The 57,671-nt window shown below is 64.3% G+C and carries 44 protein-coding genes and 4 pseudogenes (2 of these 48 cut by a window edge); 25 read left to right on the plus strand and 23 right to left on the minus strand.

Annotated features, from left to right (window positions below; genetic code table 11):
* Window positions 1–1,782, minus strand: the 5' portion of a protein-coding gene (locus ACQCSX_RS01255) for a glycoside hydrolase family 3 C-terminal domain-containing protein (protein WP_427017312.1). Its footprint begins 690 nt before the window's first position; only the first 1,782 of its 2,472 coding nucleotides appear in the window; it begins with the start codon at window positions 1,780–1,782; the stop codon falls past the left edge of the window.
* 256 nt (window positions 1,783–2,038) lie between these two features.
* On the opposite strand from ACQCSX_RS01255, the gene ACQCSX_RS01260 reads away from it, so the two are divergent.
* The 4 genes from ACQCSX_RS01260 to ACQCSX_RS01275 all read left to right on the plus strand — a co-directional run bounded on the left by ACQCSX_RS01260 (window position 2,039) and on the right by ACQCSX_RS01275 (window position 8,628).
* A complete protein-coding gene (locus tag ACQCSX_RS01260; protein ID WP_427017313.1) occupies window positions 2,039–3,325 on the plus strand; it encodes an MFS transporter in 1,287 nt (428 codons plus the stop codon).
* A gap of 2,295 nt (window positions 3,326–5,620) precedes the next feature.
* Window positions 5,621–5,959, plus strand: a complete 339-nt coding sequence (locus ACQCSX_RS01265; RefSeq protein WP_427018941.1) for a DUF1801 domain-containing protein — start codon at window positions 5,621–5,623, stop codon at window positions 5,957–5,959.
* Between the two features lie 430 nt (window positions 5,960–6,389).
* A complete protein-coding gene (locus tag ACQCSX_RS01270) occupies window positions 6,390–6,995 on the plus strand; it encodes a dihydrofolate reductase family protein (protein WP_427017314.1) in 606 nt (201 codons plus the stop codon).
* 385 nt (window positions 6,996–7,380) lie between these two features.
* On the plus strand, window positions 7,381–8,628 hold the full coding sequence (locus tag ACQCSX_RS01275) for an FAD-dependent oxidoreductase (protein ID WP_427017315.1): 1,248 nt from the start codon (window positions 7,381–7,383) through the stop codon (window positions 8,626–8,628).
* Window positions 8,629–8,735: 107 nt separating this feature from the next.
* On the opposite strand, the gene ACQCSX_RS01280 is transcribed toward ACQCSX_RS01275, so the two are convergent.
* Window positions 8,736–9,128: a transposase family protein gene (locus ACQCSX_RS01280; protein WP_427017316.1), complete on the minus strand. Its 393-nt coding sequence runs from the start codon at window positions 9,126–9,128 to the stop codon at window positions 8,736–8,738.
* 369 nt (window positions 9,129–9,497) lie between these two features.
* Between ACQCSX_RS01280 and ACQCSX_RS01285 the strand changes: the two genes are divergently transcribed.
* The 4 genes and pseudogenes from ACQCSX_RS01285 to ACQCSX_RS01300 all read left to right on the plus strand — a co-directional run.
* Window positions 9,498–10,742 carry a hypothetical protein gene (locus tag ACQCSX_RS01285; protein ID WP_427017317.1) on the plus strand — a complete coding sequence of 415 codons (1,245 nt, stop codon included), beginning with the start codon at window positions 9,498–9,500 and terminating at the stop codon, window positions 10,740–10,742.
* A 107-nt stretch (window positions 10,743–10,849) separates the two neighbouring features.
* The gene (locus ACQCSX_RS01290) at window positions 10,850–11,524 is read left to right on the plus strand and encodes a response regulator transcription factor (RefSeq protein WP_427017318.1); all 675 of its coding nucleotides are present in this window, start codon (window positions 10,850–10,852) and stop codon (window positions 11,522–11,524) included.
* Between the two features lie 83 nt (window positions 11,525–11,607).
* Window positions 11,608–12,882 carry a sensor histidine kinase gene (locus ACQCSX_RS01295; protein WP_427017319.1) on the plus strand — a complete coding sequence of 425 codons (1,275 nt, stop codon included), beginning with the start codon at window positions 11,608–11,610 and terminating at the stop codon, window positions 12,880–12,882.
* Window positions 12,883–13,053: 171 nt separating this feature from the next.
* Window positions 13,054–13,549, plus strand: a pseudogene (locus ACQCSX_RS01300) (helix-turn-helix domain-containing protein); the annotation flags it as partial.
* Between the two features lie 20 nt (window positions 13,550–13,569).
* On the opposite strand, the pseudogene ACQCSX_RS01305 reads toward ACQCSX_RS01300, so the two are convergent.
* The 4 genes and pseudogenes from ACQCSX_RS01305 to ACQCSX_RS01320 form a co-directional block, all read right to left on the minus strand.
* Window positions 13,570–14,103: pseudogene (locus ACQCSX_RS01305) on the minus strand (IS630 family transposase); the annotation flags it as partial.
* Between the two features lie 42 nt (window positions 14,104–14,145).
* Window positions 14,146–14,442: a hypothetical protein gene (locus tag ACQCSX_RS01310; RefSeq protein ID WP_427017320.1), complete on the minus strand. Its 297-nt coding sequence runs from the start codon at window positions 14,440–14,442 to the stop codon at window positions 14,146–14,148.
* Window positions 14,443–15,153: 711 nt separating this feature from the next.
* Window positions 15,154–15,675: pseudogene (locus ACQCSX_RS01315) on the minus strand (IS630 family transposase); the annotation flags it as partial.
* Between the two features lie 51 nt (window positions 15,676–15,726).
* Window positions 15,727–16,836: pseudogene (locus ACQCSX_RS01320) on the minus strand (IS3 family transposase); the annotation flags it as partial.
* A gap of 922 nt (window positions 16,837–17,758) precedes the next feature.
* Between ACQCSX_RS01320 and ACQCSX_RS01325 the strand changes: the two are divergent.
* The gene (locus ACQCSX_RS01325; protein ID WP_427017321.1) at window positions 17,759–18,400 is read left to right on the plus strand and encodes a hypothetical protein; all 642 of its coding nucleotides are present in this window, start codon (window positions 17,759–17,761) and stop codon (window positions 18,398–18,400) included.
* 533 nt (window positions 18,401–18,933) lie between these two features.
* Here the strand turns inward: ACQCSX_RS01325 and ACQCSX_RS01330 are convergent.
* The gene (locus ACQCSX_RS01330; protein WP_427017322.1) at window positions 18,934–20,043 is read right to left on the minus strand and encodes an AI-2E family transporter; all 1,110 of its coding nucleotides are present in this window, start codon (window positions 20,041–20,043) and stop codon (window positions 18,934–18,936) included.
* Between the two features lie 357 nt (window positions 20,044–20,400).
* On the opposite strand from ACQCSX_RS01330, the gene ACQCSX_RS01335 reads away from it, so the two are divergent.
* On the plus strand, window positions 20,401–21,279 hold the full coding sequence (locus ACQCSX_RS01335; RefSeq protein ID WP_427017323.1) for an undecaprenyl-diphosphate phosphatase: 879 nt from the start codon (window positions 20,401–20,403) through the stop codon (window positions 21,277–21,279).
* Window positions 21,280–21,591: 312 nt separating this feature from the next.
* On the opposite strand, the gene ACQCSX_RS01340 is transcribed toward ACQCSX_RS01335, so the two are convergent.
* Entirely contained in the window at window positions 21,592–22,563 is a 972-nt protein-coding gene (locus tag ACQCSX_RS01340; RefSeq protein WP_427017324.1) for an alkaline phosphatase family protein, read from the minus strand.
* Between the two features lie 796 nt (window positions 22,564–23,359).
* Between ACQCSX_RS01340 and ACQCSX_RS01345 the strand changes: the two genes are divergently transcribed.
* Entirely contained in the window at window positions 23,360–23,965 is a 606-nt protein-coding gene (locus tag ACQCSX_RS01345; RefSeq protein WP_427017325.1) for a cadmium resistance transporter, read from the plus strand.
* 276 nt (window positions 23,966–24,241) lie between these two features.
* Here the strand turns inward: ACQCSX_RS01345 and ACQCSX_RS01350 are convergent, their stop codons facing one another.
* The 5 genes from ACQCSX_RS01350 to ACQCSX_RS01370 all read right to left on the minus strand — a co-directional run bounded on the left by ACQCSX_RS01350 (window position 24,242) and on the right by ACQCSX_RS01370 (window position 30,198).
* Window positions 24,242–24,637, minus strand: coding sequence for a twin-arginine translocase TatA/TatE family subunit (locus ACQCSX_RS01350; RefSeq protein ID WP_427017326.1), 396 nt, complete (start codon window positions 24,635–24,637; stop codon window positions 24,242–24,244).
* A gap of 41 nt (window positions 24,638–24,678) precedes the next feature.
* Window positions 24,679–24,948 (minus strand): hypothetical protein, encoded by a 270-nt coding sequence (locus tag ACQCSX_RS01355; protein ID WP_427017327.1) that lies wholly within the window; start codon window positions 24,946–24,948, stop codon window positions 24,679–24,681.
* 386 nt (window positions 24,949–25,334) lie between these two features.
* Entirely contained in the window at window positions 25,335–26,678 is a 1,344-nt protein-coding gene (locus tag ACQCSX_RS01360; RefSeq protein ID WP_427017328.1) for an LCP family protein, read from the minus strand.
* Window positions 26,679–26,766: 88 nt separating this feature from the next.
* A complete protein-coding gene (locus tag ACQCSX_RS01365) occupies window positions 26,767–29,307 on the minus strand; it encodes a bifunctional lysylphosphatidylglycerol flippase/synthetase MprF (protein WP_427017329.1) in 2,541 nt (846 codons plus the stop codon).
* 168 nt (window positions 29,308–29,475) lie between these two features.
* A complete protein-coding gene (locus ACQCSX_RS01370) occupies window positions 29,476–30,198 on the minus strand; it encodes a phosphatase PAP2 family protein (RefSeq protein ID WP_427017330.1) in 723 nt (240 codons plus the stop codon).
* A gap of 146 nt (window positions 30,199–30,344) precedes the next feature.
* Between ACQCSX_RS01370 and ACQCSX_RS01375 the strand changes: the two genes are divergently transcribed.
* Window positions 30,345–31,025 (plus strand): response regulator transcription factor, encoded by a 681-nt coding sequence (locus tag ACQCSX_RS01375; RefSeq protein WP_427017331.1) that lies wholly within the window; start codon window positions 30,345–30,347, stop codon window positions 31,023–31,025.
* A 54-nt stretch (window positions 31,026–31,079) separates the two neighbouring features.
* On the opposite strand, the gene ACQCSX_RS01380 is transcribed toward ACQCSX_RS01375, so the two are convergent.
* Complete coding sequence (locus ACQCSX_RS01380; RefSeq protein WP_427017332.1) at window positions 31,080–32,519, minus strand: sensor histidine kinase; 1,440 nt, start codon at window positions 32,517–32,519, stop codon at window positions 31,080–31,082.
* 365 nt (window positions 32,520–32,884) lie between these two features.
* Between ACQCSX_RS01380 and ACQCSX_RS01385 the strand changes: the two genes are divergently transcribed.
* The 3 genes from ACQCSX_RS01385 (at window position 32,885) to ACQCSX_RS01395 (ending at window position 37,236) form a co-directional block, all read left to right on the plus strand.
* The gene (locus ACQCSX_RS01385; RefSeq protein WP_427017333.1) at window positions 32,885–34,207 is read left to right on the plus strand and encodes an alpha/beta hydrolase; all 1,323 of its coding nucleotides are present in this window, start codon (window positions 32,885–32,887) and stop codon (window positions 34,205–34,207) included.
* Between the two features lie 791 nt (window positions 34,208–34,998).
* On the plus strand, window positions 34,999–35,577 hold the full coding sequence (locus ACQCSX_RS01390) for a polysaccharide deacetylase family protein (protein WP_427017334.1): 579 nt from the start codon (window positions 34,999–35,001) through the stop codon (window positions 35,575–35,577).
* Between the two features lie 618 nt (window positions 35,578–36,195).
* On the plus strand, window positions 36,196–37,236 hold the full coding sequence (locus tag ACQCSX_RS01395) for an iron ABC transporter substrate-binding protein (RefSeq protein WP_427017335.1): 1,041 nt from the start codon (window positions 36,196–36,198) through the stop codon (window positions 37,234–37,236).
* A 363-nt stretch (window positions 37,237–37,599) separates the two neighbouring features.
* On the opposite strand, the gene ACQCSX_RS01400 is transcribed toward ACQCSX_RS01395, so the two are convergent.
* A complete protein-coding gene (locus ACQCSX_RS01400; RefSeq protein ID WP_427017336.1) occupies window positions 37,600–38,010 on the minus strand; it encodes a VOC family protein in 411 nt (136 codons plus the stop codon).
* Between the two features lie 955 nt (window positions 38,011–38,965).
* Here ACQCSX_RS01400 and ACQCSX_RS01405 point away from each other — a divergent pair.
* Complete coding sequence (locus ACQCSX_RS01405) at window positions 38,966–39,406, plus strand: hypothetical protein (protein ID WP_427017337.1); 441 nt, start codon at window positions 38,966–38,968, stop codon at window positions 39,404–39,406.
* Window positions 39,403–39,846 (plus strand): cytotoxic translational repressor of toxin-antitoxin stability system, encoded by a 444-nt coding sequence (locus ACQCSX_RS01410; RefSeq protein ID WP_427017338.1) that lies wholly within the window; start codon window positions 39,403–39,405, stop codon window positions 39,844–39,846. The genes ACQCSX_RS01405 and ACQCSX_RS01410 overlap by 4 nt, the downstream gene beginning before the upstream one ends.
* 293 nt (window positions 39,847–40,139) lie before the next feature.
* Here ACQCSX_RS01410 and ACQCSX_RS01415 read toward each other — a convergent pair whose 3' ends face one another.
* A complete protein-coding gene (locus tag ACQCSX_RS01415) occupies window positions 40,140–40,898 on the minus strand; it encodes a FadR/GntR family transcriptional regulator (protein ID WP_427017339.1) in 759 nt (252 codons plus the stop codon).
* A 257-nt stretch (window positions 40,899–41,155) separates the two neighbouring features.
* Here ACQCSX_RS01415 and ACQCSX_RS01420 point away from each other — a divergent pair, with 257 nt between their 5' ends.
* From ACQCSX_RS01420 to ACQCSX_RS01455, 8 genes are all read left to right on the plus strand, one after another.
* Window positions 41,156–42,781, plus strand: coding sequence for an ABC transporter substrate-binding protein (locus ACQCSX_RS01420; protein ID WP_427017340.1), 1,626 nt, complete (start codon window positions 41,156–41,158; stop codon window positions 42,779–42,781).
* Window positions 42,782–42,920: 139 nt separating this feature from the next.
* Window positions 42,921–43,877 carry an ABC transporter permease gene (locus ACQCSX_RS01425; RefSeq protein ID WP_427017341.1) on the plus strand — a complete coding sequence of 319 codons (957 nt, stop codon included), beginning with the start codon at window positions 42,921–42,923 and terminating at the stop codon, window positions 43,875–43,877.
* Window positions 43,874–45,844: a dipeptide/oligopeptide/nickel ABC transporter permease/ATP-binding protein gene (locus ACQCSX_RS01430; protein WP_427017342.1), complete on the plus strand. Its 1,971-nt coding sequence runs from the start codon at window positions 43,874–43,876 to the stop codon at window positions 45,842–45,844. The genes ACQCSX_RS01425 and ACQCSX_RS01430 overlap by 4 nt, the downstream gene beginning before the upstream one ends.
* Window positions 45,841–46,893, plus strand: coding sequence for an oligopeptide/dipeptide ABC transporter ATP-binding protein (locus ACQCSX_RS01435; protein ID WP_427017343.1), 1,053 nt, complete (start codon window positions 45,841–45,843; stop codon window positions 46,891–46,893). The genes ACQCSX_RS01430 and ACQCSX_RS01435 overlap by 4 nt, the downstream gene beginning before the upstream one ends.
* A 57-nt stretch (window positions 46,894–46,950) precedes the next feature.
* Window positions 46,951–48,042 (plus strand): Gfo/Idh/MocA family protein, encoded by a 1,092-nt coding sequence (locus tag ACQCSX_RS01440; protein WP_427017344.1) that lies wholly within the window; start codon window positions 46,951–46,953, stop codon window positions 48,040–48,042.
* A gap of 2 nt (window positions 48,043–48,044) precedes the next feature.
* Window positions 48,045–49,064 carry a Gfo/Idh/MocA family protein gene (locus ACQCSX_RS01445; RefSeq protein ID WP_427017345.1) on the plus strand — a complete coding sequence of 340 codons (1,020 nt, stop codon included), beginning with the start codon at window positions 48,045–48,047 and terminating at the stop codon, window positions 49,062–49,064.
* Window positions 49,061–50,146: a Gfo/Idh/MocA family protein gene (locus tag ACQCSX_RS01450; protein WP_427017346.1), complete on the plus strand. Its 1,086-nt coding sequence runs from the start codon at window positions 49,061–49,063 to the stop codon at window positions 50,144–50,146. Before ACQCSX_RS01445 ends, ACQCSX_RS01450 begins: the two co-directional genes overlap by 4 nt.
* A 75-nt stretch (window positions 50,147–50,221) precedes the next feature.
* Complete coding sequence (locus ACQCSX_RS01455; RefSeq protein WP_427017347.1) at window positions 50,222–51,328, plus strand: Gfo/Idh/MocA family protein; 1,107 nt, start codon at window positions 50,222–50,224, stop codon at window positions 51,326–51,328.
* A gap of 748 nt (window positions 51,329–52,076) precedes the next feature.
* Here the strand turns inward: ACQCSX_RS01455 and ACQCSX_RS01460 are convergent.
* The 7 genes from ACQCSX_RS01460 to ACQCSX_RS01490 form a co-directional block, all read right to left on the minus strand.
* Entirely contained in the window at window positions 52,077–52,643 is a 567-nt protein-coding gene (locus tag ACQCSX_RS01460; RefSeq protein WP_427017348.1) for a sulfocyanin-like copper-binding protein, read from the minus strand.
* Complete coding sequence (locus tag ACQCSX_RS01465) at window positions 52,640–52,891, minus strand: SHOCT domain-containing protein (protein WP_427017349.1); 252 nt, start codon at window positions 52,889–52,891, stop codon at window positions 52,640–52,642. Before ACQCSX_RS01465 ends, ACQCSX_RS01460 begins: the two co-directional genes overlap by 4 nt.
* Window positions 52,892–53,054: 163 nt before the next feature.
* Window positions 53,055–53,228 carry a hypothetical protein gene (locus ACQCSX_RS01470; RefSeq protein WP_427017350.1) on the minus strand — a complete coding sequence of 58 codons (174 nt, stop codon included), beginning with the start codon at window positions 53,226–53,228 and terminating at the stop codon, window positions 53,055–53,057.
* 566 nt (window positions 53,229–53,794) lie between these two features.
* Window positions 53,795–54,526, minus strand: coding sequence for an IS21-like element helper ATPase IstB (gene istB / locus ACQCSX_RS01475; protein ID WP_427015968.1), 732 nt, complete (start codon window positions 54,524–54,526; stop codon window positions 53,795–53,797).
* A complete protein-coding gene (istA, locus tag ACQCSX_RS01480) occupies window positions 54,523–55,989 on the minus strand; it encodes an IS21 family transposase (protein ID WP_427016398.1) in 1,467 nt (488 codons plus the stop codon). Before istA ends, istB begins: the two co-directional genes overlap by 4 nt.
* Before the next feature lie 500 nt (window positions 55,990–56,489).
* Window positions 56,490–57,092, minus strand: a complete 603-nt coding sequence (locus ACQCSX_RS01485; RefSeq protein ID WP_427017351.1) for a DUF305 domain-containing protein — start codon at window positions 57,090–57,092, stop codon at window positions 56,490–56,492.
* A 106-nt stretch (window positions 57,093–57,198) separates the two neighbouring features.
* On the minus strand, window positions 57,199–57,671 hold the 3' portion of the coding sequence (locus tag ACQCSX_RS01490; protein ID WP_427017352.1) for a hypothetical protein. It continues 4 nt past the right edge of the window; only the last 473 of its 477 coding nucleotides appear in the window; the start codon falls outside the window, past its right edge; it ends in the stop codon at window positions 57,199–57,201.

Below are 57,671 nucleotides of genomic sequence, written 5' to 3' on the forward strand. Positions count from 1 at the left end.
CAGTGCGTCCTGTTCTCCGGGCAAAGCCAGCGTCTTTTGGTCCTGGCCTTCGGTTTCCTGTTCCTGGGTGTTGCCGACGACGACAATCGCAGTGTCGGCAGATGCTGCCGCTTCCACCGCGTCACGGATTGCCGCTGCCGCAGGACGGGCGGCCGCCGTGACCACGAGCCCGATGATTCTCATCTCGAAGTGCGGTCCCGTCGTGGCGGTGATCCGTGCACCGGATTCCAAGGGAACCACCGAAGCGTGGCTCTTGGGCCTGTGAAGGCCCCCGCCTGGCCCATCGTGGGGGGTGACTGTAAATGACTCGTGGTGGCCAGGTGCTACTACCGTCCACTGGCCGGGCCCGATGACGCCCACGCGCATCCGCGCCGGCGTGGCCAGGGAGACGTCGGCCGACAGTTCGATCCGGGCCGCCTGGGCGAGCCAACCGTCCTCGGCTACCTCAAGCTCCGCCACGTCAAAGTGGCGCGAGTCCAGGACGTTGCCCTGTTCGTCGAGAGCCCGGACCCGCATGCCCGGAGTGCCGGTTTCGGGATCGCGCACCGCTGAAGCTGATGCGGCGACCATTCTCGTCCTGGTTTCAACTCCGTCCACGACCGTGACGCCGCCTGGCCAGAGCGCGGATGCGAGGCCGTCGGCAATGGTCACTACATGCGGGGGGCGCACCCGGGCCGAACCGCCGCCCTGGGCGACGGTGTCAGTGGCATGGCGTCCGATGACGGCAACGTTTCCGGCCCCCTTGGAGAGGGGAAGCACGGTGTTTTTGTTCTTGAGCACGGTCATGCCCTGGGCAGCTATCCTGCGCAGCTGTTCCCGGCGCAGGCTGCTGTCAGGGCGGGGGATGTTAGTCGGCCAGCTGCGCAGTTGCCCAAAAGCCCCAACACGGGCAGCGAGCATCAGTAGACGGCGGACATGGTCATCGACGACTTCTTCGGGGACCTTGCCGGAACGGACGGCCTTCTGAAGGGATGTACTCCAGACCGTTTCGGGTCCGGGCATCACCAGATCCAGGCCGGAGTTTGCACTCTCCGCTGCCCGCTTGGTGGCAAACCAGTCGGACATGACCAGCCCGTCAAAGCCCCACTCCTGCTTCAGGATGCTGTTGATGAGCTCGTCGTGCTCCGTTGCCGTGACACCATTGATGCTGTTGTAGGAGGCCATCACGGTCCACGGATGCGCATCCTGGTCCACTATTTCGAAGGGCAGCAGGTAAAGCTCACGGAGGGTCTGCTCGTCGACTACGCAGTCGACCGTGGTGCGCTGCGTCTCGGATTCGTTGGCGAGGAAATGCTTCGGCGACGCCCCGATTCCCCTGCTTTGCAGTGAGCGGACATATGCCGCTGCGAGGACGCCCGTAAGGTACGGGTCCTCGCTGAAGCACTCGAAAAGCCGTCCCCCCAGGGGGGAGCGGTGGAGGTTGATGGTCGGGCCCAGGACAATGTGGGTCTGCTGGTCCATTGCCTCTTCGGCGAGGATCGCGCCAACCTCATCGAGCACCTCCGAACTCCAGGATTGTGCCAGCAGTGTGGCGTTCGGCAGCAGGCAGCTCTCGCGGCCGCCGACGACTTCTTCCCCACGGACGCCGGTGGGGCCATCGGACATCACAATTTCTGTCAGGCCGATGGATTCCTCCGGCCAGAGGCTGAACATCTTGGCCCCGGACAGCAACCGGATCTTCCCTGCCAGATCAAGTGACCTGACTGCTTCGTCAATGAGGGCAAGGTCAACCCGCCCCGGTGCAGGTGCAGGGTACGGGACATCAGGGGCGTGGACGCTCATCGTGGGACTCCTTTGTCAAAGGTCGCGGCTGGCCAGGCGGCCCAGTCCGGTGGATCTGTGTGGTGAGTCACAAGACTAGCACAACCGACCGAGTACACGGTCGGTACCGTTATCGCCATCAAGGAAAGGTGACTGGAGGACAAAGGTAACGATTAGATAAACAGACCATGCACTCGGTCGGTTTCGTGTACTGTGGTTTCCATCACACCGGACTCCTCTGGTCCGGATACATCTCCCACAGAAAGCAATGAGACCCATGGTTGTGTCTGATTCTGCTGCAGGACCTGAAGCATCCAAGGCTTGGTCCGCCGCCCCCGCTCCCAAAGAAAAAGCCAAAGCAAGCCTCATCGCCACGATGGTGCTGGCCCGGCTCGGACTTCTGACTGCCCTTTCCGTGCCAATCGTGGCCGGGATGACGATCAAGGTGCAGTCCTTGGTTTCCCCGGCTGAAGTAGCCTCTACGCTCGGTTTCGTCATCTCCATGGGCGCCTTCGCCGCCCTCATCTTCGATCCTGTCTTTGGCCGGCTCAGCGACCGAACCATTGGCCGTTACGGCCGCCGCCGCCCGTGGCTCGTCGCTGGAGCACTGGGACTCCTGGTCAGCCTGACCGTAATTGCCCTGGCGCCAAACGTCGTGGTTCTAGGCATCGGCTGGTTCTTCGCACAAGCCCTTGGCAACGCTGCGGTCGCTGCACACACGGCCTCCTTGGCAGATCAAATACCTCAGTGGCAGCGCGGCAAAGTCAGCGGCATGATCGGCATCGCCTCCCAGGCAGCCGGCCTGGGGGCGGCGTACTCGGCGAGTCTTCTCGGGCAGAACATGCTCCTTCTATTCCTGGTTCCCGGAGTCCTCGGGCTGATTCTGGTCCTCGTCTTCGCCTTCGTCCTGCCGGACCAGCCCATGGAACGCCGGCCAGCTTCCGAAGGTGGCTTCCGTACAGTTCTGAAGACCTTCTGGGTCAACCCGGTCAAGCATCCGGACTTCGCCTTCGCCTGGATCTCACGCTTTCTCGTCGTCTTGGCCCTGTTCATGTTCGCCACGTTCCGCCTTCTGTACCTGCAGCAGGACCTTGGCCTTTCCAAACAGGACGCAGCAGGCGCCTTGGCGACCGGTGTGCTCATTTACACCCTGGCTCTCGTTACGGCAGGCCAAATCGCCGGATGGATCTCGGACAGGCTCGGGCGTCGAAAGGTCTTCATCTGGATTTCAGCCATCATCTTCGGCATTGGCACGTGGATGCTTAGCCTGGCAGACTCCACAAACGGGTTCTATTGGGCCGAACTGGTCATCGGCATCGGCTTCGGCATTTACATCGCCGTAGACCTCGCCCTCGTCATCGATGTCCTCCCCAACCCAGATGACACTGCAAAGGACCTCGGCGTCTTCAACATCGCCATGGCCGGCCCCCAGTCACTTGCACCGGCAGTGTCAGCCGCGCTGCTCACATTGGGTGGCGGAAGGTACGACCTCCTGCTCGCCGTGGCGGCAGGCATCGCCCTGCTGGGCGCACTGACGATCCTCCCCGTGAAGAAAGTGCGATGACCCCAGCATTCCTGACATAGCCGCAACCACGCTCTGAGGATCATAAGTTGTCGGACGACAGAGCCCCTCTGACCACGGGCGAACAAGTGCTCGGCTGGGAAATCCAGCCGAGCACTTGCGTTAACGACTGGCAGAGCCCTCACCACACAAGAGGGCGAAATAGTGAGCAGCGGCAAAGCCCACAGATCTGGGAACCGAATGAGGGGGCGCCCTGTTGCCGCACTACTTTCTTGTAAGTGGAACAGCGCTGGCCCCCGCTCAGCGAGGCGGGTAAGCCAGGAGATTCTACTGAGGTCAAGTTGTGAACTGGCCATCTTGATTTTGGCGACCTGCGAGGGATTTGCGTCGTCACTGGTATTTTCGGTCCATGTCGCACGCACAGCCGTTCCCTGCGCCACCCAGTCCTTCTGCCGGATCAGGTTGGTGGAAATGGTTGCTATGGGCAGTGGCAACAATCGTCTTCCAAATTGTCGTGATTGCTGCGGTGAGCACCAGCAACCCTAAGGCTATGCAGCGTCCAGCCACCTCAGGCGCTACTTAGTCTTCAGCGCGCAGCTTTTGTCAGAATTACGCAAGGGATATGCAGTTCAGCAGCGGCTACGAGTTGGTCGGCACTCGGATACGGCAGAGCGGCGGTGACGATTTTCGTATCGATGTGACGTACCGCAAGGATTCAGTTCGCGGCAGCGGTACGTTCACAGGGGTTGTGGAATGCGACGTGCCTTGGAAATCGCAAATTTATGACTGGGATGTGTGTGTCAGGTAGGCAATTCCCGCGGAGTGATTTGAACGGCTGTGGTCTACAACTGTTAAGAATCCGGGACCTGGAGGAGCGTCCTTGAAGCCGTCTCACCTTCTTGGAACTGGGGGAGCAGCTTTGAAAGCTCCCTCCTGCGGAGGTGTACCTCTCACCACCGAGGGCGGGCGACTGGAGAAGCAATAGTGTCCCCCCACCGGGGCAGCGTGTCTTGTTGAGTCGGAACGCAACAACTGGGTTCTCTATGAAGGATGGCTAAGGTGCTGGGGGTTGCTGTCCTGCGAGTCTCTGTGGGATTCTCGGCAATCGCTGGTGGAGGCAAAGGGGAGGGTGTGGACAATGTCCACACCCTTTGCCCTCGGACCCGTCCGTACCGGTACCGGACTGGCCCGGATTCGGCATGTTTCCTGAACTTCCCAGTGTTTGCAAGGGCCGGAATCCGGTTCGAGTCCCACCTCGGGCACAGTGTTTGAGCAGGTCAGGGGCCCTTTGGGCCCCGGCCTGTGGACAAAACCCGCCAAAGTGTGTGCACGAAGCCCGCTTGGCGAGGTCTTTGGCCCGGTTTACGGGCCCATGGCGTGTGGGTTGCGCCGGTTGCTGACCATTGTGGGGTCCTCGATTCCTGGGGTCTGCGGTCCGGGTTTTTACCCTATGCCTTTTCATCGTGGGAATCGCAGTTGACGACATGACGTGGAGGGAACTTTCGCGAGTTTCTTTTCTTCCGACGCCCCAAGTCTGGGGCTGCACGTGGCCGGGCGCCCGTTCCCCGCGGACAGGACTTATGGTGACCGTTCATGCCGTCCATCAGGGGACGTACCCGCTGTGGCATGCTTGTCCGGCTAGATCCGGGTAGGGTCTTACGGCTATTCCGTATCCATGCAATGCGCAGTTGGGGCGTCGCCCAAGGCACGTGGCGCCTCTGACGGCGCGGACCTGTCCCATCCTCTGCCTGGATGCTCCTTGGCAGCTGGCATGCACGGACTACGGGTGGGATCTGGCCGCGATTGACGCTGCGGCGGTGGGCTGATCCAAGCGGGACCGTTTTGCCGACGGGCTGTACGCGAATCAGTGGTCTCGGCATACGTATGTAATTCTTTGCCGCTGGGGTGGCCGGAAGGTGTCGCGGTGGGGGCGGGCTTGCGGGCGGCAGGATTCACGTCGTTGGAGAGGTCGCATTGCCCACGGCGGCCAGGGTTCGCTTTACTGCTTCGTCTACGGCGAGTTTTGCCGTATCGACGACGGGCTCACGGTCCAGGCGTCATGCTCTCGAATCGTGATCTGCTCCCGGGTGGGCTTGGTGAACCCGGGGTCGCAGCATGCCGAGTTGCGCGTCGCCGGTTGTGGGCGCATCCTCGTCGACCACGTAGAGCCGAGCCGGATCGTCGAATGCATCGATGGGGTCGCCTGCCTGGACTGCCCCCGACCCGGCGACGTAGGCTTGGCACCGTCGCCGGTCGCAGATACCCTCGGTGGCCCACGGGTGCACGAGGCTGGCTACAACGACTGCCTGACGAGAACGTGAAGGAGGCTTGAACACGATGTTCACGAAGAAGGGTGACGCGGCCGTTCTGGCCAAACTCAGTGAAGCCCCCGCACAGTACCGGGAGATCGGCGAACGCCTGCACAGCATCATCCGGGAGAGCGCGCCCTCGTTGGAGCCGATCGTTCGCTGGGGACTTCCGTTCTATGTGAAGGACGGCAAAGACATCTGCTACATCAAACCGGATAAGGACTTCATCGCGTTCGGTTTTGGCGAAGTGGTGAACCCCGCACGTGAGGAGGGTGCCCACATGCACCCGGTCGCGTGGACCATCACCTCGCTGGATGCTGCGACGGAGGCCAAGATTCGCGCGCTAGTCGAGAAAGCGGTTGCCTGACACGGACCCGTGCCGCGGTGTGGGGGCCGGCCGTGGCCAAGTGCGGGCGGGTTCGGGCGTTTGGCCGTGGAGGGCTTTGGCTGTTTTCCGCGCAGCTTCCCCCTTGGTTTGGCGATCTTTCAGCATGCGGTGTGTCGCTGTGCCGCGGTGCCTGCCGCAGGGTGATTCCGCTGAGGCAGTTAAGTCCGACGGCGAACCTGGCCAGGGCGTTCGCGGCTAGCCGGAGGTGTCCTTCCAAGCAGACTGGGTCGTCCCGGCCCGGACCGGGCACCATGGGCGGTGGAGACTGCACTTTCCACGGCTGCACCACGACCTCGAAGCACCCAACGATGAGAACCCGAAGCCAAGGGTCGACGGTACGACAACGTCTCGCTACCGGGGCCGAACGCGCGCACAATGAAGGATGCCTATCCATCCGGAAGGAGTGCTGATGAGTGCACGATTCGTGTACTGGATGAATGTCTCCCTCGATCTCATGATCGAGCAGCATTCCGGCGATCACAACAACCTGGCCGGTCCCGACTGGATCCGCCTCGGCGCACCGCTGCATCGGGAGTTCAACGCCCGAGCCCGCACGATGTCGGCAATGGTCGAGGGGCGTGTGATCTACGAGATGATGGACCCCTTCTGGCCGGATGCCCGGGGCGACAGGTCGCTTCCCGACTTTCTGCGCGAGTTCGCCGAGATCTGGACGTCGATGCCTAAGATGCTGGTGTCGAACACACGCACGCTGACACCGGCGCTGGCGTCCCACAACACGCGCATCATCGGTGGGGACGACGTGATCGACCAGCTGGCTGCGCTGCGACAGGATGCGGAAGGCGACATCGCCGTGGGCGGCGCCACGCTCGCTACGCAGTTGCTGCGCGCGGGCCTCCTCGACGAACTGATGGTGTTCACGCATCCGGTCATCTTGGGCTCGGGGCGAGGGCTATTCGATGATCCGCGCCCTCGCGTCAACCTCGACCTGATTGAGCAGCAGTCATTCGATCAGGGCGTCACGCTGCACCGCTACTCTGTGCGCGGCGTGGTCTGATCAGCCCGACCCGTAAAGGATCCTCGACGGGACATCTTGAACGGTTCCAGTGCTGGTTCCCCGCCCGGACATGGATCGGGGCGTTCAGTCGGCTTCAAACATTCCGTGCAGCCGACTTTGACCCTTTTATGGGTCGTGTCGAGGAAAATGACATCATGGTTTCCCGCAGGACGGCATGGCTTTCCGGTCCCTGGCTGCAAGCACCGCGATTCTCGATTCAACCTGCTCTTGAAATCCTTCGTTATCGATATTGGCGGGCTGCGAGAAGTCCCCTGCCGGGGGGGAATTTGGAGGGCGTTCCACGGTGTTCCGAACGGGCTGTATTTTAGGACCCAGCCGACTGAAGTCCGCCTCACCCGCGCCGACGACCCACTTGGGGGCAGAGATGTCCAGCGAAGCCGAAACCACACCCGCTCCCAGTCCACGATCGTGGGACACGCGCTGTTGCGTGGTCGGCGGTGGACCGGCCGGCATGATGCTGGGCTACCTGTTGGCCCGCGCCGGGGTCGAGGTGACCGTGCTGGAAAAGCACGCCGACTTCTTCCGCGACTTCCGGGGCGACACCATCCATCCGGCGACCACCGAGGTGCTGGCCGAACTGGGATTGCTGGACGAGTTTCTTCGCCTGCCGCACACCGAGGTACCTGAACTGCGCCTCGGGATTGACGGACGGACCTTCGGGCTGGTGGACTTCCGGCACCTGCGGACCCGGTGCAAGTTCATGGCGTTCATGCCGCAGTGGGACTTCCTGAACTTCCTGGCCACCCAGGCCAAGCAATACCCCAGCTTCCGACTGGAAATGAGCACCGAGGCCACCGGCCTGCTCCGCCACGGCGGCCAAGTGACCGGCGTACGGGCGCGCACCGCCCAAGGCGATGTGGAGATCCGGGCGGATCTCACGGTGGCCTGTGACGGCCGGTTCTCCCGCATCCGGCAGCTCACGGACCTGCCGGTACGCGAGTTCGCGATGCCGATCGACGTGCTGTGGTTCCGCGTGCCCCGCAGCGAAGATGCCCCGCCGACGCTGGGCTACCTCGGCGGCGGGCAGATCGTGATCGCCATCGACCGCGGTGATTACTGGCAGTGCGGCACGATCATCGAGAAAGGAACACTCACGCAGGTCCAGGCCGCGGGCCTGGCCGTATTCCGCGACCGGGTGGCACATGCCGCACCGTTCCTGGCGGCCGGCCTGGCCGCGCTGACCGGCTGGGACCAGGTCAGGCTGCTGTCGGTGCGCAGCAATCGGCTGCGCCGCTGGTATCAGCCCGGCCTGTTGTGCATCGGCGACGCCGCGCACGCCATGTCACCGGCCGGCGCCGCCGGGGTGAACTACGCCATCGCCGATGCCGTCGCCACGGCCAATCACCTCGCGGCGCGGCTGCGCACGGGCACCGTCGTCGTCGCGGACCTCCAGCGCCTGCAACGACGACGCGAACCCGCGATACGCGGCGCTCAGGCATTGCAGCGACGGCAGACACGCCAGCTCGCTCGTCTGGCCCAATCAAACCCACCCATCCAACTCCTGCGGCTGATCAGCCACACGCCACCGGTCAAACGCCTCCTGGGCCGCATTGTCGGCCTCGGCTTCGGCCGCGAACACATCCACAGCCCCAATCACACCCACCATCGGTGATCATTGCCGGCCAGGCAGCGCGAAGTCGTCCACTCCGAGCACATTGGGCGCGCCGGCCCGAGTGGGGACGGGCAGCAGTATCACTAGGCGGAGCAGGGGTGTTCTGCTCACCGCCGCGCCCAGGCCAGAGCGAGCCGGCCCCCCGGCCCCCGGCCCCCGGCCAGGACCAGGCTGAGCCCGTGGAGCACCTTCACCTGCACCGGGGTGCGCCGCCTGTAACGGGTAGTCATGCCGTTGACCTGCTCGGAGTAGGAACACCTGGGGTGGTCCGCGTCGTCGCAGAACAGGTGCCGCACCGACAACTCGAGGACCACCGACTTCCCGCCCACCGCGGTATCCGCGATATGGCGCCGGTAGCGGCTATGCCCCCGCCGCGACACCACCTCGCAGTCCGGGCACGGGAACGGGCCGCCGTCGCGGGTCCGGGCCGACACCCTCACCGTCCTGTACATCCGGTGCACCTGCTCGACCAGCACCGTGTCCCAGTGCGGGAACACCACTCGCAGCAAATCCTCACACTCTCGGCAACGACCTCACCGCAGCGACAATCTGTCACCATTCGCGAAATTCGCTCCAGAACGACTACCTGTTGAAGATAAGAAGTGTCCGGCCATGAAGTGCGGAAACGCTGGGAACCCGCGTGTCACGTGCAATATCTCCGTCCGTCTGCCCGCCGATAGTCCTGGTCCGGCCTCGCCCCGCCAGGTGGGTGCTCCGCGATGGAACTGGACTCCGGGCGAGCCGTCGCCGTGTCGAACCTCCGAAGGCCGCTGCAGCACATCACGGGGGCCGCTCATCTTCGGCTCATTCGTCGAACCTACAGTGGCTCGCGGGCGGCATCGTCCTCTCGACCATAGAAGGAGAACCTAATGAGCACGTCCCTCCCGCTCAGTCCATCGGCACTGACAGCCTCTGCTGCCGGACCGGGATCGGGGAAATCCCGCTGGATGAAAGTCCCGATCATTACCGCGACGTTCTGGACGATCAAGATCCTCTCAACCACCGTCGGCGAGACGTTTGCCGACTACCTTGCGGTGAACGTCGGCCTCGGGCCGCTCATCACGACAGGCATGATGGTTCTCCTCCTCGCCGTGGCGCTTGTGCTTCAGTTCCGTACCCGGCGGTACACCCCGTGGATCTACTGGCTCACCGTCGTGCTGGTGAGCATCGTGGGCACCCAGATCACGGACTTCTTCACCGATACGCTGGGTGTGAGCCTGTACGTCTCCACCGCGATCTTCTCCATGCTGCTGATCGGCGTTTTCACCGCTTGGTACTTCCAGGAGCGCACCCTCGCGATCACCTCGATCGACACGGTGCGGCGTGAAGCGTTCTACTGGGCTGCGATCCTCACGGCATTCGCCCTCGGGACGGCGGCCGGAGACCTTGCGACCGAGGCGCTCGGGCTCGGATTCCTTTTCGGCTCCATCATCTTCGGAGCGCTCATCCTTGCATGCGGGATCGCTGTTCGCGCCGGGGCACCGGTGGTCGCGGCGTTCTGGGCCGCCTACGTTCTGACCCGCCCGCTGGGCGCATCCATCGGAGACCTGCTGACCCAGGACCGCAGCTACGGCGGCATGGGAGTCGGAGCGGCGATCACCAGTGTCCTGTTCCTGGCCGTCATCGTGATCCTGGTCGCCCGCGAGCAGGTCCATGTCCAGCGCCACGGAGTCCTGGCCAAGGGACAGTCCTTCGCAGGGGGGCGCATGCGGGACATCATTTGGGCGGGAGCCAGCATCATCGCGATCGTCGCGGCGGCCACCACTGTGACGGCCGCCCACACGGCGCAGGCGCCGGCGGGCTCCGCCGCCGTCGGCTCGGCCACCACCGGGCAGGGGCCACTCGGGGACCTCTCGTCATTCTCCGTTATCGTTGACGACGTCACGGCGAAGATCGAGGCTGGCGACCTCCCCGCGGCGCGTACCCGAGTCAAGGATCTCGAGACAGCTTGGGACAGTGCCGAAGCCGGCCTCAAGCCGAAGTCGCCGTCTGCTTGGGGTGCGATGGACAGGGCGATTGACGGCGAACTCACCTCCCTGCGGGCCGCCCACCCGGACCAGGCAGCCTGCCTGACGGCCACGCACAACCTGCAGTCGGTCATCGCCTCCCAGTAATTCCCAGTATCCAGTCAGGCCGCTGCCTCATCATGGTTGGTAGCTGCGCCGTCGTGTGCCTAGCGGGAACGACGGCGCAGCAGCGTCCGGCAACAGAAGGGACCAGGATGAGGATCCTCTTGGCGGAGGACGATCCGATGATCGCCTCGGCTCTCACGCAACAGTTGGTCGACGACGCATATGTCGTCGAGGTGGTGGCCGATGGAAAGACGGCTTTGGACTTCGCACGGCACGGCGCCTTCGACGTTTTCCTCCTTGATCTGGGCTTGCCCGGGCTAGACGGGATCGACGTGTTGCGCAGCCTGCGCGCAGGAGACGACGGCGACCGGGGGCCCGTGGTCATCGTGATGACTGCTCGGGGCGCCGTGGCGCAGAAGGTCGTGGGCCTGGATGCCGGGGCTGATGACTACCTCGTGAAGCCGTTCGCCTATGAGGAGCTGCACGCGAGGCTGCGGGCCGTGGGCAGGCGGGGTTCTCCGCACGCCACAGCCGTCCTGCGTGCGGGAGCCATCGCCCTTGACGAAGCGATGGCGACAGCGACCGGTCACGAGGGCATCTCTGTTCCACTGACCCGGCGCGAACTTGCCCTCCTCCGTGCCCTGATCCGGCGTCCCGGTGTCGTCCTCTCCCGCGACCAGCTTGAGTCCCAGGTGTATGGAAGCGAGGTCGAGATCGAGTCGAACGCGATCGACTTCATCATCAAGCGCCTGCGCGGAAAGCTCGGGGCGGACTGCATCCGCAATGTGCGGGGCCTTGGCTGGATGATCCCGAGGGGTCGATGACCACGCCCCGCCGGACCACGCCCCGCCGGACCCTGTCCCGCCGGACCCTGTCCCTCCGGACGCGGTTGGTCGCAGCGCTCGCCGTGCTCGTACTCCTGGTCACGGCGGCCGCCGCCTCGTGGTCGTATCATCGGGCGTTCGTGGAGGCGAAGGAATCGCAGGACGGACTCCTCTCACGTGTGGCCGAGATGGTGAAGACCCCCGGCGTCGACTTCGTCCAAAGCGACGTCTCGCAGACGGACAACCAGTCAGGTCTCGTGGTCGAAGAGCTTGACAGCAACGGCATGTCCCACAGCCTGCCCTCGATCCCCTCCAACGGTCTGGCCACCGTTTCGACCGAGCAGGGCCCGCAGCGGGTCATGGTGCGTTCCCTCGCTGACGGACGCAGAATCGCTGTCGCCCAGCCGATCGCCGTCCGCGAGGACGCCGTGAACGAGACCTTGATCTCCACCGTTATGCCGATCCTGCTCGGTGCACCACTCGTGATACTGGTGGCCTGGATCGTTGTCGCTTGGGCTCTGAAACCCGTCGACGCGCTTCGCCGCGAGCTCGAGCAACGTGATGACGGGTCCCTCGCGCCATTGCCGCACACGCGCGTTCCCAAGGAGCTGTCGGGGTTCCTCGACGCCCTCGAAGCCCATCACCTGCGTGCATCGGAGGTTCTCGAGAAGCAGCGGCGTTTCGCGGCCGAAGCCGCCCACGAGCTGCGCACGCCCGTCGCCGCTGTCTCCTTCCAGGCGGAGCATCTGCTGGCCGCCACCACGGATGCGGACCGCGTACAGCGGCAGGATGCGCTGCGGGGTGGTCTCTCGCGGCTGCGCGCCCTCTGTGGGCAGCTGCTGGTCCTCGGCGACGAAACACCCCAAGTTGACCGGCGGGTACCGCTGGAGGAGATCGCCAGGGTTGTCGCTGGAAACATCGTAGAGACGGACGACGGAGAGGGATCCGACGTCCTTTGGGATCTCGGGGACGCGGGGGATGCCCTCGTCCCCGAAGCCGGCACCCGCATCGTCCTGCAAAATCTGGTGCACAACGCGATCCGCTATGCAGGATCTGCGGGCCCCATCGAGGTGCGCGCACGGAGGGAGACGACCTGGATCCGGCTCGAAGTGCTCGACAACGGACCGGGAATCCGCGAGCCCGAGAAGGCGCTGGACGCATTCCATCGCGAGGCAGGCCAGGACACTCCCGGCACCGGGCTCGGCCTCGCGATCACGGTGCGAACGCTTGAGCGTCTGGGTGGCGAGCTCCAGCTGTTGAGTCGAGCAGGGGAGGGCAGCGGCACCCTCGCGCGTGCCACGATCCCGCTCGGCGGGCAAGCCACGGGCGACCAAGCGGCGCCACCGCGGGTAACATGAGCGCCTCGGCGCCGCGGCCGCGCGATTGCCGATGGGAGGAGGGCTCCGATAGCCATCGGCGGTCGCATTCCGCTGCAGGCCGTGCCCGCGGTGCACGCATCTACAAGAAAATGGAAAACCTTCCACTAGCGTCCTGGGCTTGAAATTCGGTTCCTCATTGTGGAATGGGGCATGGCGAACGTTGGACGGCCGAAGGCCCTGCTGGAACTCTCGGATGAAGAACGCGAGACGCTGTCCCGGTGGGCGCGCAGGGCGAAATCCTCCCAGGCGCTGGCGACACGCTCGAGGATCGTGCTGGCCAGCGCCGAGGGCCTGACCAACGTGGCCGTTGCGGCCCGGTGCGGGGTCGAGCCCCACACCGTGGCGAAGTGGCAGCGCCGTTTTCTGGAGCGGCGGCTGGACGGGCTGGTCGATGATCCCCGGCCCGGCCGGCCCGCCAGCATCACCACCGACCAACGCCACGCGCTGGTCACGGGCGAAGATGGCCGAACGGTCGGGCCTGTCGAAGTCCGCGATCGGGCGGATCTGGAAGGCGTTCGAACTCAAACCCCACCGCGCCGACGGGTTCAAGCTCTCCAACGATCCTTTGTTTGTGGAGAAGGTCTACGACGTGGTGGGGCTCTACCTGAATCCGCCGGAATCGGCCGTGGTGCTCTCCATGGACGAGTTATGCGAAGCTTCGCATAATTCGTCCATGCACAGCACGATCGCGTTCTCCGGCGGGTTCAGGTACAGCCCGCACACGTCAATGAGCTTCTCGTCGAAGTTCGGATCGTTGGAGGGCTTGAACGTCTTGACCAGGTGGGGCTTGAGCCCCCGGGCGGCCCAGATCCGCTGCACCTGGGCCGGGGAGACACCGACGCGGGCGGCCATGGAACGCACCGACCAGTGTGTTTCCGCCGCCGGCCTGGTGTTCTGCGTCAGCCACACGATCTCGGCGATCTTCGCTTCCGGGATCACCGGCTTCCGGCCGCGCCCGGCACGCACCGCACCGAACTTCACCAGCCCGTCCTGGGCAAAGCGGGCACGCCAGGCACGCACCGTGCCCGGGTTCACGCCCACCACCCGGGCAATCCACTCATTGGCCAGACCCTCGGACGCCATCAGCAGCACCTGCGCCCGCTGCACCTCCCGGTGCGAGGCAACCTGCGACCTGGACAGGGCCGCCAGGACCTCGCGCTGGACGTCACCAAGGGCCAATGCGGGGGCGTGATTCGACATGACCCAAGCTTAACACCCAAGCCATGAACTATTTTGGAGACACTACACTAGGAGCCCGGGCACGGACAGCATGATGGACGCGAACAAAGTCAACGGCATGATCCCGGGAAGGACATCCGCCACCTGCATGCGCATCAGGGCCGTGGACTTGGACCGGCGGTCCCAGGACAATAGGACGATGCCCTGGACCAACGCCCCGATGGCGAAGAACAGGGCAAAGACAACTATTTTGCCGTCCTCCGGTCCTGCCGATAGTATGGCGGCCAGCCACATGCCCAGACAGCCGGCAACCACCAATGCACCACCGACCACCACGGACACCGGTTTGGCATTCCTCACCACCCGCATCGGCAGCCGCCTCCTCCCCAACAGGGCGTGGCCCCGTCCGACCATCGAACGCCAGTGCGTCGCGCGTGTCAACGATTCCGCCTCCGGGCCGGTGGGCGGCTCAGGCGCAAAATACCAATGGATCAGGGTCTTGGCATGTCTCATAGCCGCTCAGGGGAGGCCCGACCCTCAAACCCCTCCGGGTCACCAAACCTTGGGGCTGTCAGGGAGTAAACCAACCCCGGGGGTCCCGGCAAGAGATGGCGCCGCCGTACAAGTCGGTGGTCTTTGAACCCGTCCTTCTCATTCGTAGAGTGGTGTTGCTTGCTGCGAACACAGCCGGTGCACGGGCATCCTTGGACAGGGGTGGGTCACGGCCCCGATCAGGCTTCCAATTGGGACAGCTAAACCTGTAGGGCTGGCCGGGATCAATCCCGCCCAGCCCTAGGATGGAGGCTCCCAGAACTGTACGGTTGCGCCATGAGCCGCTGGATCAAGGCCTTGTTACTTGTCGTGGGTGTCGACGCCGCGGCCTTCCTCGGGTGCTGGCTGTGGTTTGGTCTCTGGCAAGGCGTGATCGCCGTCCTGGACATCCATGTCGTGTCGTTAGCCGATGGCGGGCAACAACCACCCCAGGAAAGTCGAGGACTACCGACAGGAGTGGCTTCAGCGACGTTCACGACCCACCGCCGGCCGCCCGGAGGCCGGCGAGGATCCGCCCGCCTAGTGTCCTGCACCTGAAATTCGGTTCAGAAGCCTGCCGAGTGATTCGAGGATCTGTTCCGCCGACTTGGTCCAGGTAAAGGGTGCCGGATGTTCGTTCCAGACCGCGGCCCAGGCGCGGATGTCCGCCTCAAGGGCATGGACGCTGCGGTGGAGGAGGTACTCGGTGACGAATCCAAAGAACCGCTCGACCTGGTTCAGCCAGGAGGAGCATGTCGGGGTGAAGTGCATGTGGAAGCGTGGATGGGTCGCAAGCCAGTTCCGGACCGTCGAGGTCTTGTGGGTCTGGTAGTTGTCGCAGATCAGGTACACGTCAAGGTGCACGGGGATCTGGGCATCGATCTTGGCGAGGAACTTCCTGAACTCGATGGCACGGTGCTTGCGGTGCAGACTGGAAATCACGGAGCCGTCCGCGGTGTTCAACGCCGCGAACAAGGTCGTGGTCCCGTGCAGGACGTAGTCATGGGTCCGCTTCTCCGGCATCCCGGGCATCATCGGAAACGTCGGTTGGGACCGGGCCCGCGCCTGGACTGGGCTGCTTAGGAGTTTTCGGACAGCGGATTAGTGGTTTTTCTACGCTGCCGCGGCCGGCTGCTGGTAACTGTAGTGGACTTCATTCGGTCGCCGGTAATCGAGTGCCGAATGGCGTCTGCGGCTGTTGTCGAACCCCTCGATGTAGCGGATGATGTCACTACGGGCCCGGTCCTTCGTGGCGTACGTCGTGCGGTACACGCGCTCGTTTTTCAGGGCCGAGAAGAAAGTTTCTGCCTGGCTGTTGTCCCAGCAAATGCCGGTTTTCCCCATGGATGAACGCATCCCCAAGCTGGCGACCAGGGCCCTGAACGAGGCTGAGGTGTAAACGCTCCCGCGGTCTGAATGCCAGATCGCGTTCGGCTCGATTCGTGTCGTGGCTGCGGCGTTGCGCAGGGCCCGTTCCACTAGTTCGGAGCGCATGTGGTCATCGATGGCCCAACCAACGACTTTCTTGGAATAGCAGTCGATGACCGTGGCCAGGTAGATGAAGCCCTGCCACGTATGGATGTACGTGATGTCTCCGACGAATTTGATGCCAGGCCGGTCGGCGGTGAAGTCCCGGCGGACCAGGTCCGGCATTGCGGCTGCCGCTTCTGCATCGGCGACCGTGGCGGGCCTGAAGGGCCGCGGCTGGCACGGAACCAGGCCTTCTTGCCTCATGATTTGGCGCACCAGTTCCGGGGAACACTCGGTCTCCTGGGCCGACAGGTCGGCGTGGATCCGGCGGTACCCGTAGGTCCCCTCGGATTCCTCAAAGAAATGCCGTACACGGGCGGTCAGTGCCGTCCTGCGGGCTGCGGTGGCCGAGACCGGGCGGGAGCGCCAGTGGTAGAACCCCCGAGCGGGAGACCTCCAACCACCGGCACATCTTCAACACCGCCGGCGCCTTCTCGGTGGCCGCGTAGGAATCGATGAATTCATGCTTCGCCACTACCGTGGCTCCCTTGCGAAGTATGCGGCCGCTTTTTTTAGGAACGCGGCCTCCGCCTTCAGTTCCTGGTTCTCACGTTCCAGTTCCTTGAGCCGGGCACGTTCGGAGACGTTCAACTCCGCCTCCGTCTCAATGCCACCGTGGGCTTGCCTGTACTTCTTCAGCCAATTGCGCAACGTCTCGGCGCCCACGCCGTATTCGGTGGCGACGGATTTGATGACATTCTGGTGAATCCCCATTCCGGTAGTCCCCATCATTTCAGGGGTACCACTGTCCGAAATCCCCAGAGCAGCCCAGAGCTTCCCAGTGTTTGCAGGGCTGGAATCCGGTTCGAGTTCCGCTTCGGGCACAGTGTTTCCGCAGGCCAGAGACCCTTTGGGTTTCTGGCCTGCGGACTAAGCCCGCCAAAGTGTTGATACGAAGTCCGCTTGGCGAGGTTCAAGCTCCTGATTTTACGGGCCCACGGCGTGTGGGATTCCCCATTTGTTGATCACTGCGCTTCCTCGATTCTTGACCTCTGCGGTCCGGTTTACTGACGTACACCTACTTCATCGGGGAAATTGCCGCCAGCAACATGATGGGACGGCAGGTTTCCGGGAATTTCTTTTGCCACCCCGATCCCAGGACCAGGTTGTCCCGGACGCTTCCGCACCGATTGGGAGGATGTTGGTTGACCCCGCATCCCGTTTCATCCGGCAAGACCCTGGAGCGGCATAACCGTCCGCTCGTGCCTTCGGCCTAGGTTGAGGTGCTCCGGTTCAGGTGCTCGGCTTCCCCCGGCAGCTCTGCATGGATGGGGGCTCACGGAGGATGACATCAACGATGGGCCCTTCCCATCGTCAGAGGGCGGCGCCTGCCCGACGGCGCGGTCGGGCATCGGGGATACGAGACTGCCCCGAGTGCTTACTGACGTGGGGTCGGTGGGGGAGTTGGAGTGTTGGCCCGTCATGCCGGGCCCGTTGACCGCCTGTGCCTTGGTCACGACTGACCGGCATCTTTACACCTGGTCGGATCACTAAGCGGCAGCGTCAATGCGTCAACCGGGGGGCGTTGGCCATCTCCCAGGGATCAATTCAGGGAGGCTGCTGGTTTCCCCTCCTTTGTTGTTGCCTCCCGGCGCATCGGCGGTGTAATGGACGCATGAGCCATTTGCAACGAAGAATCGTCCTGGTCGTCCTGACCGTCGTACTTTTGGCCATGATCGCAGTTGTGATCGGCGCAATGACCCGCACGCAGCCCGAGACGACTTCTGGAGTCGCCTCGACGGCACCGTCACTGTCAATCCTGAAGGAGGTTCACTCCCCGGGGGCGGTGGCCCTTGATGAACGGCTTGCCCCTGGCGAGTGCAGCGTTGTCAGGGTCAACGCCACTGCAGGGGACGACCTGCCAGATCCGAAGTGCACCCCTGGGGCGATCGACCCTGCCGTCACGCAGAACAACATTGCGGCCACGATATGCACCTCCGGGTACACGGCAACGGTCCGGCCGCCGGCTTCCGAATCGGACAGGTTCAAAGCCACGGCCCTGGCCGCCTATGGCGAGACCGGAAAACCGACGACTGAGCTGGACCATCTGGTCTCCCTGGAACTGGGCGGGGCCAACTCGGCGTCGAACCTGTGGCCCGAACCCAACCGTTCCGGGGCCACAGGCACCGCCAACCCCAAGGACGCGGTCGAGGGCGCCCTGCACAAAGCCGTCTGCGACCGCAGGTTGAAGCTGGCTGCCGCGCAGCAGGCGATTGCCCGCGACTGGGTGACGGCGCTGAAGGATCTGGGTCTCTAAGTTCCGCTCCGTAGCCGACACCTGGCAGCCGCGTGTTCTGGCAGCGGCTCGCATGGCAACTCTGGAATGGGATGGGGTGTCCCTGACCCGTCCTGTACGTCATGGAACGACACAGTGGCAAGTTCCGGAGGCTGTTCTTTTCGGGTCATTTTCTCCCCTGTCGGGAATCGAACCCGGGCCGTGAAGGGTCACAGCCGGTGACCAGACGGACAGCTTCGGACCCGTCGCCCTGCCCGGTTGGCCGGGCGCTTTCCCGTCCTTCCACTACTCCACCATGTGTGTGGCAGGGACTTATGCCCTCCCCGGTGGCATTTGGCATCGTCCAGGACTACGGTCAGGCATCGGCCTTGCCCGTCCGCGACGGCGTTCAGCAGCGGGAGCCGGTCGGCACGGTCCCCGGACATGAGTTCAGACCGGCAGCAGCGGGTGGACCCCGAAGTACACGTCCCTGTTCGTATTGACGCCGGGTGCACAAGAGTTCGATGCTGCACTATTGGACGAAGTCGGACGAATCCCTTAGGCGATGGATATCCCTAGGGAATCTCATCTACGGGTGCGACAGGCTCCGTGGCGGGCTCGGCCTCGGTGGCGCCCGGTTCTCTCAGGGTCTTGATGATCGTCCACCCCACCGCGGTCAGCGGTACTGCCAGCAGGGCGCCAACCACTCCGGCCAGGAATGTTCCGGCGGCGAGGGCCAGCAAGATGGCAAGGCCATGGATGTTCAGGACACGGCCCATCAGGACGGGCTGTAGAAAGTGGTGCTCGAGCTGGTTTGCCGCAATGACCACGGCCAAGACGACCAGTGCCGGCACGGGGCCGTTGGAGATCAGTGCCACTCCGACAGCCAGCGTCCCAGCGGCCGTGGCGCCTATGATCGGTATGAAGCCGCCAATGAAGATGAATACGCCCAGCGGCAGGGCCAGGGGCACGCCCATGATGGCCAGGACGATGCCGACGACGAGGCCGTCGATGGCGGCAACGATGGCTGTTCCGCGTACGTATCCGCCGAGGACGGCAGTGCTGCGTTCAGCAGCCAGGTGCGCCTTGGGGCGGTGGCTATCGGGCAGGAACCCGAACAGGAAAGTGCGGATCTTCTCGCCGTCCTTCAGGAAGAAGAACAGGGTGACGGCCATGAGCACTATGCCGGCGAGGATTTCCCCGACGGTCCTGGCACCGGTAAGGGCCTGGGTTCCAAAGTCGCTGCTGGTGAAGAATTTCTGGAGGGACTCGCGAATGCCGTTGAGCTGTTGGTCGCTGACTGGGAACGGGCCGCTATTGAGAAAATGGTGGAGCTGGTCGACTCCGGCCAGGACCCTTGCCGCCAGTTCATTCCACTGGTGCCGGATCAGGGCGACGATGCCGGTGACGATCCCGCTGAACACGGCCAAGATGCCCACGAAGGAGACTACCGTTGCGACTGCGCGTGGCAAACCGCTCTTGACCAGCCAGGCCACGAGGGGTGAGATGGCGGCCGCGAGGATGAGCGCGATGGTGGTTGGGATGACGACCAACGGGACCCGGGTGATGGACCAGAGGACGACCCAGGACAGGGCGATGACGAGCAGCGTTTGTGCCGATCTGACGCCTGCCCGGCCGAGGCCGTCCGACCAGATGGCCGGTAGGCCGGTACGGGTTTCTGACATGGTGGATCTCACTTTCGAGCTCTAGCTGCCGACGGGGAAGCAGGGGACCATTCTTCCCTGCGTGCGTGTCTCGTGCATGGCACTGTCGGGTAATGTTCAAACATATGCCATTGCTCGCATGTGTGCGGTGGGGTGGGTTTCCCTCACCAGGCCGCCGCAACGGCATCCGAAGTTGCCCGTGGATAAGTGGCCGGGATGCTTTCTGGGCGTACCGGAGTCAGTGGATGGTGCCGCCGGAGCGGTCCGGGATCAACCCGACCAAGTGGCCCGGGGCGGTGTCCACAATGACCTCATGGCTGTCGCCGCCGGTCCGCGTTCGTTCACCTGCTGGTAACCGCACGTTGATACGTTCACGTCATGATAGATACGATCCAGGCCGCGATCCTGGGCCTGATCCAGGGCATCACGGAACTCTTCCCCATCTCCAGCCTTGGCCACAGCGTCATCCTGCCGCGGCTGTTCGGTTGGAATCTCGATCAGAACGCTCCTGCCTTCCTGCCGTTCCTCATCGCGACCCATCTGGCCACGGCCGTCGTCCTGTTTGTCTTTTTCCTCAAGGACTGGATCGAAATCTTCAAAGGCCTGGGCCGTTCCATCCGCGACCGGAAGATCACCCCGTCCGACACCTACGCGAAACTTGGCTGGCTACTGGTAGTTGGCACAGTGCCTGCTGGCATTATGGGCCTGGTGTTGGAAAAGCCGATCCGCACCCTGTTCGCATCCCCGCTGATCGCGGCCGCGTTTCTGGTGGTCAACGGCCTGGTGCTTTTCGCCGCCGAACATTTGCGCACGAGGAAACAGCTGCGGTCCGCTGCGGATCCCTCCGATGGGGCGGCATCGGATGCGCAGATCGCCACGCTGTCCTGGAAACAGGTTCTGGGCATCGGGACGGCCCAGGCCGCGGCACTGGTGCCCGGCATTTCCAGGTCGGGTTCCTCGATGGTGGGCGGTCTGCTGTCAGGATTGAACAATGAAAATGCCGCCCGATTCAGCTTCCTGCTGGCCACCCCGATCATCGGTGCGGCCGCGGTGCTTAAACTGCCGGCGGTCTTCGGCCCCGACATGGCCGATGAACGCGGCGCCTTCCTGGTCGGGGCCTTGTGTTCGGCCGTTGCCGCCTGGTTTTCCACGAAGTTTCTGCTGCGGATTTTCGAAACCAGAACGTTGATGCCGTTCGCCGTCTATTGCCTGGTGGGAGGCGTCGTCTACTTCACGCTGATGCTCATTTTTGGGTAAAGCCTGTGGGGAGTGCTGCCGGAGTCATCCCTTTGCCCGGCCGTCCATGGAACCCCGCCCTTAGATTTCCAGGCGTCGGCTGGGCGGTCCTGGGCCACGCCCGGACCCATCCATCCGAATCCTGTGCCGGGTGTCCGGATGCAGATCAGCTATGGCGACAGCGTCTCAAAACGCGGCGAAATCGCCTTCATATGACGGCTTCCCGTTCCGCGGCATTGATTCGGGCCGCTGCAACCAAAACGGTTGTCCACCAGTCCAGCAACCAGCATCATCCAACCGGCATGCCGGCCCCCTTGGCTGGCGTGCAGACCGCTATTTGAGCAGGTCGCTCATGACGGGCGCGTTCCTGTCGTTCTCGGTTAGGGGTGCCAAACCCCACAGTCTTTCCACCGTGTGCAGCAGGGAATAGTGGCTGTACGCCAGAGGGGATGTGTGGGCTTGCCGGGCTGCCGGTCCAGCGAAGATCGCTAACACTGTGTTGTTCTCGCCCTCGCCCTCGTCCCAGATGATCACCAGGAGGGAGTTCTGCGTCGTGAAGGCCGGTGAGGCCAGGATGTCCGGTACCTGATGCGACAGCCATGCATCGCCGGTCGCCACCGGGCAGTCGTGCATGTCGTTGCAAAGATTGGGACTGATAAACACATAGTTGGGCAGCCTTGAGGCGGCGGTCAGGTCCCCGTCGAGCTGGGTCAGGGGAACGACATGCGCCGCGCATGAGGCGTTGTTGTCGGTGACACTGGGGTAGTACATGAACGGGTTGTGCTTCACTGCGTAGGGGCCGGAGCTGTCCGCCGTGCAGGGAGCGGGCATGCTCTCGGCGTACATCTTCCACGTTCGCCCGGATTGGACGATTTCATCCGTGATGTTTGGTACCCGTGCCGTGCAGCTGCCACCGGGGGTGCAGTCGTCCGTGATTCCGGCGTTGGTGCCGCTGGTCAGGGCCAGGTAATTGGGCAGGCTGGGGTGGGCAACGGCCTGGTAATTGGCCGCCAGCGCATGATCGGTGGCCAATTTATTGATGTAGGGGGCGGCGGCATCGCCCAGAATGCTCGAGGCCGGTTTGTTCTCCTCAACGATGATGACGACATGATCGGGCCCGGCGGTGGTCCCCGCCGGCTGGTTTGGGACCGCTGCGGGGCTGCTGGAGGGCAGGCTCGTGACGGGCGTCGGAGGGGATGGGGTCTGGCTTGCAACGGGGCCCGGGGAGGCACATCCAGCCATGAACAGCCCCAGCGCAACAATTCCGGTCGGGACCGCAACAAAAAATTTGCTCGTCCGGCTCATTACTTGATGCTAGCCGGGGAGTCCGCAACCAGCTAGGCCTTTCCCCCGGAGACCGCCGTGCCGCCGCAGGACGGATCCCCATCCTCCCCTCCCATCTGGAACCGCCATGTCGGCATTCGGCGATTCGGATCCCATGAAAAGGGTCCGCTCACGGTTCGGCCTGGCGGGACGACCGACATGATGTGGCGGGAATGACATCGAAATTCTTCTCGCGGACCTAACAATCAACGTGCTGTGGCCGGCCATGACCTGATCCCTTGTGGTCGATCAGCCTGCCGGACACCGGAAGCGGCTGTTCCGGATTCGATAATGAGGGACCTTTTCTCCTCGGGGAGAAAGGGCCGCCGGTTCCAGCCCCGGTGATCCGTGCCGTCTTGGCGCCCCAGACGTTGCAGGGCTATCGGACCGTAAGGCCAAGCTGAGCTTCGGCGGCTCTGTCCACGGCCCGACCGATTCCGTCGGCCGTCTTCTCGTCAATGTCATGGCCATGGTCGCCGAGTTTGAAGCTCATTTGATCCCTGCACCGACCCGGGAGGACATGGCCACCGCAAAAGGTTAGGGCCCGCCTGTGTGGGAAACAGCCCAAACCATCCGAAACACAGAGGGCCAGCGGGGCCTCCATTCACTTCCCGGGTGCCCGCACCACAACCGAGATTGCCGGACTCTTCGGGGCAGCCTGCTCAACCGTCTGCCGGGCCATCCAAGGTGCAGGCGCCACCCAATCCGTGGCGTGGATGTCCGTGCCGAGCCTACCCAGACCCAAGGTGGGCCAGCGAGGCCGTGGACCTTAGGATGGATGACCATGGATGTGACCGGAACATTGCTGACGGCGGCCGGAGCATTCGCCGCCACCAACCTGGATGCCCTGCTGGTGCTCGCCATCCTCTTCCTCTCCCACCGGGCCGCCGATGTTCCCAAGACCTGGAAGATCTGGGCGGGACAGTACCTGGGCCTGGGCGCCATTGTGGCCGTGTCCATTCTGGCCGCACTCGGGCTGGCGGCGGTCCCCTTCCAATGGGTTGGCCTGTTGGGGCTTGTCCCGGTGGCCCTGGGTGTGCGCGGCTTGGTGCGCATTGCCCAGACTGACACCGTGCGGGGCCCTGCCGCCGCGGCATCCCTGGGTTCCGTGGCCGCCATGGCGCTGGCGAACGGTGGCGACAATGTCGCCGTCTACGTGCCCCTGTTCCACGGAATGGACGGGCAGTCCGGGCTGCTGACCGTGGCGGTCTTTGCCGTCCTCATCGCGGTGTGGTGCACCGCGGCCTCCTGGCTGACCACGCACCCCAAGGTCATCGGGGACCTCGGCCGCTGGGGCCATTGGGCCGTTCCCGTCCTCTATGTTGCCATTGGGGCCACCATCGTGGTCCGGTCCGGTGTTTTCAGTCTGTTGATGCCCGGCTGACAGAAGACGTGCGGAACGCCACCGGCGCCCGTGGAGGGTGACCCCAATCGGCGGGGAGGAGCCCAAAGAGGACCGCGGACCCAAGCATCAGGGAACAACCACAGACCCCGACCAGCGGGTCGCCGGTGAACCGGCTGGCCACCAAAGCCACCAATCCCAGAACAAAAAGGGCCGCGAAGGCTGCGGCGTCCGGCCACGCCTGCGCCTTTCCTGAAACAGTCCGGTGTAGGTTCGGTGGTATGCGGTCCGCCGCCGCGGAGATCGGACGGGCCATGCCTAGGTTGCGTCGGAGTCGAACGGTGCCGGAGTCCCCGGAGCCAACGTGGAGACCGGCACCTCCCGCACAGGTGGGGCCGGCACCTCCCGCACAGGTGGGGCCGGAGCGGGCGGCACGGTTGTGGCTGGCACGGGTGCAGGGCCATCGTCGGTGAGGGCGTCGCGGATGATGCGCCGGGGGTCGTATTGGCGTGGGTCCAGTTTGCGCCAGTCGATGTCCTGGAAGTCGGGTCCGAGCTGTTCCTTGAGTTCTTCCTGGGCACCGGAGGCCAGCCGCCTGAGCTCCCGCACCAGATTGGCCAACTTGGCGGCGTAGCCGGGCAGCCTGCTGGGGCCGATCACCAACACGACGACGACCATCACGAGGAGGAACTTCTCGGCACTGAATTCGAACACGTTGTGCTTCCTATCTAGTCGGTCCGCCGGGACGGGGTCTACTACCGGATCAGACCGGAGACCAGAGGGACAGCAGTGGCAAGGGCGGCGGCACCCAGGCCATGGGAGAGCAGTGCGTGGCACACGGCCGTGGACGAGGCCGCACCGGGTTGCAGATGGGCATCCGGCACCCGGTGGGTCATGGATGCAGCGAAGAACGGGTGGCCGAAGTCCTGGTAGTAGGCCGGGGCCACTGTGTGGAGGCTCGCCCGGCCACCGTCATCGTCGGGGGCCGGGGCGCAATGCAGGGCGAGGACGGAGTGGGCGAGCAACTAGGAAAAAGCAAGACTGGCCACGGCCAGAGCGAGAGCGGCATGCGGGGGTACCTCCTGGGCTGGGCCGGCATGAATGAGCACCAATCCGAGACCGCAGAGGATGGCTGCGGCGGCCAGCAGGAGTAGCGCCCGGACGGCGGGCTCCGGGACATTGCCCACCGTGTCCGATGCGGTCCCGGCGTTGCGGCGCCCCCCTGGTTGCCGCCAATTCCCAGCACAGGTACGTCAGCGACGCCGCGTTCCATCCCACCACCACGGCATAGGGCCCGGTCCCGGCCGCGGCTACCAGCAGCATCGTAGCCACGCCGACGGGCGCCACCACTGCCAGGCACAGGCCAGAACGGTGGAGGACGGTACCACCGTCCCGGCGCGTGGGGGCCGCCCTATTTGACACAGGGGACCCCTCCTCCCTGCAGGGAACCGGTCCAATCGGCGTAGGTGTTTGTTGCCGGACCGGACGGGCTGGCGGGCGTGGCGCCCTGGCCATCCGGCGCCAGAGCGCCGGCAGAGGGCCCGGGCACCTCGGAAGCTGCGGGGCCCTGCACCGCCGCGGACCCGGCGGCCGGCGGGGACGCTGTTGCCGTAGATGGCGGTTGCGGGGACAAAAGGCCTGCGACCGAGGCCTGGACCTCGGCCACATCCACCGTGTTGACGGATGCACCGTCGGGGGAGGTGCCGAACCCGGTGATGGGCAGGGTGGTGAAGGCAATGTTCCCGCCGGTGGCCGCGGAGGCCTGTTGGGCCAGTTCGATGAGGTTCAGCCCCGAATCGACCACAATGTTCTTGCTGACCGCTGTCAGCACTGACTGCATCTTGCCCAGGTCCGTGAACGTTCCCGCCTGTTTGAGCTGGTGCGAGACGGAGGCGATGAAGGCCTGCTGGCGGCGTTCACCGTCAAGGTCGGAGAACGCGTACGACGGGTCGGTGGTGTCCCGGCGCTGCCGGACGAATGCCATGGCCTGCTTCCCGTCGATTTGCTGTTCCCCGGCGACAAGGTTGGCCCCGGAATAGGTGTCCTGGGTGGCCTGGTTCACGCACACGGTGATCGGGGCGATGGCCTGGGCGACCTGGTAGAAGGCGGCCATGGTCACCTCGACAAAGTGGTCGATGTGCACACTGCCCAGGAATTGGGTGACGGTGGCGATCTCGGCCGTCCTCCCCGCCTCCCGGGCTGTCTGGTAGGTGGCGTCGTCGTCGGGTTTACCGGCGTTGATCAGCCGCGTCTTCGCCGTGGCCATCCCGTACCCGTAGGCCTCCTTGATCTTTGCCTTGAACGACTGCCCCGGAATCCCGGCAATGTCCACGTAGTCATCGCGCGGGATGGACAGGGCGGTGGCCTTGGACCCGTCGGCGGGGATGTGGAGGAGCATGAGCACGTTGGCGTTGTAGCCGCCGGTGCTTTCGTCGCCGGCGTTGAGCGCGTCGTAGAGGTCCGCGGACAGAGGCCTGCCCTGTTCATCGACGCGCGTGTCCAACCCCATCACCAGGATGTTGGTGTCCAGGGTCAGCTTCGGGACGGCGTGGTTGGCGGCGAGGGCGTTGGAGCGTTGGACGTTGTTGGTGAAGTTCAACGCCGTCACCGCCAGGATTCCGATGCCGGCCAGCACCACGGCCGCCACAGCCGCGATGGAGGAGAAGACGATGCGGCGGCGCCGGAGTGTGCGGCGGCGGTCCCTCTGGAGCAATTGCGCATAGAGGCTTGTCTGGGGAGTGCGTTGTTCCGTCATTGATTCGCAATCGTGTTGGGCCGCGTCGGAGGCGGGGCCGGGCAGGGGGTGGCATGGGCACCCTGTGTGCGCGTTCCACAGCTGACCATCAGGTTCCCCAATGGTTGGCTGGGGACTGTTGGGGGCTGCCAGCCGGGGCACGGGGGCGGCCCGCCCTGAGGGGCCTGCGGGTGATCTTTCGTGCAAGGTACAGCCCCTGTCTGAAGGTGAACTGCGGAAGATAGGCCCGTGCAATGGCGTTGGCGATGCTGGGCAGCGCGGCGGCATCGGGATAGGCCATGAACAGCGTCTCGTAGCGCGGCTGGAATTTGGCTTTGAACGCCAGCAGGGATCTGAACCCGTAGACCGGTTCAAGGGTCGCTCCGAGCCAGTCGAGCACACGGTCCATGGCACCCGTCGCCGGTGCTGGGACTCCCTGGTCCAGCGGGCTTGGAACATGCGGGCCGGTGCGGGCCAAGGGTGCGCCGGAGAGGCTGATGAATTCGAAACCGTCGTCCTTCAAGGACAGGGCGGCGGAGGCTATCAGGAATTCGATGCTCGCCCTGAACCCCGTGCCGCGGCGGCGCATGAAATCCAGGGTCCAGCCGACAACGGAGCCGTTCCGGTAGACGGGAAGCCAGGAGGTGACGGCGTGGACGGTGCCGTGGCGATCCAACGCCACCAGGCAGCGCACCTCGGGGTCATTGATTTCGTCAAGACCGCCCAGGGTGAATCCCATTTCAGGCATCCTCCGATCGGCCACCCACTCCTCAGAAATGGCCTGGATCTGGTCCACGATGGCCAGCGGGGCAGTAGGGTAGACCAGCCATTCCGCTCGGATGCCTTCCGTGGCGGCCTTGTTCACAGCGGTGCGGACGTCCTGGTATTTTTTGCCCTTGAAGGTCACCGAGTCGAGCGAAAGAATCGTTTCTTGGGCGACCTGCACCGATCCCCAGCCCAGCGAGGTCGTGATGTCCTTCACGTCAGCGGTGACGGAGTAAAAGCAGGGTGTCCAACCGTTCCCCACCGCGAAGCGGGAAAACTCCTCGACGCAGGCCCGCAACTCGGACTTTGGGCCGACAGGGACGCCAAGGCTCAACGCGATGCCAGACAGTACACGGAAGGCGACGAAGCCCGTCCCTTTGGAGGAAAACCAGTACGTGTTCCCGGCCCACATCGTCATCCACGACAACGGACTGCTTTCCTGGGCCCGCAGGATGGCCCGGGCATGGTCCTCGTCCGCCCCGTGACGGTGGTGGGCAGGCCGGAGAAACGATTTCCACACGAAGACCGCAGTGACCGCCCAGAACACGACGCCGGTGCCTTCATAAAGCACGACCGCGGCCGTGCTTTGGGGGAAGAAGGCCGGCGGCACATCCAGGAGGTAGCCCAACGGCAGGAACCGGTCGGGAATGTCGGCCACCAGTTGGGCAAGTCCCGGTGGCGGAGTGAACCCTCCGGACAGCAGGAGTCCGGCGCCGGCATAGACGCCGGCGAGGACAGCGCCGGTGGCAAGAATCCGCACCAGGAGTCCCGGGTAGGTTTTCGGCGGCGCAGAGACCTTGAAGAGCCGGTAGGTCGCCAGCAGCAGGACCACCACGAGGACAGGAAGCAGCAGGGGCAGGACCAGGCTGAGCGGGTGGTGGAACTCCGTTAGGTTGATGGCGCCTGCCCCCTCGTTCGGGGTGCTGCCGGGTGCGGCGGGCAGCAGAATCCCGGCGATGTAGGTTCCGGCCAGTGTGGCCATGACGCCTTCGAGCAGGAGCGCAGCGACCCAGGCAAAGCGGCGTCCGCGGCGCATCCCTTCGGCGAAGAGCAGCAGAAGGAAGGAGGGGAGGATGGCCATGAAGAGTCCTCCGGCCCCGGCACGCAGCTGTAGCTGGGCGCCGGCGCAGTCCCTGGCCAGGGCAGGGTCCGTGCACAGGGCCTGCAAATGGGATGGATCGACGGGCTGGATGTTGGTGAAGAGGAAACGCAGCACCGCCAACGGGCCCACCGCGTGGGGCAGCAATCCGGCCAGTACCGGGCCAACGGCGGAGGTGGCCACGATCAGGGAGACGAGGACGCGGGCTTCACGGCGCGAGCTGGACGGAAACTTCAACCGCGGCCTGTGGCCGGCCAGCAGGGGTCCCAGCAGGGTGCCTCCGCCGGCGGCCCCGAGCCTGACGAGGTCCTCGAACGAGCCGCTGTAGAGGGCCAGCAGCGCCAGCAGGGCCATGGCAGCCAGGCGCAGGCGGCGCCTCCACAGGGTGCCTAGGGTGGCGGTTGCGGCCATGGTGGCCCCGCAGATCAGCGCGCTCGGACCAAGGTAGGTGTGGGTGATCAGAACGGAGAACCAGCTGCCCATCAGTCCACGGACAGACCAGGAAAAGGCCGTGGCGGCCACGATGCCAATCGCCTGGGTGGCGAGTGCGGCCACGGCGAACCTGACGCTGCCCAGCCGGCGTTCAACGGGGGTGCCCACCAGTGCGACAAGGATGGTGCCAAGGACGTAGCCGGTAAGGTTCCGGGACCAGAATCCTGCCGCAGCCAGAGCCCACCAGTGCCCAGCGAGCGACAACGGGGTGGCAATGGTGTGCGGCCGCAGCGCACCATGGGGCCCGTGGAGGATGCTGCCGGTGGCGATACCCAGGATCCAGAAGACGGCCACGAACAAGAGGGTGACGGGCGCCTTGTGGAAGAAGGCCCACCAGTGTGACGGTGGACGCCATTTCCAAGGTCCTCTCTGGCCCAGGGCGGTGTGGGCATCAACCACAGTGATCCCTTCCATGGTCCGCGCACACCGGAATCCCGGTCCCGGTTCCATGCTGGTGGCCAGTCACCGGCTGAACGATATTTCCCGGGCGAATCGTTGCAGGATGGCCGCCCCGGCCAGCCGGGGTGCCAGTACGTTCATCCACAAGGGCAGCCAGGCGATGATGGTGGCGCTGGAAATGAGGACCGACCCGATCACGTCGCTGGGGTAGTGGACCCCGAGATAGAGGCGCGAAAACGCCACGAGGGTGACGAAGGCGGCTCCCGCAACCATAAGGGCGGCCTTCTGCCCGGAGCCGCGGCCGATGACGAGTACCACTGCCCATACCAGGGCCACGGCGAACGCCGTATGCCCGGACGGAAAACTTGTGGCCCCGGATTCCGACACCAGGGCGTGGACTGCATCGGCCGGAGGCCGGGGCCGGCCAACCAGAAATTTGGCCGCCTCCGAACCGGCCCACCCAATGCCCGCCACTGAGACGAAGGCCAGTGCCTTGAGTGGATCGTGCCGGACCAAAAACAAAATCAGAAAGGACGCCAGCAGGATCAGGACTGCACCGACGGGCCCGATGGCGTAGTGGATGAACATGCTGAGCCCGACCAGGGCTGGGGTTCGTCCCTGGCTGAGAGTGACCTCACCACCGACTTCGGAAGCCAGCGTCCCGCCAGCCTTGACGGCAAACCCCGCGGTGAGGGTGAGCGCGTAGATGAGTGCAGCGAAGGGCACGCACCACCAGGACCGGAGGGCCGGCACCATGTGGGTGTTGCTTCCTGGGGGAGTGCCCATGGATTGTCCTGACTCGATGGCTTGCGGTGATCCCTTCAGCATGCCGCCGCGCGGCTGAGAATAGGCTGAGCACCAGGGCCGGGCTTCTCAGGTTCAGCTCAACTTGGGTCGGCCATACTGCAAGCACCAAAGAAAGGACAACAGCCATGCGGATCCTGTTGGTTGAAGATGAAAAGCCGCTCGCTGAAACGCTCCGTCGCGGGCTCGGCAATGAAGGGTTCATCGTCGACGTCACCCACGACGGCGTGAGTGGACTGTGGGCGGCGACGGAAAACCCATATGACGCCATCGTCTTGGACCTGATGTTGCCGCTCAAGAACGGCTACGACGTTCTCAAAGAGATCCGGGAACGGAAAATCTGGACGCCGGTGCTGATGTTGACGGCCAAGGACGGGGACTACGACCAGACGGACGCGTTCGACCTCGGCGCGGACGACTATCTGACGAAACCGTTCAGTTTCATTGTCCTGGTGGCGCGGTTGCGGGCGTTGATCCGCCGCGGGGCGCCCGAACGCCCGGTTGTCCTGTCGGTCGGATCACTGACCCTGGACCCCTCCACCCGTGCGGTGCATCGTGGGAACACGACCATTCCACTGACCGCCCGGGAATACGGTCTGCTGCAGTACCTGATGCGCCATCACGGCCAGGTAGTCTCCAAGGCGGAGATCCTGGACAACGTGTGGGACCCGGCTTTTGAAGGCGGGGACAACGTGGTGGAAGTGTACATCAGCTACTTGCGCCGGAAGATCGACAGCCCGTTCGCCCTGGAAACGCTCACCACGGTGCGCGGCATGGGCTACCAGCTCAAGGCGGACAGTGAGGCCTAACGGGCCATCTCGCCACCCGAAGCGAGGGGCAGGCGTCCTTACGAACGATGCGGGTCAGGGTGCCGTGATGTCCAGTGCCGGGTTCAGAGGACCCGGGGGAAGGCACGGCTCGAAGCGGCAGTCTCCGTTCGGGCCTACGGTGGTGGTGATGCTTCCCCGGTGGGCGGCCATGATGCCTGCGGCGATGGCAAGGCCCAGGCCGCTGCCACCGCTTTCGCGGGATCGGCTTCGGTCGAGGCGGACAAATCGTTCAAAGACGCGTTCCCGGTCCGCTTCCGGGACCGGTTCGCCGTCGTTGTCGATGTCGACCACAATGCCGCGGGGGCCGGTTGCGAGGTTGACGGTGATGCGGGTGCGGGCGTGCCGGTTCGCGTTGTCCAGTACATTGCGCAGGACCTGCCCCAGACGGCGGGCATCCCCGGTGATCCGTGCCGGGGCGATGTCAGCGGTGACTGCGTGGTGGCTGACCGAGCGCAGCCGCCGGATCTCCTGGTCCAGGACATCGTCCAGGTCGACGTCGTCCATGCGAATCCGAATGCCACCATCGTTGGCCTTGGCCAGGGTCAGCAGATCATCCACGAGATAGCTCATCCGCAGGGTCTCCCCGGCCAGGACGTCCTTCATCTCGTACCAGGTTTGCCCAGTGGGGTCCGCCGCGGAGATTTCCACCCCGGCGGTGAGGGTCGCCAGGGGGCTGCGCAGTTCGTGGCTCGCGTCGGAGACGAACCGCCGCTGTTCCGCATCGGAAATCTGCAACTGGTCAAGCATGGTGTTCATGGTCAGGGCCAGGGCCAGGGCCTGGATCTCATCATGGGTTGATGGGACATCGACCCGTTCATTGAGCCGCCCGGCATCAATGCTCGCGACCTGGCCGCGGATCCGTTCCACCTGGCGCAAGGACCTTCCCACGAGCACCCACACGGCAGCCCCGACGACCGCCAGCAGCACGGGGGTGGCACCGAGCATGAACCACGCCACGGTGGAAACGGTGTCAACCTGGACCTGAACGGTTGAAGCGACCACAACCGTGAAAACCGTGCCGGCCGCTTCAACGCCGGTCGCGACGATAAGAAAGTCGTCGCTGTCGCCGATACTGGCGAGGCTGGACACGTCCTGTGTCACCATCTGGCCGGCGGCCGGCTTCAGGGCGGCCACCGGGGTCGTGGCCGAAGGATCGGAGGAAGCCAGGACCATACCTTCCGCGCCGAGGATCTGTACGTACTGGCCTGCATGGGCGGTGTTGGTGACGAACTGGGAGGCCTCCGAAACATCCTGGCTGGTGATCAGGGCGGCAACGTCCGCCGCCACCCGTTGGGAGGCTGTTTTTGTGGTGGACACCAGGGAGGCCTGCAGCAAAACAAGGAGCAGCACGCCGCCGATGAGCAGAGCCCCCGCCACGACGGCGACGGCCGTCGCCGTCGCCCTCTTACGCACTCCCCACGGCGGACGGCCCGGACGGGCAGAGGGGGCCGGTGTGGTGCGGGGTGTGGTCATGATCCTAGAATGGCGGCGCGGGCCGGTTCCGCACAACCGGGCCAGCCGGATTCTCAGCTGTATCTCAGCGGTCGGGGCCCACACTCGAGGAAAGGGGCATGCCCGGAAGCAGGGCTGAAGGGGTGGTGCGTTCGGGAATTGGAACCGGATGCGGGCCAACAGGCACGAATGCCGGCGCAGGGGCCTGGCTGGTTCGGACGGGCTGGTGGCAGCGGCCAAGCCCCTAGCGTGAACGGCGAGGCACGCCATGTGCCCTCCACGGGAACCGGTGACGTGCCGCGCAGTGCTGTTGCCGGCTCCAAGCCCCGATGGGCCCGGGCCAAGGCAACACCGCACCAACGCGTATTCGAAGGGAGTGCAAGCCCATGGACGGCGTCGCCGGCATTGAGCTGATGGGAGGCCCGGTTCCGGTTGGGCTTGTCCTGCTGGCATGTGCCGCTGCGGCGTTTTTGTTGTTGCGCCGCGGCCGTGGATGGTTCCGCAACGTGGCGGCGGCTGCCGTGTCGGCGTGGGCATTGGCGTTGGGGGTCAACTGGTTGCTGGTCCACCTGGCGGCGGTCAGTGCCTACGATCTTCCGTTGCCGGTCATCGGGTGGATCGCTGTGGCTGCCTGCGGCGTTTTGCTGATGCTGCTCAACCAGTTCTCCTCCCGCCTCCGGCGCAAACTCCTGGCGCCGGTCGCGGCAGCAATCATTGTTCTCACGGCCGCTGTGCAGGTGAATGCCTATTTCGGCCAGTACCGCACCATCGGGGAATTCATCGGGGGCGGCGCTGGAGGACTCACCGCGCTAACACCTGCGGCCGCGCCGACGGCGTCGGGTACTGGTGGGTTGCCGCCCGGGCATGCACCGGGGCCGGCCGTCAACGGCTGGTCGCCGCCGGTCGGGATGGCCGCCGGTGGAACCCTCCATTCGGCCCAGATCCCCGGAACCGTCTCCGGATTCCAAGCGCGCACAGGTTACGTGTACCTTCCCCCGGCCTACCAGAGTCCCAACCATCCGCTGCTGCCGGTCCTGGTCCTCGTCGCCGGGCAACCCGGCTCGCCCGAGAACTGGCTGGGCGCAGGGCAGCTAGAGGCCACCATGGACGCGTTTGCGGCTGCCCATCAAGGGCTCTCGCCGGTCGTCGTGGTGCCGGACGTCAACGGATCAGCCACTGGAAACACCATGTGCATGGACTCACGCATCGCCAAGGCCGACACCTATCTCTCCGTTGACGTCCCGGCGTGGATCAAGGCCACGTTGGGCGTCGACCCAAGCCCCCGGCGCTGGGCCATCGGCGGCTTCTCCTTCGGCGGAACGTGTGCCCTGCAGATGGCGGCGCTCCACCCGGATGTGTTCCGGTCAGCCATCGACCTCTGTGGTGAAGCCGAACCGGCCCTCACCGCGGACCGTGCCGCCACCGTCAAAGCGGCCTTCGACGGGAACACGGCAGCCTTCGAGGCCCTGACACCGTTGAACGTGATGGCCAAGAACCGCTACGAGGACAGCTGGATCTTCTTTGCCGCCGGAAGCCAGGACACGTCCTTCACCGGTTTCATGAACCGGACCTCCGCTGCGGCAGGGGCCGCGGGCATGACTGTGAAAACGCTGGCCATTCCCGGCGCAGGCCACGCCTGGGCCGTGCCTTTGCAGTCCATGGCCCCAGCCCTGGACTGGCTGGGTCCACGGCTTGGTCTAAGCCGCTGACCGGAGGAACGTCCCGCTGCGTTTCACAACGGCCGCCGGGACTGCAGGGCAGCTGACGGACACGGGGCCAGCCACCCCCGGCACCCGCAATTGTGGGCAGTCGGTTGGGTGCCGCCCCTCAGCGGTTTCTCAGCCAGGGCATGACACTGTCCAAGAAAAGCAGCGATCGGGAAAGGCAGACCACGCCGTGCAGCCCGGCCATCTCCACCGTCCTGGCCCATACATCATGGGTCCGGATGACTACAGAAACCCGACGCCCGGGACACTTTGGCGCACCAACCAACCAGGCCGGGACAGGAGCCCCTTGACGCTGCCAACCGAGGGGATGGAGCAGGTCACCCCTGCTCCGGCCTCCGGGCTGATTGCAGCCGTCCACATCGGGCGCATGATCCTTGGCCTGGAACGGCCGATGCGCCGACCGCCAGAATCCCGGTGGCAAGCCGGAGAGTTTGTGCTGTCCACCCATCACTTTCCCATACCAGCCATCGACAGGGAAGCCAATGCCGCGTCACCTCAATCGGACCCGGGGTCAACGCCGGTCGCCATTCTTCGCCCTGAGTGCCATTGTGCTCGCCGCCCTCGCAGCGGGCACGGGAATGCTGCTTCGCCCGGACGGTCCTCCGCCGGCCACGCAACCCCCGCAGGCTTCCCCGACCCCACCGTCGGTGGCTCCCGGGCCGCCCGTTCCCATGACCGGGACCGCCCCAGGAACAGCGCCGGGCCCCGCGGACAGCCCGGCGGCATCACCTGCCATCGCTCCGGACTACGTTCTTCCACCCATCCAAAACGGGATGGTCCCCGTGCTGACGAAAATACCGACACAACAGAAAGTCGTCTTCCTGACGATCGACGATGGCGCCAACAAAACGGCTCAGGAGATCGCACTCCTCAAGTCAAACAAGATCAAAGCCACTCTGTTCTTGGCCCAGGCCTTCATCAATGACAACCCGGACTTCTTCAAGGGTTTCCAAACCGATGGCAGCATGGTCGAGGACCATTCGGTCGGGCATCTGCTCAACCTCGTCCAGTTGCCCTACTCCCAACAGAAAGCGGAAATCTGTGGCATGGCCGACTTCGAACAGGCACACTACGGACGCCGGCCCGTCTTCTTCCGCCCGCCGGGCGGGCCCTACTCCGAGACCATGCGCAAAGCCGCTGCCGACTGCGGCATGAAGGCCATCATCGACTGGGAGGCCAAGGCCAACGCCGGAGGAATGGACTACCAGTGCGGCAAGTCCCTGCGGCCGGGAGACATCGTGTTGATGCACTTCCGGCCCGAATTTGCCGCAGATTTCCAGGCCTTCCTGACCGCCCAAAAGGCCGCCGGTCTGGACGTGGTGCTGCTCGAGGACTACCTGAAAACCGGGTAGCCAACTGTTTGTGCCGCCTGTGGCGCCCATCCTGAACCTCGGTCACGGATGCGGCCAGTTGCGGTCCAGTGGGCTGCGGGATTACCGTTTCCGGCACTTGCGTGGTCGATGGTGCAGGGTGAACCGCCCCGACCAATGGGCTCCGCCGCCGCAGGCGCCAACACCACCCGGATCCTGCTGCCACCCACCCCAACACGGTCGGCCGCGTAGGCCCGCTCGATCATGTCCACGGCCTGGATCTCCGAAGGCGCATAGCTGGCGTGTCAGGCCGCCGGCAGGAGGCGGGGCGCCGACCGGGAAGCGTCAACAGGGGCTGACTGGCTGACTGGCCGACTGGCTGACTGGCAGCCGGCGGTTCCAAGGTGGTGGCACTGCCTTTGATGGCGACAGCCGGTCATAATTACGCAACAGCTGCCTGTCGTTATTACAGTTAGGACTACCTTCCCTGAGGGGCCCGTTCCGGGGCCCCGGGGGACTGGGTGCTTCTGGGTTGATGAGGGGGCCTCACCTCGGCCAAGCATCCGATCCACCATTGTTCGATGATCCGCACACCATTACTGCCACCTCCGTCCCCGTCCCGGTAGCCGCATGGCGCGTCGGGACTGTTGAAAGGCCCCCATGATCCATCCCTTCAAGCAGGCAGCAGTCGCGGCCATGGCGACAGCGGCACTGTTTGCACTCTCCGCCTGCAGCGGCGCATCCACTGTGACCAACGGTTCCGGTGCGGCCGACGCCGGAATTGTCGTCTACAACGCCCAGCACGAAAACCTCACCACGGCCTGGGTGGACGCCTTCACCAAAGCAACCGGCATCAAGGTCACCCTCCGCAACGGTGACGACCTGGAAATGGGCAACCAACTCGTGGAGGAAGGCAAGAACTCCCCGGCGGACGTCTTCTTGACGGAGAACTCCCCGGCAATGGTCAGGGTTGAAAAAGCCGGACTCCTGGCGCCCCTGGACCAAACCGTCATCAACCAGGTGCCGGCCCTGTACCGGCCGTCGACCGGCGACTGGACCGGCATCGCCGCCCGGTCCACCGTCCTGGCCTACAACAAGGCAAAGATCACCACGGACCAGCTGCCCAAGTCGCTGATGGACCTGTCCGACCCCCAGTGGAAGGGGCGACTGGGTGCTTCCACCGGTGGCGCCGATTTCCAGGCCATCGTCAGCGCCATGCTTCAGCTCAAGGGCGAAGACGCCACCCTGGCCTGGTTGAAGGCCGTCAAGGACGATTTCAAGTCCTACAAGGACGACACCCCCGTCCTGGCCGCCGTGAATTCCGGCGAGATCGACGCGGGCGTCCTCTACCACTACTACTCGTTCGTGGACCAGGCCCAGACCGGCGACAACAGCCGCAACGTCAGCCTTTACTACTTCAAGAACGAGGATCCGGGCGCCTTTGTCAGCGTCTCCGGCGGTGCCGTGCTCGCTTCCAGCAAGAAGCAGGCCCAGGCCCAGCAGTTCCTGGACTTCATCACCGGCAAGGCCGGCCAGCAGGTCCTCCAAACCGGCGACTCCTTCGAATACACCGTGGGCAGCGACGTCCCGGCCAACCCCAAGCTCGTCCCGCTGAAGGACCTCCAGGCACCCTCCATCGACCCGGCGAAACTCAACGGCGCCAAAGTCACCGATCTGATGACCCAGGCCGGGCTGCTATAGCCTCGGCCGCCGGGCCGGCCCACCCGGATACCGAGTGGGTGGCAGCACACGCCGCCCGGCACCATCGAACTGCTGGAGCCGCTGTGGCTGGCAATATTGAGGCGCAGGGTCCACAGGCTTCGGCGGCGACGAAGCCTGGCGCTACCGGGGACCACAAAAGGGCGGTGCCTTGTGGCGCCTTATGCCGATGTCCACCCATCCCCGGAAGATCTCGGCCCGTGGCAGAGCTGGAAGCGACGCTTCGCACTTATCCCGGCACCGGTCCTGCGCAGGAGGGCGAAGGTGATGCCGTTGTCGGCCCCCGAGCTTTGTTGGGGCGTTCACGATGGTTCTTACGGCCACCGCGGTAACAGATAACAGGGCTCAGTCGGGTGGGCCGGACGACGTTGCTTGCCAGATGTGGCCATCCAGGTCGGCAAACGCGCCCGCATACCCCCAGGGTTGCTGCCCGGGCTCCGTGACGATTTCTGCTCCGGCCTGCCGTGCACGTTCGACCAAATCATCAACACCCGATGCGCTGCCGGTGCTTATGCTGATGAAGCACTCGCTGGACCCGCCTGCTGCGACGTCGCGGCCGCCCACCACCCACCTGAAACCGCCCCTGGGAATGAGCATGAGCCTGACCCCGTCATTGAGTGTGAACTGCAATGGCTCGGGCACCCCGTCATCGGCCACAGGGCCCACGGGGATTAGACCCAGTCCTTGGGCGTAAAAGGCAAAGGCTCTTTGGCGATCTGCGATCGGCAGGCTAACGATAACCGGTTCGGGCTTCATGATGACATTCTTCCGTGCAGCGACCACTTACTGTCTGCCAGCCGGGGAATTATTCAGCTCGTGTCTTGGAGGGACTGCCTCGGTCTTGTTGACTCCTTGACTTAGCGATCCGGTTCTCATGGATGAATGTGGATCCTGTTGGCCAGCGTTAGCCTGGTTGACGCAGGGGACCCTGGCGAGTCTTGACCAATCGTGGCATTCGGGATGTCCATGGCCTTCTTGACTGGCGCTGTTGGAAGAGACAAAAAGGTGGGTGTTGACAATGTCAACACCCTTTGCCTTCGGACTCGGCCGTACCGGTGCCGGATTGGCCCGGATTCGGCATGTTTCCGGAACTTCCCAGTGTTTGCAAGGGCTGGAATCCGGTTCGAGTCCCACCTCGGGCACAGTGTTTCCACAGGTCAGGGGCCCTTTTGGCCTCTGACTGTGGACAAAACCCGCCAATTTGTACACACGACGTGCACTTGGCGCGCCTTTTTGGCCAGAATCTACGGGCCCATGGCGTGTGGGTTGCGCTGGGCGCTGACCATCTGTTTGTTCTCGATTCCTAGATCTGCTATCAGGTTTTCTGCCTTCACCTATTCAGCTTGGAAATCGGGGCTTGCTACATGACTTGGCACCAATTTCTCTTCACCGGTTGGCCGTGCCAGTCCTGACCGCCATGCCACACCGGTTCTGTAATCTCATGCTTCGGCTGACTGTCCGTGTTCTTCATCGGGACATTTCCTACACGCGGCATGACTTTCTGGATGCCAGGCGCCATCGGGAAGAGAGCCCCCAGACTGACTGTGTGGCGAAGATTGTGGTTCTTGGTTCCAGTCCAATGCCGTAATTCCAATGCTGGAAGGGGGGTGCCGGCGATGCGGGGGATTGGGCCGCCCATCCTCCCGCGGGCGGCATGAAGGCGTGCGTGACGTACTTGACGTACGTGGCGTACATGTGGATGATGTTAGGCATGAGCACCCCTACGCATGAGACCGCCGCCGGGCGCACCTACGGGTTTACGCAGGCCCGGGATTCGTTGAAGGCGATCCTGGATTCCAGCGAGCGGGGAGGCCTGTCCACCATCCGCCGCCCCGACCGCGCCCCGGCCGCCGTGGTCAACGGTGAGAGCCTGCGCCGGTACCTGGAATTGACGGTCGTGGCGAACGTTCAGGTTGTGCACGAGGACGGCGCCTGGGCCGTGTTCATGCCGGGGCAGCCCTTTGCCGCCGAGGCCACGGACCTGGGGGAGGCGCTGGCAGACTTCGTCGACGCATTGCGCGACTATGCCGAGGACTGGGAAGACCACCTGCATGCCGCGCCGAACCACCGGGAGAACTGGGCCCTGGTCCAGCTCATCGATCTCTCCACCGATGAGCAGCTGACCACCTGGCTCACCGGCTCTGCGGCGTGAGCACCCGCCGCCTGGGTGGCCGGGACGACCACGAGAAGTTCTGCCTGACCGAGCACTGGGAACTGGTGGTCAACGCCCGCGGGAAGCCGGTGCGGCACCACGCCACGTACCGGCTGGCCCTGCCTGACGGGCGGATCCTGCGAACCCGCATTTCACGGCCGGTGGACCGGACCACGTACTCGCCGTCGATATGGAACCACATCCTCGCCGACCAGCTCCTGGTCGGAGACGACGAGTTCTGGAACTGTGTGGAGCACGGCGTATTGCCGGCCCGCGGTGCGGCACCAGTGCCTGCCGCCGCACTTCCCCTGGCGTTTGTGTGGCAGCTCACCCATACCGTCGGCGTGGACGAGGCCGTGGTTGCCGGGATGTCGAAGGAGCAGGCTGTGCAGGCGATCAACGACTACTGGATGTCCCAGGGGAGCAGACCCGGTGACTGAACGTTCTGGGGCTGTCCGGATGCCATCGCCTTCACTCGACTACCTGGCAACGACCTTGGAGCCGCCCAACCATCCGAATCTACGGGCGTTTGTGGTCGTGGTTGCTTCGGATTGAATCTGAGGGTTCGTTGGTGGATGTGGGAGGGCGCAGGCGTAGTGGCGGCCGACAGCTCCGCTGCTGATTAATTGCTGGTGCGCCGACCCGGACGGCCAAGCTGTCCGCTGCCGAGCGCAGGGTCGCAACGGAGCCCTGACCGGTCAGCGTTGAAGTGGGCGATCCTGCGCCTGGAGAATCAGGGGTGACTTGCGTCGGGCCGGGGGTTGCTTGCCAGCTTCTGAACCTGCCCGCGGAGCGGTTCGTAGCGGTCAAGAATGGCAGCCTGGTAGCGGCGGCCGCGCGAATGGAGAGCCATCTCGTACATGGTCCTATGCGTTTTGGCCGTCTCCAGTAGCTCGTCCTGACTGGGTGTTCTGATGGTGTTGGCCACCGTGGAGTGGACCTCCCACAAGGCTGTTCCGAGCTGCTTTGCCAGCTTGTTGCCGGCGTGGCCCAGCAATTGCTGGTGAAAGCGCTTCTCCGCGGCCACCACGCCGGCTGGGTTGTTGGCCGCCGCGTGGGTGTCCATCGCAGCCAGCGTTTCCTCAATGGCGGGGTCAGGGGTCTGGGCCAACCCAGCCATGACATGGTCTGTCAGGGCAATGTCGAAAGCCTCGCGCAGATCGATGAGGTCATCAATGACTTCCAGATCGCCCTGGCTGCTGAGAAGGCCCTTGAAGATCAAGCTCTCGATGGTGCCGGCAAATGACATCTGGCCAACAAATGTCCCGTGCCCATGGCGGATCTCGATGATGTCCAGAGCGGCCAGCGTCCTGAGGGCCTCACGGACGCTCGAGCGGCTGGCGCTGAGGATCTCCGCAAGATCGGTCTCGCTGGGCAGCGGATCACCCGGGAGCATGCGCTTGTCCAGAATGTAGCGCTTCAGCCTGTCCGTGAGCGTCTCCCGCTCATTCGCGGGTGCAGCCCAGCCACCGGCGTCCGGGTGAGTGCTCATGGTGTCTTCTCCTCGCCTTGCATGCGCCCACCATCCGATGGGCATTCCTTCGATACAGCTAAGTACACCACTGTCCTACGTCCTGGAGCTAGTCCTCAGACGTACGAGGACCAATGATTGCCGAAAAATGGCCATTTTTGGCCAAATTCATGAATTCGCTTGACGTAGATCACGTTAATCATCAACGATAGGTCCTACGTCGTCAGACTTCTGGAAGTCAGTACCACCCACCCGACCTCAATCCGAAGGACTAGAGCATGCGTGACACATCCGAACACCGCGGTCTCGACCGCCGTGCATTCTTGAAGTACACCGGCCTTATCGGCGCCGCGGCCACACTGACCGCAGGGGTGGCCGCCTGCGGCGGCCCCAAGTCGAGCGGATCCGTGGGTGGCAGTGCTTCGGCACTGAGCCACATCGACGTGGCCATTGGCTACAACAACAACAGCAGCTGGGATCCGCTGAACACGGGATCGGCCTTTGCGATGGCTGCGCACAACCACATCTACGAAGGCCTCTGGGATGCCGAGGCCGTCACTCGCACCCCTTATGCCGCCCTGGCCAGCGAGATGCCTTCGGATCCGAAGGCCACCGAATGGACTGTCAAGCTCCGCGCCGGCGCCACCTTCCACGATGGCAAGCCTGTCACCGCCGACGACGTTGTCTACTCCTTCGGTCGTGTGCTGGACACGGGCAAAAAGGTCCTCACGAACGCCTTCTTTGCGTCGTGGCTGAACGGGGTGACCAAGGTTGACGACACCACGGTGAAGATCTCGATGAAGTTCCCGTTCGCGTCGGCCGTTCAGCGCTTCTCAATTGTCAAGGTCATGCCGAAGCACGTATTCGAGTCGCAGGACGCTGACTTCCTCAAGCAGGGCAAGAATGCGATCGGCTCCGGCCCCTTCAAGGTCAAGGCCCACCAGGACACATCGTTCACCTCGTTTGAAAAGCATGAGGGCTACAACGGAGCTCTGAAGCCGGCGTTCACCTCCATGCAGTGGAACGTCTCGGTTGACGCCGCGGCGAGGGTGGGGCTGCTGACGTCGGGCACGTCCGGAGTCCAGATTTCGGACAACATCCCCCAGGACAACATTGATTCGCTCAAGGGGAAGGGCCTCAGCGTCGAAGGCGTGGACAGCATGAATCTGCTGGGGTTGGTCTTCAACACCAACAAGGCGCCGTTCAATGACAAGCGTGTACGCCAGGCACTGCGCATGGCCATTGACACGCAAAAGCTGATTGACGTTGCCATTGCGGGGAAGGGCACGCCGTCGACGTCGTTCCTGCACACCAAGAGCCCGGAGTACCACAAGGCGGCTACCCAGTACTCCTACAACCCCGAAAAGGCCAAAGCGCTGTTGGCTGAAGCTGGCGTGGCAAACCTTGCTGTGACGCTGCTGTCCACCAACATCTCCTGGACCAAGGTGGCGGTGAACACCATCAAGGAAGGCTGGGAAGCCGTCGGTGTGGCCACCACCCTCGACGTCCAGGAGACGGCGGCCTTCAATTCCAAGGTTGCTGCAGGGGAACCGGTGGATGCCTTGACCTTCGCCGGCAACCCCAACCAGTTTGGTGCCGATGCCGATCTGAACATCCGCTGGTTCTACTCGAACTCCAACACGTTCCTGCCCTGGAACAAATGGGGCGAGACTGCGGAGTTTAAGGCCCTGGATGCGCAGCTGAATGCAGCCATCCAAGCCACAGATCCGGAAGACCACAAGGCCAAGACGAACGCCGCTCTGGACACCATCGCCGATGAAGCCGTGATCTACCCGGTGATGCACATGCAACTGTTCACCGCCTGGGACCCCAAGAAGATCGACGGCGTCAAGCCACTGGACATCCCCGGCGTGAACCTGCTCAAGGCCACCCGCACCGCGTAGAACGTCACGCCCCCATCGTTTGCCGTGGCCCTGGTAGGACAGGGCCCGGCAAACAACGAGTGTTTGCCGGGGCCCCGGTGGGACTGGGCCCCGGCAAACACCTTCTTTGCTCCCCAACTCTAAGGATTCCGCAGTGGTAATGGTTCTACGGCTGCTCGGACGACGTGTCATCTCGCTGGTGCCGCTGGTTCTGGGCATCATCCTCTTCGTCTTCACCGTCATGCAGTTCTCCAAGACAGACCCGGCTGTTGCCGTTTTTGCCGATGCCCCGGTGTCGGCAGACCAGCTCGACCAGTTCCGCGAAGAACATGGTCTCAACGAGCCCTTTTTTGTGAAGTACTTCGTCTTCGTGGGACTGATCATCCAGGGCCAGCTGGGCAAGAGCCTGTCCACCGGAGAAACCGTCCTCAACATGATTTCCACGGCCCTGCCGTTGACACTTCAGCTGACGCTTCTTGGTCTGGTCATAGCGCTGGTGCTGGCATTCATTCTCGGCACGGTCTCGGCCATCTACCGGGACCGCGCCCCCGACCAGATCATCCGCGTCGTCACGCTGCTTGGCGTAGCCGCACCGTCGTTCTGGATCGCGCTTCTGCTGGTCCAGTGGCTGGCCATCGAGAACCCAATCTTTCCATCCAGCCGCTATGTCAACCCGGGGGACTCCATCACCGGCTGGCTTCAGAGCATGACGCTGCCAGCACTGTCCCTGGCATTTCCCATCGCCGCCCAAATGACCCGCATCATCCGCACCTCCATGGTGGAGGAACTTGACAGGGACTACGTCCGCACCGCCCGCGGTGGGGGACTGCACCCCGTCGTAGTGGTGGGCCGCAACGTCCTGCGCAACGCGTTGATCAATCCTCTCAACGTCCTGGGACTGCGGGTGGGGTACCTGATGGGCGGTGCCGTGGTGATTGAGCAGATGTTCAACCTGCCGGGCATGGGCCAGATCATGATCGACGCAGTGAAGAACAACGAACCGGCCATCGTCCAAGGAGCAGTCCTGACCATCGCCTTGGGCTTTGTCGTCATCAACCTTGTCGTCGACATTCTCTCCATGATCGCCAACCCCCGCCTGAGGAGCCACACTTCATGAGAAAGCAGCTCACCCAGCGCCTTTCGCAGCCCGGGTTCAAACTCGGCAGACTCACCGTTTCCGGCTGGATCGCCGTCGTCGTCATCACGCTGGTGGCACTGGGCGCCATCTTTGGTTCGATGATCATCACAGCCGACCCCAACCTGCAAACGGTGGCACCCCACAAGGCCCCCAGCTGGGCGCACCCCCTCGGACTGGACGGCCAGGGCCGCGACCTGTTGGCCCGATTGGCCACAGGTGCGCGCTGGTCGCTGGCCATCGGCCTCGGCTCGACACTGCTGGCGTTGGTGGCCGGTGCCGTCATTGGTTCCATCGCCGCCACCAGCCGCAAAGTGGTCGATGAAGTCATCATGCGCGTGCTGGACATCATCATGGCGTTTCCGGGCATTGCCCTCGCCGCAGTCCTGGTGGCCGTCTTTGGCCGTGATCTACCGGTCCTTATCGCCGCTATCGGTTTCCTCTACACGCCCATGGTGGCGCGCATTGTCCGGGCCAACGTGCTGGACCAATACGGTGAAGACTACGTGGCGGCCGAGAAGATCATCGGCGCCAAGCGTTTCTTCATCATCACCCGGCATGTGGCCATCAACTGCGCCGCACCGATTTTGGTGTTCTGCACCGTCCTCGTGGCGGACGCAATCGTCTTTGAAGCCTCCCTGTCCTTCATCGGAGCAGGCGTACAGCAGCCCTATGCGTCCTGGGGCAGCGTCATCGCCGAGGGCAAGGAACTGCTGATGCTCGGCGGCTGGTGGGCCACCACCTTCCCAGGCATCCTGATCTTCCTCACGGTGGTGTCCCTCAACATCCTCTCCGAAGGCATCGCCGATGCCCTGGCCGCGCCCACTGCCAAGGCCTCAAAAGCCGCGGTTACGGCACGGAAAGCTGAACAGTCGGAAGTCAAGGAAGCGCAGGCCGCCGCGGCAGTGGTGGAACTTCCAGGCCTGGTGGCCGCGGCCGCCCGGATCAAAGGCCGGCTCAAAGACTTCTCCGGGTTGGAACCCGTCCTTCAGGTGCAGGACCTCACCATTTCCTTCCGCGACCGCCATAACGGCGTCAACGTGGTCAACGGCGTCAACTTCGATGTCAGGCCCGGTGAAGTCCTGGGGGTGATCGGCGAATCCGGCTGCGGCAAATCCCTCACCTCCCTGGCCATCATGGGCCTGGAGCCTCGTGGTGCGCAGATCGGCGGTTCCATCCTGTTCCAGGGACAGAACCTGCTGGAAATGAAGGCATCCCAGCGCCGGGCACAAATGGGCCACGGCATCTCGATGATCTACCAGGACGCGCTCTCCTCCCTCAACCCGGCCATGACCGTCCGCGCCCAACTGGGCCAGTTTGTCCGGCGCGGCGGCAAGCGCAGCTGCGAAGAACTGCTGGAACTGGTCAATTTGGACCCGCAGCGAACCCTCAAGGCCTACCCCCACGAACTCTCCGGCGGACAGCGCCAGCGGGTGCTGATTGCCATGGCCTTGTCCCGGGAACCCAAGCTGATCGTTGCCGATGAACCGACGACGGCGCTGGACGTGACGGTCCAGGCCCAGGTCATGAAGCTCCTGCTGCGGCTCAAGGATGAGCTGGGATTCGCGCTCGTGCTCGTTTCACACGACCTGGCGCTGGTCTCGGATATTGCCGACCGCGTGGTGGTCATGTACGGCGGCCAGGTGGCCGAGGCCGGATCCATTGACGCCGTCATCGGCCAACCCGCCCACCACTACACCCGGGGCCTGCTCTCCGCCGTCCTGTCCTTGGAAGCAGGGGATGAAACGCTCACACAAATCAAGGGCGTCGTCCCGTCGCCCGCGAGTTTCCCCGCAGGATGCCGGTTTGCGGATCGCTGCCCCCTGGCCACAGGCCTCTGCCGGACCGAGGAACCGCCTGTGAGCAGGACCCCGGAACACCATCTGGTGGCATGCCACCACCCGGCCATTGACCTGGCGGGATCATTGAAAGAAGAGGCACTGACATGACCGAGCCGCTCACCCAGACGCTAGGGATGACAGCGTCGTCAACAACGCAAACGCCCGTCCTCGAATTGACGGACATTCATGTCCGGCACCAGATCAAGGGATCGAGTCTGCTGGGCAAGGAAACGGTCTACGCACTCACCGGGGCCAACCTGAGCGTCGCCGCTGGGGAAACGGTGGGCATCGTCGGTGAATCCGGTTGTGGAAAGTCCACCCTGGCGAAAACCATCGTCGGCCTTCAAAAGCCGTCCGACGGCGAGGTCCTGTTCAATGGTGCGCCGCTGTGGCAAATGACCGATGCGCACCGCCGGACGGAGTTTGGCCGCAATGTGGGCATGATCTTCCAGGATCCATCGACAGCCCTCAACCGCCGCCTGCCCATCCGCCGGATCCTCCGCGACCCATTGGACGTCCACGGCATTGGAAGCGGCAGCAGCCGGGAGGAGCGCGTGCGCGAACTCATGGACCTCGTTGGCCTGCCAACGAGCGCCGCGGATGCCCTGCCCACGCAGTTGTCAGGCGGACAGTGCCAGCGCGTAGCCATCGGCCGGGCGCTCGCGCTCGGACCGTCGCTGCTGGTGGCGGACGAGCCAACCTCGGCCCTGGACGTCTCAGTGCGTGCCCAAATCCTGAACCTGCTGCTGCGCCTCAAAGTGGACATGAATCTGGCGATGATCTTCATCTCCCATGACATCCAAACTGTGCGTCGGATGAGCGACCGCATCGTCACCATGTATCTGGGCAGGATTGTCGAAGAGGTGCCTTCGGCCCTGACGCCCGGGGGAGTGGCGCACCCCTACACCAAGGCCCTGCTCTCGGCCACACCCAGCATCCTCGACGAGATCAACCCGATCAGCCTTGAGGGCCCCGTCCCATCAGCGGTCCGGCCGCCGTCCGGCTGCCCCTTCCGCACACGCTGTTGGAAGGCGAGTTCGGAATGCGCCGGGGAGATGCCGCCGCTGACGGTCCTCAGCCGGGAGCCCCTGCACACGCTGCGTTGCTACCACCCGGTGGGCGATGGCACCGCCGACGCCGGGCCGCGGTCAGCGTAACCGGGCCCTCCCCAAATGAATCCTTGAAACCTTCCCATCATCTTGAAGAGGCACACCATGAGTCTTCCTCCCGTCCGCGTAGCTGTGCTTGGATCCGGGTTCTTCGGCACCACCCTGGCCGTCGCCTGCACCTCGCACGACGCCTTCGACGTTGTCGCCATCTGCGACCTTGACCTTGCTTCGGCAAGGGAGCTGGCCGCCCGTGTGGGCGCCAGGGCGCTCGGCCATACCGATGAGTTGGCCGTGGCCGACGACGTCGATCTGGTCATGATCGCCACACCGAACCACACCCATGCTGCAGCGGCCATTTCCCTGCTCAAGGCCGGCAAGAGCGTCTTCGTCGAGAAGCCGTTGGCCATCACAGGCCTTGACGCCGTAGCCGTGGTTGATGCCGCCGGGAAAAGCCGCGGCAAACTCATCGTGGGCCACGTGGAACGGACGATGCCAGGCATCAAGAGGATGTTCCACGCCGCGCGCTCCGGCTCGCTCGGCACGCTCCTGGAGGGATATGGCAGCCGTTCGCGGCTGGTTCATGTACCCGACGGAACGGAGAGCTGGTGGAAGCTTGACCGCAGCCGCAGCGGTGGCGAATTGCTCCACGAGATTCATGAACTCGACTTGCTGACGTGGATCTTTGGCGAACCGGTGGATATCCGCGCGACGGTTGGTGCGCCCCAGCGCGCCGGGGCGAACGTTGAAGACAGCGTCCACAAGACCACTCTGAAGTTCGCCTCGGGCGCCGTGGCCCACCACGAATTGTCGACGTCGGCCCACGTGCCGGACTGGCGCCTTCGCGTCTCCGGAACGGCGGCCGCACTGGAGGCAAACCTGCGCACCGGCGTCGTCAGCCAGTTCACCGATGGCCAACTGACCGACCACTGGGGCATCTTTGACTCCGAAGTGGCCAACGCGTCGCTGAAGGAGTCGGCGGAGCAGCCCCAGGCCTACGGCCTCCCCGGTGCGGCCAGCCCGCTCTGGATGCAGGCGGCCGTCGAATGTGAACTGGCGGAAATCGCCGCCGCGATGCGCGGGGAGGACAGCGTGCTCATTGATTCCCCCGCAACGGCGGTCATGGCAGCCACCGAGGCGATATCGCAGGCCGAGGCCGCCCGGTCCGGCGCCGCAGCAACCTCCTTGGCGGGAGTCTAGGGATGGCCTGCACGGTAGCCATCATCGGCAGCGGCAACATCGCACGGGACCATCTGGCAGCGCTGCGGCAGATCCCGGAGGTGGAGGTGGCATACGTCTACGGCTCAAATCTGGACCGCGCGGCGTCGCTTGCCGCCCTGTATCCAGGCGCCAAGGCAACAACGGACATCCGGCAGATCCTCGATGATCCCGCCATCAATGCGGTCGACATCACCAACTCGACCCCAGACCACGCCCGTTTCACCATTGCCGCCGGACTGGCGGGCAAACACGTCCATGTGGAAAAGCCCGCCGCACTGAACCTTGGGGATTTTGATTCCATGGTGGCCGCCACCGAAGGCCGCGGGCTGAGCCTGATGGTCGGCCAAACCGTCCGGTTCCAGCCATCCATCGCCACCATCGCCCAGGCTATCCAGGGCGGCGACATCGGCACCCCCCGCCTCACCCACGTCAGCTGGTACACCGGGTACGTTTGGCCCGGCGGCTGGCGCGGATGGCAGCTCGACGCCGCGAAGTCAGGCGGCCATCCGGTGCACAATGGCAGCCACTGCATCGACTTGGCCGTGTGGCTGTTGCAGCGGACGCCGGTAAGGGTCTTTGCCCGATCGTTTCCCAGTTATGCCGCCCAGATGCCGGTCCACGACAGCTTCCAGCTCACGGTGAAGTTCGACGACGGATCCCTCGCCCTACTTGAGATCTCCTACTCCCTGCGCAAACATGCAGACGTGCTGCGCCGGATCGTGGTGGCCGGCTCGGAGGGCACGCTGGCGCACAGCACGACCGATGATCCCGGGCTCACCAGTGATGGGGCGCGGCCTGCCCCGAGTTCCGTCGAGAATGCGATGACTGCGCAGCTGCGCCATTGGGTGGATCTGATGGAAGGGCGAGCCGAGCCCATCGTCAGGACTGCCGAGGTTCGTGCGGCGCTTGCCACGGGGCTGGCCGCACAGGAATCCCTGGACACAGGCCGGGCCGTCAACCTGTCCATTCCGTCCATCCACGAGAAAGCGAAAACCCGATGACCGATCTGGAATCGACCCAGGCTGACCGGCCCAGGCTCCGTGTGGGCTTCCTCTCGGGCATTCGCCACGCCGTACCGTATGCCGAGATCCTGGCGGAACTTGCCGACGTCGAACTGGTAGGCATTGCTGAATCCCAGGAATCACCGGCATGGATGCATGGGGACTCCGCCGCAGCCGCCGAGAGTGTGGGCATCCCATACTTTGATTCGCTGGAGCCACTGCTTGATGCCCGGGCCGTGGACGTCGTCGTCATATGCAGCGAACCCATCCGCCATGCGGCGCTTGCCGCCCGCGCGCTGGCTACCGGTTTGCATGTGTTGGTCGACAAGCCCATTGGTACCAGCAGCGTGGACATCGCCGGCCTCGCTGCGGCGGAGGCCGGTTCTGCCGGAACCTTGAGTGTCATCAACCGGCTGCAGTCACCGGCTGTCCAGCGGCTGCGGCGTTGGGTGGACGCCGGCAGCATGGGACTGCCACTTCACCTGGATGTCGAGTGGTTTGCCAGTGGCGCTCATTTCGCGACGTCGGTGGAACGCCCGGAACTGGTCGTTGATCCTCATCTGTCCGGCGGCGGAGAGATCCTGAACTTCCTGCTGTACCCGGTGGACTACATCCGGTTTCTGACTGGGCTGGAGGTCCTGGAAGTCCATTGCGAGGCGGCGACCCTTTTCAGCGGACTGCACCAAGACGCTGCCGTCGAGGACTGCGCCATTGCCTCGCTGTTGCTCGAGAATGGGGTGACTGCCACAGTCACCCTGGGCCGCGTGCCTGCCGCGCCAGGACTCGGTCCGGTGTCCTCCACCATCAGGATTCTTGGCTCCCACGGCAATGCCAGTTCCGACGACGACAAGCCGCAGGTCAGCCGGTTTGACACCTCCGGCGGGGTCTCGGCACTGCCGGTTGACGGGCCGAGTTCAGTTGCCATCCTGCGCCGCATGCTCAGTGGGTATGTGCAGGACCTGCGCAACGGCGCCCGGCCCGCCTACGGTCTCCGGGAGGCCGCGGCGAGCTTGTCCGTCATCGATGCTGCCTACGCTTCCGTGGCGCAGGGGCAGCCCGTCCGCATCAACCAGACGGGCTAGCCGGCCGCTTGGGAGCAGTCCCCCCATTCCCCACATTTTCAATTTCTCCACGCATTCACCTGAAAGGAATTTCCCATGTCTGAAGTCCGCTACGGACTTGTCGGCGCCGGCTACTTCGGCCTGGCCATCGGTCGTGCCCTGCTCAAGCTTCCCTCGGCATCCATCAGCTACGTCTTCGATCCACACAACTCCGCGAAGGCAGCCCTCGACCTGGGCGCCCGGGAGGCCTCCTCCATCGAGGAACTCTGCTCAAGTGATGACGTTGACGCCGTAATTGTCGCCTCGCCCAACTGGGCCCATGCCGAAGCGGTCCTCGTCGCTGCCCGCCACGGGAAGCACGTCTTTTGCGAGAAGCCGATCGCACTTTCCTACGCGGACTGCACCCGGATGATCGCGGCAACGTCAGACGCCGACGTCGTGTTCATGGCTGGGCACGCCATGAATTTCATGAGTGGCGTGCGGCGAGCGAAGGCCCTTCTTGTTGACGGCGCCATCGGGGACGTCGTGTTCACCCGGGCCGTGCGGAACAACTGGGAAGGGGCCCAAGGGGATGTCACGTGGAAGAAGCGGCGCGACCTTTCCGGTGGGCACCTCTACCACCACATCCATGAACTCGATTTCGTGCAGTCCATCATGGGACCCGCTGTTGAGGTCACGATGGCGGGCGGGAATGTAGCTCACCAGGGACCCGAATTCGGTGATGAAGACGACCTGCTGCTCATGACGTTGGAGTTTGGCAACAACACCTTCGCGGCCCTTGAATACGGTTCGGCCTTCCGCTGGCCTGAACATTATGTGCTCATTGAAGGCACAAAGGGCGCAATCCGCATCGACCTGCAGGACACCGGTGTCGAGCTGCGCGCGCCGGAGTCCACTGAGACGTTTCTGCTGCACCGAACCGTCGACGAGGACGACGACAGAACCGCCTTCTACAACAGGGGTGCTGTGGACGGCGGCGTCCTGTTTGGCAATCCGACGATCGAACCGCCCCTTTGGTTGCGCGGGGTCATCGAAGAGGAACTGACGTACTTCCACGGCCTCATGCGCGGGGAACTGGCCATTGCCGAGTTTGCCGCGCTTATCGATGGCACCGCAGCAGCCGCATCCATCGCCACCGCCGATGCCCTCAGCCTGTCGCTGCAGGAGGGACGCAAGGTCCTCGTTTCAGAGATCACCGGCTGAGGGTTGTTATCCCTCAGCCGGGGCTGACTACCTCGACTTCCTCGGTGGGTGTTGACACTGTCAACACCCACCACCTCCGGACTCGCTCGTACCGGTGCCGGACTGGCCCGGATTCGGCATGCTTCCGTGGGACCCCACTGGTTGCAGGGGTAAGAATCCGGTTCGAGTCCCACCTCGGGCACAGTGTTTCCGCAGGTCAGGGGCCCTTTGGGCCTCGGCCTGTGGACAAAACCCGCCAAAGTGTTGACACGAAGTCCGCTTCGCGAGGCGTTTTGGCCCGGTTTTACGGGCCCATGGCGTGTGGGTTGCGCTGGTTGCTGACCATTGCGGGTCCTCGATTCTTCAGGTCTGCGGTCCGGTGTTCTGCTCTTTACTCATTCATCGTGGAAAACGCGCCTTGCCACATGACCTACGCGAAACTTTCTTGGGTATTTTTTCGTGCGACGCCCAAAGTTTGGGTCACCTCCAGGGCGGGTTCCCTGCCTGGGTGTGATGGATGTTGACCGTTCAGACCGTCCAGACCGTTCAGACCGTTCAGACCGTTCAGACCGTCCACCAGGGAACGGCTCCGCGGAGGCATGCTTGTCCAACAGTCCTCTTGAGGGAGCCGGATGGTTTGTTGCGAATACTTACCGTTTTACGCACATCTTGTGGAACAGGTCCGGGACGAGCGCGTGGCTAGGGCCGGCGCAGCCTCGTTCTCCGGGAGGCAGTCAGGAGTGGTAGCCGTTGTTGGGACTGGCATTCCTTAGGTGACAGTGAGCTGCGTATACATGCCAGCCTCGTAATGGCCGGGCAGGTTCCAGGACAGTTCATAGCGGCCTGGTGGAAGGTACACCGTTACCCAGCTGGAGCTTCCGGGGAGAATGCCTTGACCTTCACCTTCGGCGCATGTTGCGGCGGCTTCACCGAGGCTGCTGGCCTCATTGATCTTCCCGTCTCTGCTGGCGATGAGTGTTCCGGCGACTTGTGTGCCGGGCAGCGGCAGGATGACCATTTCGTGCGTGAGACGACCGGCATTGGTGACCAAGAAGGACACTTGTCCGTGCTGGACGGTAGCTCGGTCTGTGGTCAGGCGCATACCGCCCATCCCCCTGGAGCCGCGCATCATCGGGCCACCCATATCCGTTGTCGTGACACTGACGAGAGTCCCCGTCAGTGCGGGAACCGTGCATCGGGCGGCGGCGGGGAATCCATAGCCGCCAAGACTTGTGCCGATGCCCGTGAGGACAATGACGCTTAGGGAAACGCCGGTCAGGACCAGGGTGGCGAGGACCCCCAGCAGGACGACGGCCCTGCTGGATAGCGTGTTCACGTGCGGCGCCTCAAGGCCGTCCGCCGGGCGTTGAGTTCGGTTTCGTCGATCTCCCCGCGAGCGAAGCGTTCGTTGAGGATGCGTTCGGCGTCATCAGGCACATGGCCATGGGAGCCGCCCCCACCAGGTCCGCGGTTGCCGCGGACCAGAAGGATCACGACGGTGATCACGGCGCCCCAGAACAGCATCATCACTAAGGCCATGGCGATCCATCCGCCGATCCCGTTTCCAGCCCATCCGTACATCATGGTCAGCCCTCCTTTTCCTCCAGTGTTGCCTGCGTGTGGAACGACTGGCAGAGGCCTTGGTCCCGGCATCAGGCTGTCCGGCCGACCTGGTCAGCGTTGCCGAATGGCCGCCAGCCCGGCCATGAGCGCGCCGATGAGGGCAAAAGCGCCACCGATGGGGAAGTCAGTCGGCTACAAGGGACTGGAGCTCCGGTGGCAGGCCGGTTGCGGTGCTGTGGGCGGTCCATTGCGCAAGGGTGAGCAGGGCTCCGGCGGCCATGAGCCCCTGGCCGGCCCGCATCAGGATCCAGCGGTGCAGGCTCTTCATTGGGTCAGCATCAAGTTCGTTGTTCGTCATGGTGTTCCCATAAATGATTGGTGTGCGCAGGGTTGTAGCCAATCGTTGACACCTCAGGGTGGGGAACGGTTGGCCGATGGCCATTGGGCTAGGACGCGGCCGGGCGGAAGGTCGCGCCGCTGTCTGTGGAGACTTGGACGCCGGTTGCGGTGGAGGCCCAGATCCATGGCTTGCTGGCGTTCCCTCCCCGGCGGTGATGGCGTTGACCTGGCCGCTGATCCGCCCTGTCTGTATCCAGTTCACGCCCGCGTCGGTGGAGCGTTGCCGGCCGTCTTGAGTGGTCGCCAGCACGACCGTGTTGGTGGAGGTCAGGGCGTGGAAGTCGGACTGGCCCTGCCGGGAGACCGGCGCCCACGTTTTTCCGGAGTCGGTGGAGCGGATGAGCCCGGCCGGGTTGGGCAGGGTTGAGCCGGGGCCCGGGTGGCCGGAAGCGTAGAAGGCGGCGGTGTGGCCCGTGGCAGTGAAGCCCATCAGGTCGATGGTGTGTTTCGTCAAGTCTAAGTAGGCCGTTTCAGCGCTAAGAATTAGGCCACCTCGGCCCGTTTCTGGTCCATTTCAGCGGTTGGCTATTTCATGAGGGCATTTTTGACCCGGTAGGACTCGCCGCGGAATTGCAGAAGCCGTCCGTGGTGGACCAGCCGGTCGATGACGGCGGCGGCCATGTTGTCGTCCCCGAACACTGTTCCCCAGCGGGAAAACTCCAAATTTGTGGTGATGATCAGGCTGCGTTTTTCATACCCGTCAGCGATCACCTGGAAGAGAAGCCTGGCCCCTTCGGTATCGATCGGCAGGTAGCCCAGTTCGTCAATCGCCAGGAGCTGGTTCTTGGCCAGGGCGGCCAGTTCCTTGTCGAGGCGGTCTTCGTCCTTGGCGCGGCGCAGCATCATGACCAGGGCGGAGGTCGTGAAGAACCTGGCCTGGATGCCCTGCCGGCAGGCTGCGGCCACCAGGGCGGTGGCCATGTGGGTCTTGCCCGTGCCGACGTCCCCGTAGAGGACCAGGTCCTGGGCCCGGTTGATGAAATCCAGGGATTCGAGGGGTTCGCGGCCGTAGTCCTCCGGGAACCGGACACTGCCGTAGTCGAACCCGGTGAGTGTTTTCATGGCCGGCAGCCTCGCTGCCTTCAGCAATCGTTGGCGGCGTGACTCCTGCCGGGATTCGTGCTCGGCCAGCAGGACCTCGTGGAGGTATTCGCGTTGTTTCGGGGTGCCCTTCTCGGCCCATTCGGTCAACACGCTGCCGGTCAGCGAGGCATGCTTGCCCGCTTCGAGGATGTCTTGGACGGTGATCGGGTTCATGCGACTTCTCCGGTGGTGGTGTTCAGGGTGGTGAAGGTGTCATAGACACTCAGATCCACGTTGGCTGCCGGCGGTTCGGTGCCGTCAGCCAGACGGCGGGCCAGCATGCCCAGCATGGCCATGTCCGGTGCATCCCCGCGCTGGATCAGGGTGTCGGCAGCGGCCACCGCGGCATCGAATCCCGCCGCCGACGAGGCGGCGTCCACGGCGTTGAACAGGCGGCGCCGCCCGGTGGCGGTGGCTTTGTCCAGCCAGTCACGCACGGGGTCGGTGACCAGGGCCCGCAGCGGGGAATGGGACCACGCCCCGGGCTTCGTCACGAGCAGCGGCACCAGGGAAGCCGGGTCGAAGACCGTCTCGGCCTGCTTCCCGAAGACGCGTGGGAACGTGCGGACGGGTTCGGAATGCTCGTCAAGGATCTGCACCACGTCGTGTCCCAACCCCACCGTGAGCATCCGCCCGTGGAAGACGGGCCCGGCGGCGTACGTGTTCCCGTCAATGAGCAGGTTCCCGGTCTTGTCGGCCTTGCGCGATTCGTAGCGCACGGCATCGAAACCGATCCCCGGCAGTTCCATGGAGGCGGCCACGTCCTGGGCGAACAGCTCACCCAGGGGCAGGCCCTTGCGGTAGTGCACTGTGGTGGCCAACGCATCGCAGCGCGCCATGAGGACCTTGTTGAGCCCCTCCAAGGTGGCGGCCTCCGGCTCGGGGACCATGAAGTTCCGGCGCAGGAACCCCACCGCGTTCTCCACGTTGCCCTTCTCGTGGCCCGAGTATGGATTGCAATAGCGGGACTGGGACCGGTAATGGAGTTTGAAGGCGCCAAACAGCTTCGTCTCGGTCACCCTGGTTCCCACCCGGTTTCCGATGCCCGTCGCGTTGTCAAAGACCATGTGCCGCGGCGCAGCCCGAATGTGCTCGAACACGGTCCGCAGCCCGTGGGCAACGCATTCAGCGGTCTCGCCGCGGTATGCCTGGACGAAGCGCATGTTCGAGAACGGGAAGGTCACCACGAGGATGTGCAGGACCTGCCGGATCCCGGCAATGATGGCCTCGGCCTGACCGAAGTCGACCTGCACGGTGCCGGCAGGCCAGACCAGTTCGGTGAACCCCTCGCCGGGCTGCCGGTTGGCGGCCAACCATTTCTTCACGTGCCGCTGGACCGGTGAATAGGTGCCGGTGAACCCATGCTCTTCCACGAGCCTGTCAAAGATCCGCTTGACCGTGTGCCGCTGCTTGCGGTTCCGGCGCGCATCCTCGATGAGCCACCGCTCAATGATGTGCTCGAACCCGGCCAGGACCGAGGCACCCGGCCTGGCCAGCGGTGCCGGCGGCGCCGGGGAGAAGTCCTGCTGCTCGGCGTACTTGGCCGCCGAGGTCCGGCTGACTCCCAGCCTGCGGGCGATCTCCCGCACGGGGACTCCCTGGGAGTCGAGTCGTCTGATATTTTCTTGTACGGACATGGGTACCGTCATCTGCTTTCCAGCCCTTCCGGCGCATACGCTTCGCAATGGCAGCGCCGTAAGGAACCTATCTGGGGGTGGCGGGCCCATGTCCCTGACACTCAAGGCGGGGCCCGAACCACCGGGTGATCTCTATCTCCAAACCAGCCCCCGAAACCTGATTCCGGGATGAAATGACTGGCCTGATTCTTACCGCTCTTTTGGCCTGAAACGAGCCACCAACGTGGCCCATATTCTCGGCTGAAACGGCCTACAGATAGTCGATCACACACAGATGGTGTCGCTGATTTTGACCGGGGCCTTGGAAGTGGCGTCAAAGAAACCCTCGTGCGCTACCGGCCAGCACGAGGGGCAGGGCCAGCAGGGCCACGGCGGATGCTTTGCGGGTAGGGAAAATGGGGGTGCGGGATGTCACGGGGTACTCCAAAAGAGGATGGCGAAGGAGGGGCGGTGGCCCGGCACGGGTCCGGGCCACCACCACTGGGGGAAGGGGCCGGCTGCTAGAGGGTGGCCAGCAGGGCCTTCATGTCCTTGATTTCGGATTCCTGGCTGGAGGCGATGCTCTTGGCCAGGGCGAGGGCGTCGGCGTTCTTGCCGCCGGTGGCCTCGGACTTCGCCATCTCGACGGCGCCTTCGTGGTGGGCGATCATCTGGGAGAGGAACAGCTTGCTTGCCCCGGTGCCCTGCGCTGCTGTGAGTTTGTCCATATCGGCGCCGGTCATCATGCCGTTCATGCCGTGGTTGCCGGCCATGGCGGTGGGCTCGGACCAGCCGGTGAGCCAGCCGGTCATCTTTCGGATTTCCGGGCCTTGGGCGGCCTTGATGTCCTTGGCCAGGGTGGTGATTTTCGCGTCGAGGCCGGTCTTGGCGAGCATGATGTCGCTCATCTCCACCGCCTGGGCGTGATGCGGGATCATGGCCTGGGCGAACATCGTGTCGGCGGAATTGTGGTCCCCGCCGCTAACGGGTGCCTGGGTGCTGGAGGTGGTTGAGCCGCCGTGGTCCATGCCCGGCATGGAACCACCATCAGTGCTTGTGGAGCACCCGGCCAGGGCGATCATGGCCGCAGCAGCGGTGGCGGAGAGGGGCAGAAATTTCTTCATAGGGAACAGTCCTTCACTAAAAAGGGTCTCGATAGGTAGCCGGCACTCCCTGTTTGGGGTGCGTGTCGATGGGGGCCTGCCACAAGGTGGCGGCCCGGGCATCGGTTTATGTTCGGCTGATCGAGAGCTGGGCCAGTGACGGGCCGTCGGGCGCCCGGCCCCGGGTGTTGGGACTGGGCGTGCCGGTGAAGGCCGTCCAGGCGGAGACGCGGGTGAATGTGCCGGGGAGCGGGGGGGCCGGGGTGGCCGGAGCCACCGAGGGGACGCATGCCCCGTGCAGGTCCATCGAACCGGGACAGGCGGGAGAGCAGCCGCACATGGCCGGAGACTGGTTCTGGTCCGGCTTGGCCGGGCCGGCTGCAGGGGTTTCGGCCGACGTGTGGTGCGCAGCGACGGGGGTGGACACGGCCATGTCGGGCGCGGTGGCCGGGCTTCCCATGGCCGCCGGTCCCATCGACACCATCTGGGCCCCGCCCATGACGTGCATGCCCAGAAGCCCGCCAATGATGGCCAGCACGGCCGCCAGGAGGCCGGCCCACCGCAGGAAGGATCCGATGCCGGGCATCTCAAGGGTGCTGC

It is taken from the genome of Pseudarthrobacter sp. P1, assembly GCF_050156935.1.
Lineage (GTDB): Bacteria > Actinomycetota > Actinomycetes > Actinomycetales > Micrococcaceae > Specibacter.

What these genes read in the sequence shown, in the direction of transcription:
- ACQCSX_RS01260 (WP_427017313.1), top strand. Translation starts at nt 2,039, where the DNA reads ATGGTTGTGTCTGATTCTGCTGCAGGACCTGAAGCATCCAAGGCTTGG.
- ACQCSX_RS01265 (WP_427018941.1), top strand. Translation starts at nt 5,621, where the DNA reads ATGTTCACGAAGAAGGGTGACGCGGCCGTTCTGGCCAAACTCAGTGAA.
- ACQCSX_RS01270 (WP_427017314.1), top strand. Translation starts at nt 6,390, where the DNA reads ATGAGTGCACGATTCGTGTACTGGATGAATGTCTCCCTCGATCTCATG.
- ACQCSX_RS01275 (WP_427017315.1), top strand. Translation starts at nt 7,381, where the DNA reads ATGTCCAGCGAAGCCGAAACCACACCCGCTCCCAGTCCACGATCGTGG.
- ACQCSX_RS01285 (WP_427017317.1), top strand. Translation starts at nt 9,498, where the DNA reads ATGAGCACGTCCCTCCCGCTCAGTCCATCGGCACTGACAGCCTCTGCT.
- ACQCSX_RS01290 (WP_427017318.1), top strand. Translation starts at nt 10,850, where the DNA reads ATGAGGATCCTCTTGGCGGAGGACGATCCGATGATCGCCTCGGCTCTC.
- ACQCSX_RS01325 (WP_427017321.1), top strand. Translation starts at nt 17,759, where the DNA reads ATGAGCCATTTGCAACGAAGAATCGTCCTGGTCGTCCTGACCGTCGTA.
- ACQCSX_RS01330 (WP_427017322.1), bottom strand. Translation starts at nt 20,043, where the DNA reads ATGTCAGAAACCCGTACCGGCCTACCGGCCATCTGGTCGGACGGCCTC.
- ACQCSX_RS01335 (WP_427017323.1), top strand. Translation starts at nt 20,401, where the DNA reads ATGATAGATACGATCCAGGCCGCGATCCTGGGCCTGATCCAGGGCATC.
- ACQCSX_RS01340 (WP_427017324.1), bottom strand. Translation starts at nt 22,563, where the DNA reads ATGAGCCGGACGAGCAAATTTTTTGTTGCGGTCCCGACCGGAATTGTT.
- ACQCSX_RS01345 (WP_427017325.1), top strand. Translation starts at nt 23,360, where the DNA reads ATGACCATGGATGTGACCGGAACATTGCTGACGGCGGCCGGAGCATTC.
- ACQCSX_RS01360 (WP_427017328.1), bottom strand. Translation starts at nt 26,678, where the DNA reads ATGACGGAACAACGCACTCCCCAGACAAGCCTCTATGCGCAATTGCTC.
- ACQCSX_RS01370 (WP_427017330.1), bottom strand. Translation starts at nt 30,198, where the DNA reads ATGGGCACTCCCCCAGGAAGCAACACCCACATGGTGCCGGCCCTCCGG.
- ACQCSX_RS01375 (WP_427017331.1), top strand. Translation starts at nt 30,345, where the DNA reads ATGCGGATCCTGTTGGTTGAAGATGAAAAGCCGCTCGCTGAAACGCTC.
- ACQCSX_RS01380 (WP_427017332.1), bottom strand. Translation starts at nt 32,519, where the DNA reads ATGACCACACCCCGCACCACACCGGCCCCCTCTGCCCGTCCGGGCCGT.
- ACQCSX_RS01385 (WP_427017333.1), top strand. Translation starts at nt 32,885, where the DNA reads ATGGACGGCGTCGCCGGCATTGAGCTGATGGGAGGCCCGGTTCCGGTT.
- ACQCSX_RS01390 (WP_427017334.1), top strand. Translation starts at nt 34,999, where the DNA reads ATGGTCCCCGTGCTGACGAAAATACCGACACAACAGAAAGTCGTCTTC.
- ACQCSX_RS01395 (WP_427017335.1), top strand. Translation starts at nt 36,196, where the DNA reads ATGATCCATCCCTTCAAGCAGGCAGCAGTCGCGGCCATGGCGACAGCG.
- ACQCSX_RS01400 (WP_427017336.1), bottom strand. Translation starts at nt 38,010, where the DNA reads ATGAAGCCCGAACCGGTTATCGTTAGCCTGCCGATCGCAGATCGCCAA.
- ACQCSX_RS01405 (WP_427017337.1), top strand. Translation starts at nt 38,966, where the DNA reads ATGAGCACCCCTACGCATGAGACCGCCGCCGGGCGCACCTACGGGTTT.
- ACQCSX_RS01415 (WP_427017339.1), bottom strand. Translation starts at nt 40,898, where the DNA reads ATGAGCACTCACCCGGACGCCGGTGGCTGGGCTGCACCCGCGAATGAG.
- ACQCSX_RS01420 (WP_427017340.1), top strand. Translation starts at nt 41,156, where the DNA reads ATGCGTGACACATCCGAACACCGCGGTCTCGACCGCCGTGCATTCTTG.
- ACQCSX_RS01425 (WP_427017341.1), top strand. Translation starts at nt 42,921, where the DNA reads ATGGTTCTACGGCTGCTCGGACGACGTGTCATCTCGCTGGTGCCGCTG.
- ACQCSX_RS01430 (WP_427017342.1), top strand. Translation starts at nt 43,874, where the DNA reads ATGAGAAAGCAGCTCACCCAGCGCCTTTCGCAGCCCGGGTTCAAACTC.
- ACQCSX_RS01435 (WP_427017343.1), top strand. Translation starts at nt 45,841, where the DNA reads ATGACCGAGCCGCTCACCCAGACGCTAGGGATGACAGCGTCGTCAACA.
- ACQCSX_RS01440 (WP_427017344.1), top strand. Translation starts at nt 46,951, where the DNA reads ATGAGTCTTCCTCCCGTCCGCGTAGCTGTGCTTGGATCCGGGTTCTTC.
- ACQCSX_RS01445 (WP_427017345.1), top strand. Translation starts at nt 48,045, where the DNA reads ATGGCCTGCACGGTAGCCATCATCGGCAGCGGCAACATCGCACGGGAC.
- ACQCSX_RS01450 (WP_427017346.1), top strand. Translation starts at nt 49,061, where the DNA reads ATGACCGATCTGGAATCGACCCAGGCTGACCGGCCCAGGCTCCGTGTG.
- ACQCSX_RS01455 (WP_427017347.1), top strand. Translation starts at nt 50,222, where the DNA reads ATGTCTGAAGTCCGCTACGGACTTGTCGGCGCCGGCTACTTCGGCCTG.
- ACQCSX_RS01465 (WP_427017349.1), bottom strand. Translation starts at nt 52,891, where the DNA reads ATGATGTACGGATGGGCTGGAAACGGGATCGGCGGATGGATCGCCATG.
- ACQCSX_RS01470 (WP_427017350.1), bottom strand. Translation starts at nt 53,228, where the DNA reads ATGACGAACAACGAACTTGATGCTGACCCAATGAAGAGCCTGCACCGC.
- istB (WP_427015968.1), bottom strand. Translation starts at nt 54,526, where the DNA reads ATGAACCCGATCACCGTCCAAGACATCCTCGAAGCGGGCAAGCATGCC.
- istA (WP_427016398.1), bottom strand. Translation starts at nt 55,989, where the DNA reads ATGTCCGTACAAGAAAATATCAGACGACTCGACTCCCAGGGAGTCCCC.
- ACQCSX_RS01485 (WP_427017351.1), bottom strand. Translation starts at nt 57,092, where the DNA reads ATGAAGAAATTTCTGCCCCTCTCCGCCACCGCTGCTGCGGCCATGATC.